Origin of the sequence: Streptomyces sp. SAJ15 (assembly GCF_007595705.1) — a bacterium.
GTDB lineage: Bacteria > Actinomycetota > Actinomycetes > Streptomycetales > Streptomycetaceae > Streptomyces.
The window spans coordinates 1-57,224 of the sequence record NZ_NISY01000014.1 but is presented as its reverse complement, the minus strand read 5'-3'; the positions used below and the strand labels follow the sequence as shown (position 1 = coordinate 57,224).

Here is a 57,224-nt window from a genome sequence, read left to right as displayed (position 1 = left end):
ACGCCAAGGGGGACAGCCTGTGGCGTAACCGCGACTTCCGCCGGTTCTGGCTCGGCGAGACCCTGTCCCTGCTGGGCTCGCAGGTGACGAACCTGGCGCTGCCGCTGACCGCGATCAGCGCCTTCGACGCCACCGACGAGCAGGTCGGCGTCCTGCGCTTCCTGCAACTGGTGCCGTTCCTCGGACTGGCCCTGGTGTTCGGGGTGTGGGTCGACCGGGCCCGCAGGCGACGGGTGATGCTCGGCGCCAACCTCGCCCGCCTGGCGCTGCTCACCCTCGTGCCGGTGCTGTACTGGCTGGACGCCCTCAGCATGGGGTCGCTGCTGGTCATCGCCTGTGCCATCGGGGTGGCCACGGTGCTGTTCGACGTCAGCTGGATGTCCTACGTACCCACCCTGGTACGCGAGCCGAAGCACTATGTGGAGGCCAGCGCCAAGATGAGCGTCAGCTCCTCGGCCGCCGACGTGGCCGGACCCGGACTGGCCGGCGCCCTGGTCAGCGCGGTCACCGCGCCCGTGGCGCTGATCGTGGACGCCTTCTCCTACCTGGTGTCGGTCGTCTCGCTGCTGCTCATCCGCACCCCCGAACCCCGGCCGGAGCCACCGGCCGAGCGCCGGAGGCTGTCGGTCGAGCTTCGCGAGGGTCTGCGCTGGGTGCTGAAGAACCCCGTGCTGCGCTCACTCGCGCTGATCGGGTTCTGCTGCAACTTCTCCATGATCACCGTGTGGACCATGTTCCTGCTGTACGGCACCCGCGATCTGCACTTCGCCTCCACCACCCTCGGCACGATCTTCGCGATCGCCTCCGTGGGCGGCCTGATCGGCGCGGTGCTCTCCCGGCGGATCATCCGACGCTTCCGGCTCGGCCGGGTCTATCTCGTGGCCCAGTCGGCGCTTCTGCTCGGCCCGCTGCTGATCGTGGCGGCCGCGGGCCCCCGGCCGGTGATGGTGGGGATGTGCGTGCTGTCCTTCTTCGTCACCTACCTGGGGCTCGGCGTCGCGGGCGTCATCATCGTCAGCCTGCGCCAGACCAGCACCCCGCAGTCGATGATGGGCCGGATGACCGCCGTCTTCCGCACCCTGCTCTTCGGCGGCAGCGCACTCGGCGGACTCTTCGCCGGCCTGCTGTCCGGACGGATCGGAGCCGAGGGCGCGCTCACGGTGGCGGCGTGGGGATCCGCCGCGGTGGTGATCGTCATCGTGCTGTCTCCGGTGAGCCGGCTGCGTGAACTGCCGGCTCCCGTCCCCGAGCCGGCACCGGGAGCGGCCAGGGGCTGAGGTCGGCGCACCGACCGCCACGGGCGGCGGACCCGGGTCACGGAAACCCGGTGTCCGCCCTCCCGGCGTGTGTCGGGACGGCCGACACCGGGACGGCCGACACCGGGACGGCCGACATCAGGACGGCCGAACCGCGAGGGCCGTCGACGAGCCGGGCCTTCCGCGACGTCGGGCCGCCCCGGTGACACGGCGGGCGGCCCCGGCGCGTCAGCCGTGCGGAACGACGGCGACGGGGCAGCGCGCGTGATGGAGGGCGGCGTGGGCGACATGACCGACATACGGAACGAGCGGGGGTCGATGCGTGCCCCGGCCGACCACCAGCAGCCCGGCGCGGGCGGCCGAGCCCAGCAGGACCTCCGCCGCGCTGCCGATCTCCACATGCTCGGTGACGGCGACGTCGGGGAACTTCTCCCGCCACGGCCGGACCGCTTCCGCGAGTGCGCCGCGCTCATACGGTTCGAGGCCGCCGGCCTCGTCGAGGAGCCGCAGGGACTGCGGGCTGTAGGCGAATACCGGCGGCAGGCTCCAGGCCCGCACCGCGCGCAGCGGCGCCCGCCGCGCCGCCGCCGTGGCGAAGGCGAACTCCAGCACCGGCCCAGCCGACTCCGCCGTGTCCTGGACGCCGACCACCACCTCCTCCGGGTCCGGCGCGCCCGTGGCGTCGTCGCTCGGGCGGCGCACCAGGACGACCGGCGCCTTGGCCTGTGCGAGCACCCGCAGGCCGACGGAGCCGAGCAGGAATCCGAGCGCGGCGCCGTGTCCCCGGGAGCCGAGCACCACCATCTCCGCGCCCTCACTCCGTGCCACGAGGGCGGGCACCGGCTCCTGCGAGGCCCGTTCGGTGGAGACCGTCACCCCGGGGTGATGGCTCGTCAGGTCCACCCGCGTCTCCTCCAGGAGACCGCGCGCCGGCTCGTCGCCCGCCTCGTCCGCGCCGTCCGCCCGGGGCCCGCTGGTCGGCTGGGGCGGCACCGTCCACGCGTACACCAGGCGCACCGGCACCTCGCGCCGCCGCGCCTCCCGGGCCGCCCAGTCGGCGGCCGCCCGGCTCTCGGGCGATCCGTCCAGACCCACGATGATGGGACGTGTCATGGGATGTCTCCTCCTTCAGATCCCTACCACTCCGGGGTGACGGCCACGACCGCCGCCGTTGCCGCACCACTTCAGGTTCCCGCGTGCGGCGCCACGGCCCCAGAGGCCGATCGGCCCTCTCCCGGCCGATCGGCCTCCTCCCCCGGCCGGACCGGTGACGCCCCACTTTCGACGGCGCGCCTACCCGCGGTGCGACGGCCGGAACCCGGGGCTCGACCACTAGTGATCCAGCGGTCGGCGGACCTCGCCCGTGCCCAGTGTGATCACTTCCCGGGCTCGCATGGGCCCCTCGCCGCGCCGGGAGAGGAGGACCACGTCCTGGACCACGGCCGACAGCGCGCCGAGCCGGGCGGCGCACTCCGCGGCCAGACGCCGCGGGTCCCGGGTGCGCCCAAGGGACAGATGCGGGGTGAAGCGGCCGCCGCGCCCGTGGCAGAGCGGGAACCGCAGTCCCAGGGCCTGGTGCAGACGGGTCCACGGGGCCAGGCCCGCCGCGGCCGGATCGAGCCACACCGTCGCGTCATGCCGGTGCCGGAAGTACCGCACGCCGGACAGGCGCACGGTGAACGCCGCGCTCTCCGCCGCCCCGGCGGCGAGCAGGGGCACCGCGCGTGCGAACTCCTCCTCCGGCACGAAGCCGAACAGCAGGTTCACATGCGGGGGCCACCGCCGTACCTGCGGATCGTGCTCCCACCGGATGTCCTGGATCGCCGGCCAGAGCTCCCGTGGCGGCAGCCACGCGACCGCCGTGCGGGCCGTCGGCGCCACCTCGAGCGCGTCCGTCGGCTCGGCCTCGTCGAAAACCGGATTCTCGTCCACACCACCATGGTCCGGACCGCCGCCGACGGCCACCACCGGCGCGGCGTCCGGCACCCCGGAGTCCGGCACCCCGCAGTCCGCCGACCACCGTGGCGAGCCGGACCGGGACGGCGCTGAGCGCGGTGCCCGGCCGGCCGACGAGGAGGAGCGACGGGCAGGGGTCACCGCGATTCCCGGGCGTCCCCCGCCGCCTCCCGGACGGCCGGGTGCGGGTCCTCGGCGAGATCGTCCAGCAGCTCGCCGACCCCGGGAGTGGACCAGCCGACGACCGCCCAGACCAGTTGCTCGCGCACCGTCGGGTCCGGGTGGGCGGCGAGCCGACGCAACGCGGCGAGCGGGCCCCGTCGACGCGTTCCGAACCAGTGCAGAGCCTCCCGCAGCACGGCGGCGTCTCCGGGGTCACCGGCCGCCGCGACCCTGGCGAGCAGCTCCCTGGCGGGTGGCGGCGGACCGTCCAGCGGATGCGGCAACCGCTCGCGCAGGCGCCGCGCCCCGTAGCCGCCGCGCACCCGGCACCCGAAGCAGGTGCAGGGGCGCGTACCGTGCGCGTCCGGCAGATAACGCCAGCCCGCGACCTGCGACACGGCGCGGACCCGGTGCACCTCACGGTGCCGGATCGCCCGAGGCACGAACACCTCCCACCCGCGCGGGTCCTCCAGCGCCGCGACCCGTCGTACCGCCTCCGCCGCCGAAACCGCGGCCTGGGTGCCCCGCGCTCGGTCCCTGTAGTGCCCCACCAGCACGGGCTGGGCGTCGTCCAGTCGTACGTGGACGGCCACGAGCCCGCCCCGGCTGCCGAACCGGGCCAGCTCACGCACCCATTGGTGGGTGAGGGTGTACGACGGCAGCACCGGGAAGCAGTACACGCCGCGCGCGCCGCCCTGTCCGCTGCCGGCCGCGCGGATCCCGGACCGCCGGACGCGCGGCGCGTTCGCCGCCGACGTCATGTGCACGAACATCGCCATGGCCGGGATGCTAGTGATCGACGGCAGGGGTCACCACGGGCGTGTGGGCGGCTCCACGGGCTGAAGGCGGCCCTGGCGCCGGACGGGCGACTCTCGGCGTTCCGCCGGCCCGCTCGCCGCCCGAGCCGTGGCTGTCCGAAACCCGGCTTGTCCTTCAGGCGTTGGGGCTGGTGGGCTGAGCGCCGTGTCTGTGGACGAGGACGAGTCTCCCGCCCCCGGTGCCGGGAGCGTGGACCGGTCTCCCGGCCCCCGCGGCCGGAGTCTGGTCACGTTGGACGACTACCGCGTCGCGGCGCGGCCGCTGGTCGAGCCCTCGGCATGGGACTACGTCGACGGCGGCAGCGGCGACGAGACGACCCTGCGCGAGAACGTGGCCGGGTACCGTCGCTACCGGCTCCGCCCGCGCGTCCTCGTCGACGTCTCCCGCTGCGACCCGCGCACCACGCTGCTCGGCTCCCCGGTCGCCCTGCCCGTCGGCGTCGCCCCGACCGGCTTCCAGGGGCTGGTCTCAGCCGAGGGGGAGCTGGCCTGTGCCCGCGCCGCGGGAGAGGTGGGCGCGCTGATGGTAGTCAGTACCTTCGCGACCGCGCGACTTGAGGACATCGCCCGGGTGGCGCGGGGACCGCTGTGGCTGCAGCTGTACGTCTTCCGGGACCGGGCCACCAGCGAGGACCTGGTCAGACGGGCCGAAGCGGCCGGGTACCGGGCGCTCGTGGTCACCGTGGACGCCCCGGTCCAGGGGCGCCGGGTACGGGACCTGCGCAACGCCTTCGCGCTGCCCCCGGGTCTGGTGGCGGCCAACTTCCCCCAGGCCCCGTCCGAGCGCCCTTCGGCCGAGCTGGGCGAGCGGGTGGCGCAGCGCGTCGACCCCGCCCTCACCTGGGACGATCTGGCCTGGCTGGGTTCGCTGACCCGGTTGCCGATCGTTCTGAAGGGCGTGCTGACCGCCGAGGACGCGGCGCGCGCCGCGGAGCTCGGGGTCGCCGCGATCGTGGTGTCCAACCACGGCGGTCGCCAACTGGACGGCTCGGTCACCCCACTCGACGCGCTGCCCGAGGTGGTCGCCGCCGTCGCGGGACGTTGTGAGGTCCTGGTCGACGGGGGCGTCCGCCGCGGCTCGGATGTGCTGGTCGCCCTGGCACTGGGGGCCCGCGCGGTGCTGGTGGGGCGCCCCGTGCTGTGGGGTCTGGCCGTGTCGGGGGCCGAAGGGGCGCGCGAGGTGCTGTCGATCCTGCGCGCCGAGCTGGAGACGGCCATGGCGCTCAGCGGCCGCCCCGACCTCGCCTCCGTGGACGCGAACCTGCTCCACCCGGCGCCTCGCGCCCCGTACCAGCCGCTCTAGTGGATCGGGCCACAGGACCGGGCCCCAGATCCGTCGACCCCACAGCGGACCAGCGGATCAGTCGGGTCCTGAACGAGGGTGACGAGGTCTGAGAACGAGGTCTGAGAACGACGAAAGGCGAGGGGATCACCCACTCCTCCTCGCCATGTTAAACGTATAGCACGACGGGGGGCTTGCCGCAAGGCCCCCGTCGTCCCGCAGAATTGCCGGCCTCAGCCAGGAACTGCGGAAATCGGGAGTCGCTCAGTGCGTGTGGTCTTGTCGACGTATGGGTCGCGCGGGGACGTCGAACCTCTGGTCGTACTCGCGGTGCGGTTGCGGGAACTCGGCGCGGAGGTACGGGTCTGCGCGCCGCCGGACGAGGACTTCGCACGGCGGTTGGCGGGTGTCGGCGTACCGCTGGTGGCGGTCGGCCCGTCGGCACGCGCGCTGACGAAGGCGGCGCCGTCGCCGTCGTCCCTGCCGCGACGCGCGGCCGAGTTGATCGCCGGTCAGTTCGACGCGGTCACCGCGGCGGCCGAGGGCTGCGACGTGGTGGTGGCGACCGGCGTGATGCCCGCCGCGGCGGGAGCGCGGTCGGTGGCCGAGAGTCTGGGCGTCCCCTCCGTGTCCGTGACCTTCCAGCAGCTGACCCTGCCGTCGCCGCACCACCCGCCGCTGGCCTATCCGGGCCGGCCGTTCCCGCCGGGGGTGACCGACAACCGGGTGCTGTGGGACCTGGACGCCCAGAGCATCGACGCGCTGTTCGGCGAGGCGCTCAACACGAACCGGGAGTCGGTGGGCCTGCCGCCGGTGGACTCCGTCCGCGACCACGTCATCGGCGACCGACCGTGGCTGGCGACGGACCCGGTCCTGGACCCGTGGCGGAGGACGCCGGACCTCGACGTCGTCCAGACCGGCGCGTGGATCCTGCCCGACGAACGCCCGCTCCCGGCCGAGCTGGTGGCGTTCCTGGACGCGGGCGCGCCGCCGGTGTACGTGGGCTTCGGCAGCATGCCCATGCACGCGTCGACGGACGTGGCCCAGGTGGCCGTCGAGGCGGTCCGCGCGCGGGGCCGCCGCGCGGTCGTGGCCCGCGGCTGGGCCGACCTGGCCCTCACCGACGGCCGGGACGACTGCTTCGTCGTCGGCGAGGTCAACCAGCAGGCGCTGTTCGGTCGGATGGCCGCCGTCGTGCACCACGGCGGCGCGGGCACCACGACCACGGCCACCCGGGCCGGCGTGCCTCAGGTGGTGGTGCCCCAGGCGACGGACCAGCCGTACTGGGCCGGCCGGGTGGCCGGCCTGGGCATCGGCGCGGCGCACGACGGTCCGACCCCGACCTTCGACTCCCTGTCGGCCGCCCTCGGGACGGCCCTGGCCCCCGAGGCCGGCGCACGAGCGCGCGCCGTGGGCGGCACGATCCGGACCGACGGGGCGGCGGTGGCCGCGAGGCTGCTCCTCGACATGGCCGGCTGAGCCGGAACCTCCCAAGCGACCGCCGTATTCGCCGTAGATTCGGAGCTGTTGACGTGAACTCCCTGACCACCAGCGTTTTCGATCTTTCCGACCGCCTCTCCCCCAAGGCCGACCCCACGCTGATCGCCGGCGACGAGCGGCACTTCGCGGCCATCGCGGAGTGCCTGGAGCAGTCGATCGCCGAACTGTCCGACCGCCTCGACGCCGCGCGCAGGGCGCCCGGCGGCACAGGCCGGCAGGCGATGGACCGGGACGCGGAGATCCACCGGTTGACCGCTCGTCTGCGCACGCTGCGTCGCTTCGGTCTGGATCTGTGCCTCGGGCGCATGGTCGGCGCGGACGATCCCGAGCCCCTGTACGTCGGTCGCCTCGGCCTCACGGACAGCGCGGGTCGTCGGCTGCTGCTCGACTGGCGCTCCCCCGCGGCTGAACCGTTCTTCGGAGCCACCCACGCCCACCCGATGGGCCTGGCGAGCCGCCGCAGGTACCGCTGGGCCCGCGGCCGGATCAGCGACTACTGGGACGAGGTGTTCACCTCGGACGGGTTTGTCGGGCACGCCGCGCTCGACGACCAGTCGGCCTTCATCGCCAGCCTGAGCGGCAGCCGGTCGCCACGGATGCGAGACGTGCTCGGCACCATCCAGGCCGACCAGGACGCCGTCATCCGCGCGGGGTCCCGCGGCGCCCTCGTCGTCGACGGCGGCCCGGGGACGGGGAAGACCGTCGTCGCCCTGCACCGCTCCGCCTACCTCCTCTACTCCGACCCCCGTCTCGGTAACCGCCGGGGCGGCGTGCTGTTCGTCGGTCCGCACCAGCCCTATCTGGGCTACGTCGCCGACGTCCTCCCCAGCCTCGGAGAGGAGGGTGTGCGGACCTGCACCCTGCGGGACCTCGTCCCCGAGGGAGCCACGGCGGTGATCGAGGCCGACCCGGAGGTGGCCCGGCTGAAGTCGTCCGCGGACATGGTGAAGGCGATCGAGACGGCCGTCAGGTTCTACGAGGAGCCGCCCACCGAACGGATGACGATCACGACCCACTGGTCCGACATCCGGCTGACCGCCGACGACTGGGCCGCGGCGTTCGCAGCGGCAGAACCCGGTACTCCGCACAACGAGGCGCGCGACCAGGTCTGGGAGGAGCTGCTCACCATCCTGGTGGACAAGCACGAGGACGATGCCACGGCGGACGACGGCGAGGTCTCGGTCGATCTGCTCCGCAGATCGCTGACGCGGAACAGGGAGCTGCTCACGGCCTTCAACCGGGCGTGGCCGCTGCTCGAAGCGGCCGACCTCGTCGGAGACCTGTGGTCGGTCCCCGCCTACCTGCGGCTGTGCGCTCCCTGGCTCGACCGCGAGGACGTTCGGAGGCTGCAGCGCGCGGACGCCCAGGCATGGACGGTGTCCGACCTGCCGCTCCTGGACGCGGCACGACAGCGGCTCGGCGACCCGGAGGCGGCCCGCCGCGGGCGCCGGCACCAGGCGATCCTCGCCGCCCAGCGCGAGCGCATGACGCAGGTCGTCGACAACCTGATCGAGGCCGCGGCCGACTCCGGCGCCGACGGTGACGACGGCGAGGGCCTGGTGACGATGCTGCGCGGCCAGGACGCCCAGGTCAGCCTGGTCGACGAGGCGGAACTGCCGCCGACCGACCCGGACCTGCTCCGTGGCCCGTTCGCGCACATCGTCGTGGACGAGGCTCAGGAACTGACCGACGCGGAGTGGCAGATGCTGCTGCTGCGGTGCCCCTCCCGGAGCTTCACCATCGTCGGTGACCGCGCCCAGGCCCGGCACGGGTTCACCGAGTCGTGGCGGGAACGGCTGGAGCGGATCGGGCTCGACCGGATCAACCTGGCCTCGCTGAGCATCAACTACCGGACGCCGGAGGAAATCATGGCGGAGGCCGAGCCCGTCATCCGGGCCGCGCTCCCGGACGCCAACGTGCCGACCTCCATCCGCCGCGGCGACGTCCCCGTCGTCCACGGATCCACCGCGGATCTGAACTCCGTCCTGGACACCTGGCTCGCGGCGCACGCCGAGGGGACCGCCTGCGTCATCGGCGATCCCACGTTCCGGTCGACGTCCCGCGTCCGGTCGCTGACCCCGCAGCTGTCGAAGGGGCTCGAGTTCGACCTGGTCGTCCTCATCGACCCGGAGACGTTCGGCACGGGCGTCGAAGGAGCGGTCGACCGCTATGTCGCGATGACCCGAGCGACCCGGCAACTGGTCATCCTCACCGGCTCCTGACGCCGTCGGCCGGACGAACGCCCGCTCCCGTCCGAGGCGTCGGCCGGTCAGCCGGGAGGGTCGGTCGGCCGGGAGGGTCGGTCAGCCGGGAGGCCGATCACCTCTCCTCCGCACGGGGTAGTCGACGGTCCGCGGTTCCCGCCCCGGGTCGATGTGCGGCGAGAGCGCCGGCGGAAGACTGGCGTCATGGACACATCGACACCTCCGAGGGAGCCGGCGGCGGCCGCGGCGGCCGCCGCGCTCTGGGCCGTGGTCTTCGCCGCCTTCCATGTCTACTGGGCGCTGGGCGGCGGCTTCGGGCTGGGGGACGGTAGCGTCTCGGAGCAGGGCGTCTCCGGGGGATTCCTCGTCTACCTGGTCGTGGCGGTGATGTGCCTGGTCGGGGCCGGTGTCGCCAGGGAACTGGGCCGCGGCGCGGGACGCTCGCTCCTGCCCCGGTGGATGCTGCTCACCGCGGCGTGGACCGCGGCGGCCCTGCTGCTCGCGCGGGGCGGGATCGGCGTGATCGACGACCTGCTGCGCACGACCGGTGTGCTGACGCACGGCCTGAGCGGACTGTCGCTTGAGCAGGTGTACGGAGACCCGGACCCGTCCGCCTACACGATGTGGTCCATGCGCGCCGTCGACCTGTACTTCCTCCTCGGCGGCGCGCTGTTCACCGCCGCGCTGCACGGCTTCCACCGACCCCGGAGGCGGAGCTCCACCGACGCGGAGCCGAAGGTCGGCTAGGGCCGCCGCGCGGGGCTCCATCCCGTGACGAACGGACGTACGGGCGTAAAGGGTCAGTCGGAGGGCGGCAGCAGGGGGCCCAGGGGGCCGAGGTCGAGATTGAGGTCCTGCATGGTCAGGCCGTAGCGGGAGCACAGGTCGGCCATGCGGTCGTGCAGCACCATCAGCGTCATCCCCAGGCGCTCCTCCTGCTCCTCGGTCAGGTCGCCCTGGTCGACCCGGTGGAGGGCCTGGCGCTCCATGAGCTGTCGCAGAAGCTCGACCAGGGTGAGGACGAGCCTGATCAGGTCCCGTTCGACCGTGTCGGGGTCGGTGGTGATCCGGCGGGCACGGCCGCGGTCCGGGTCGGAGCCGGCGGCCGGGACGTCCTGGGGCGCGGCAGGCAGCAACCGGAAGGCGCGGGCCGCGGCCTCGGCCACCTCGTCCAGGCGCTCTCCGGGGCTGGGCGGGTCGGTGGGGCCGCCCGCCCGGCGGGGCGGACCCGTGTCGCCGCCTTGGGCGGTGTGGCTCCTGCCGTTCTCCCGGCCGGGTGGGCGGGTGGCGTGGTCGTCGCGGTCAGCCGTCATGGCGTCCTCGCGGTGACACGGTTCCGCTCCAGGGGGACGGGGTCTTCGGGCCGATGGAGACGATCAGGGCGCGCAGCGAGATCCGTACCAGATCGATGTCGGCCACGGAGAGCACCACATCTCCGGTGATCACGGCACCGCCGCTGAGCAGCCGGTCCAGCAGGTCGATCAGGGCGACCTGGCGCTCGGGCAGCGGTTCGGAGGCCACGGGGCCGGCGGGCCGCCCGCTGGTGGCCCCGGACCCGGTGGTACCCGGCTCGGCGGTCCCGAACTCGACATGGGACGGCGCCGGAGGGCGGTTCCGCGGAGCGCCGTTCACGGAGCCGCCTCCTCGCCGGGAAGCTCCTCGGGAAGCTCCTCGCCGGGGAGCTCCTCGCTGGGGGGCTCCTCCGCGGCCGGCGGCGCGGCGAACGAGTACGGGGCCCAGGGTCCGGTGAGCTCGACCCGGACGCCGGGGAGTCCCTCGGCCGCCCGCTCCACCTCGGTGCGGAACCGCTCCGCGCGGTCACGCGCCACGAGGTAGGCGTCGTTCACCACGTTCACCCCCGGGCCGCCGGCCAGCTCGCCCTGCTGGGCGCGGTGCCGCGTCCGGTCGGCGGCGTGCCTCCTCCCGACCTCCTCGACCCGCTCGGCCGCCTGCCGCGCCGCCCGGAAGCTCTCCTCGCGCGAGCGTCGTTGCGCGCTCCGGCCACGCAGATAGGCGCGGCCGGGGCTGAGGCCGCCCGCGGCTTCGGGCTCCGCGGCCGCGGCGGCGTCCGCCGACGGATCGACGTACACCTTCACCCCCCACTCGACGTGCGCGGCCAGCCGGGACAGCTGCTCCAGGAAGGCAGCGCGTCCCGCGTCGAGCACCTCGGCCACGCGGACGTCGTCGAGGTACACCGTCGCCAGCCGCAACGGCAGCACCGAGGTCCGGGCGGCCAGCGCCTCGACCACCGCGTGGTGCGCCCGGGCGACCGCCTCCAGCCAGGCCAGGTCCTCCAGATGCCGCTTCAACGCCTCCTCGCTGAAGTCCCGGGCCGGCACCGGGCTGACCGCCGCCACCAGTTCGTCGTCTCCCGGGGCCCGTGTCAGGCGGACCGGGGCCCCGACGACACCCTCGACCTCGGACAGCGCCCCGCTCAGCCCTTCGGTGTTTCGGGCCACGGCGTAGGCGTAGGTGACGGTGTCAGTCATCGTCCCCGTGGTCCGTCCCGGTGCGCCGGCGCGGCCTGGACGACGTCCGCCCGGTGGTCTTCCGCGTCGAGGTCGTCCTGCGTTCCGAGGCCGTCTTCCCACTCACCGTCGTTCTGCGCGGCGAGGCGGTCTTCCTGGCCGGGGACCTGGAGGCCGGTTCCCGGGCCGTGGTGGACTTCCTCCGTGGCACGGCCGTCTCCTCCTCGTCCCTGTCCGCCTCGACCGCGGCGGCCGCCGCGGGGACGTCCGCGTCCGCCGGCGGAAGCGCCGCGCTCCTCCGCAGGGCGTCGAGCTCCGCACGCAGCCGCTTGTTCTCGTCGGCCAGTGCGTGGTCGTCCCTGGGCGCGCGGGAGGACAGTGAGGGGTCGTGTTCCCACCAGTCGATGCCCATCTCCTTCGCCTTGTCGACGGAGGCGACCAGCAACCGCAGTTTGATGGTGAGGAGTTCGATGTCGAGCAGGTTGATCTGGATGTCGCCGGCGATGACGATGCCCTTGTCGAGCACCCGCTCCAGGATGTCGGCGAGGTTCGCCGAGCTGCCCTGGCCATAGGCCGGCTGGCCGTACTGCGGGGTGGCCCGGGACGGGAGGGCGCCGGATCGGCCGGCGAGGGGTTCGGTCACGGCGGCCACCTCGACTCCCGCTCAGGCGGCGCCCCTCGCCAGTACGCCCTGACCTCCTCCAGCCAGTCCAGGAGTTCGTCCTCACGCCGCTCGAAGGTCTCCTCGTCGATCTCCCCGGCCAGGAGGGCCTTCTCCAGGCGGGCGAGTTCCTCCTCCGCCGGTGCGGGGTCGTAGTACTGCGCCTCCGCCGCGTCCACGACGCGGCCCATCACCCAGGCCACTCCCCGCACCGGGGCCAGCGGGAGGGTGAGAAGCTGAGTGATGACACCCACAAGAGCTCCTTCAGACGAAGCTGTACGGAGGCAGCGGGCCCCGCAGCCGGAGGGAGAAGTCGTCCCCGAGCTGGTTCGCCAGGCTCAACTGCGCCGTGAGGAACAGCTCTTCCTTGTCGCGCTCCACCAGGAAGGAGATGGAGAGCAGGTCGTCCCCGGTGGGCGAGGAGGAGCTCTCCTCCCGGGAGAACGGACGGAGCGCCTCGACCACGCCGGCGGCCAGCGCGCCATGGCGCGCCTCGACCTCCCGGGCCACCAGTTCGCCGAGCGCCAGGGGGGCGCCCGGGCCGGCCTCTCCGCTGCGGATCGCCTCGTTGAGCTCCCGGGCCTCGTCCGAGTCCTCGAGGATCTCGCGGAGCAGGGCGTCCTCGTCCTGGGACACCCTCAGGTGGTACTCGGCACACCCCTCCAAGTCCCGCAACCGCGTCTCGTACTCCTCGGCCCGTTCCTCCAGCGCGGCCCGTACGGCGTCGTCGTCCGGCGCGGTGAGTCCGAAGCGCAGCGGCAGGACCGTGCCGTCGGTCATCAGCCGGTCCTGCACCTCCTGGTGGGCGCTCAGGTCACGCCGCCTGGGGCGCAGGTCCTCAGGGGCGTCGCTGACCACCGCGCACAGTCGTCCCGCGCTGATCGCGCGCGGGCGGCCGGGGGGATCACCGACACCCTTGAGGTCGTCGAGGCGCAGCGGATGGTCCTCACCGGTGATGGAGTAGATGTAGACGGCCACGGCTCACTCCTCCCTCTCGCGGCGCGAGGTCCGCCGCGTGGGGTGCCGTCGCCTCGCTTCGCCGTCCTCGTCATCCCGGTCCGCCCGCTTCCTGACCTTCTCCTTCTCCTCCTCGTCGTGGCCCTTCCGGCCGCCGCTCAGGGTGTCCGCCACCGACTCCACCGCACCCGTCAGCGCGCCCTTGACCTTGCCCTCGGAGCCGCTCTCGGTCACCTCGCCGACGATGTCCGTCAGCTGTGTCGGCGCCTTGCGGCCGGTTTCGAGGTCGAGCCGGTTGCACGCCTCCGCGAACCGGAGATAGGTGTCCACACTGGCCACCACGACCCGAGCGTCGATTTTCAGGATCTCGATACCGACGAGCGACACGCGCGCGAAGACGTCGATGACGAGTCCCCGGTCGAGAATCAGATCCAAGATGTCGTAGAGGCTTCCAGTGGCACCGCCCTGGATCACGCCGCCGCCTCCGCCTTGCGGCACCACGGTCATGGTGTCTCCCTTCGACGCCCAACCGCCGTGTCGGCGGCTGCCGTTGCTAGGTGCGTCGGTCTATCTGTCCACGGGTGTAGCGCCGGGTCCGCTCGTAGGCGACCAGATCCCCGCTCTCGTCCAGGCTCACCCGGTAGCTGGCCATCACGCTGGTGGTGTCGGGGACGCGCTCCACCTCGACGACCTCCACGGTGGCCTCCCAGCCCTCGTCGGTGGGCTTGAGGGCCGAGACCGAGTCGGGGGAACGTCCGAGCAGCTCCCGCAGCTGTGCGGTCGCGGCCCGCATGGCCGCGCCCGTCGACACCCTGTGTTCGGCACGACGCGCGGGCTGCTCCGCCCGACGCGCACTCCCCCGAGTGCCACCGGACCGATGTCCGGCGGTACCACTCGTGGACGCGCGCCTGTCGTCATCCGCGTGTTCTCCCCTGGCTGCCGACATTTCCTCTCTCCGGACCGGCAGGAATTTCCGATCGACTTTCCTCACTGCCTTTCTCAGCATAGGCACATCCCCGCGGAACATGGCGAAATGTGTAGCCGCATGGATGCGCCCGATGACGCACGGTGTCCACGGCGTCCTGCGTATGCGCGCGGGCCATGGGCGGCACAGACTTGAAATGCTCACTGTCCGGAAATTCGCGCGACCCCAGCCAGCCGAAGGGACCACGATGAACGACTCAGCAAAGATCGCCCTCGCGGCCGCGGTGGCCGGCGGGTACCTGCTCGGCCGGGCGAAAAAGGGACGGCTCGCCTTCAGCGTGGCGACGTACATCGCCGGCCGTCGGTTCGGTCTGCAACCGCAGCAACTGGTCACCGAGGGACTTCGCAAGCTGAAGGACGTGCCGCAGGTCGCCGGTCTACAGGACCAGGTACGCGGTGAACTGATGGATGCCGGCCGGCAGGCGGTGGCAGCGGCCACCGATCGCAAGCTGGGCGAGCTGGCCGAAGTGCTCCGCGACCGAACTCAGCGCATAGGCAAGGAAGGCGAGGAGGCCGAGGAGGAAGAAGAGGAACCCGAGGAGGCCGAGGAGCCGGAAGAGGAGTACGAGGAAGAGGAACCCGAAGAGGAGTACGAGGAGGAAGAGGAGCCGGAGGAAGAGGAGCGAGGAGAGGAAGAACCGGAGGAGGAGCCCGAGGAGGAGGAAGAAGAGGAAGAGGAGGAGGAAGAGCCCAGGGAAGAGGAGCCCGAGGAAGAGGAAGAAGAGCCCGAGGAGGAGGAAGAGGAAGAGAGGGAGGAGCCTCGGCGAGAGCGGCGTCGGCCCGCCAAGAAGGCCCCGGCCGCGAGGAAGCCCGCTGAAGAGAAGGCACCGCGGAAGCGGACGGCACCGCGGAAGACGGCGAAGAAGGCACCGCCGGCCAAGAAGGCCCCGCCCAAGAAGGCCACCGCGAAGAAGGCCCCGGCCAAGAAGACGACAGCCAAGAAGGCTCCGGCGAAGAAGACCGCCGCGAAGAAGGCACCGGCGGAGAAGACCGCCGCGAAGAAGACGACGGCCAAGAAGACCGCCGAGAAGAAGGCGGCCGCGAAGGCCCCGGCGAAGAAGACGACCGCTAAAAAGGCGACCGCTAAGAAGACAGCGGCTAAGAAGACGACCGCGGAGAAAGCCGCCGCGAAGAAGACGACAGGACGGAAGACCTCGGCCAAGAAGACCGCCCCCGGGAAGACCACCGCGAAGCGGGCGACGGCCAAGAAGACGACAGCCAAGAAGGCTCCGGCGAAGAAGACGACCGCGCGGCGGAGGTAGACCATGGCCAGGACAGGACGCGACACTGGCAACGGGGAAGCCTCGGGCTTCGACCTTTTGCGCGAGGAGTTGGGGAGGTACCTCGGGGCTCAGGTGGAGAACCTCGCGGAGCGCGCCGGAGACAAGCTCACGGGCGTCACCGACCAGCTCTTCGACATCGCCGACACCGGTGGGGCGCTACCCCGGATCCTCCAGGGGGAGTCGCCCGTCAAAGCCCTGGTGAGCGCGAAGGCGAAGGACGTCAAGGACAACCTGGTGGAGAAGGCCAAGGAGACCTTCGGCGGCGGAGGCGGACGTAAGTCCGGGACCCCCAAGGTGACGAACATCGTCGAAGTGCTCGACGTCGGGGTGCCGGTCCGCTTCGCCTACGACCACTGGACCCAGTACGAGCGGTTCAGCAGCTTCACCAAGGGCGTGCGCAGCGTCTCCAAGAACGACGAGGGCACCAGCGACTGGAAGGTGAAGGTCGGCCCCTCGACCCGCGGTTGGAAGGCCACCGTCCAGGAGCAGGTGCCGGACGAGCGCATCGTGTGGACCTCCGAGGGGGGCAAGGGATCCACGCGAGGCTGCGTCAGCTTCCATGAGCTCACCGCGGATCTCACACGCATCGTCCTCGTCGTCGAGTACTACCCCTCCGGGTTCTTCGAGAAGACCGGCAACCTCTGGCGCGCCCAGGGCCGTCGCCTGCGCCTGGACTTCAAGCACTTCCAGCGCTACGTCAGCCTGACCGACGAGGAGCCGGAGGGATGGCGAGGAGAGATCCGGGACGGCGAAGTGGTGCGCACCCACGAAGAGGCGATGGAAGAGGAAGAGGCAGAGGAAGCCGAGGAGCAGGAGACCGGGCGCGGCGACGAGGAGGCAGAGGGCGAGGAGGAAGAGGGCGAGGAGTGGGAGGAGGAGGAAGCACCCGAAGACGAGGAGTCGTGGGCCGAGGACGAGAGCGAGGGCGAGGGCGACCGGTACGAGGACGAGGAGGAGTACGAAGAGGACGGCGAATACGCCCGCGAAGCCTGACGATGCCGCGAGTCGCACCGGGTACACCGGCATATCGTCCCGTCCGGCATATCGTCGCCATCCCCGCACCGCCGTCACCGCCTCCGCGCACACGGCCGCCGTCGGCCGCCCGAGCAGCCAGGACCGCCCGAGCGGCCGGGGCCGACGTCGCCGCCCCGGTCGTACCGCGTATCAGCTCTCGCGACGTCCTCCGGGAGGGCCGGCGGGCGGGGACGGTGGTGCGTCTTTCGTCTTCTCGTCCTCGGGGCCGGGCTCTCCCACCTTCCGCGGCGTCGACGGCGTCAGCGGGGCACCTGGCAGGAGGTTCTCCGGAGAGGTCGGCGCCGGTTCCTCGGCACGGTGCTTGCTTTTAGATTGATTCGTTCTTTTCTGTCCCATATGACGAATCTACTCGTGATCGCGCGAGCGTTCCCGGCTCCGGCGGCCGCGCCCCGGCCCCTCCCGCCCGTCGCCTCCCCCCGGCCGACGCACACGGCGGCGTCGGCTCGCCGGTCGGCTGAAGGTCACGCGGGGATGGCTCCGTCGGCCAGGGAGCGACGACGGACCGAGATCAGCCAGTTCTCCACGCGGGTGGTGTCGGGGTGTTCCGGGAGGGGGCTCGCGGCCAGCGCCCGGTCCAGACGCGTGGACAGCTCCTCGCGCCAGGCGCGGACCTCGTCCCAGGACAGTTCGCCGCGGCGGACGGCCAGCAGCCGTTCGCGGTACGGGCCGACGTCGATGTGCAGGGTGCCGCTCTCCAGCAGCAGGGCACCGCTGATCATCAGGCGGAGCATGTGCATGATGTTCTTCCAGTGCGGCTCACCCTCGCGTGCCCGGCGGTTCTCGGCCTTGGCGAACTGGGAAGCGGCGTACCGCGCGTACGTGGTGTGCGCCCTGCGAGAGAGGAACGCCGGGGTGAGGTCCCGCAGCTCGACACCGAGCGCGGAGCGCTCTTCGACGAGCGGGCTGTTTTCCCGCCCCCCCGCCCCCGCACGCCCACCCGTACGGTCAGCCCCGGTCGCCCAGGTCCAGGCGGTCGATCAGCCCGGCGTCGGTGAAGGCGGCGACCAGTTCGTCACGGCCCTCGGTGAAATGCGTCCAGCTGTCGTAGTGGACCGGAACCACCCGGCGGGCACCGAGGATCCGGGCGGCCTCGGCGGCCTGCGCGCTGTCGAGGACGATCAGCGCGCCGTCGAAGAGGACGGGGACGCGGGGAGCCCCGGCGAACAGGATGGCGGTGTGCACCGGGCCGAACCGTTCGGCCGTCTCCTTGACCGCGTCGAGCGAGGCGTTGTCGCCACTCACGTAGACCGTGGGCAGGCCCTCCCCGGTCAGCACGAATCCGACGACCTGACCGGTGATCGGTTCGACGTCCTCACGCGCGCCGGGCCCGTGGACGGCGGGCACGCCCGTGACGGTGATCGTGCCGCCACCGGGGCGGTCCAGCTCGATCGACTCCCAGTCGGCCAGACCCCTGGCCCCCGCCCCCAGGCGCTGCCCGCCCCCGGGCGTGGTCAGGGTCAGCGGGACGTCGGCGAGCAGCGCCCGGCCGGACTCGTCCAGGTTGTCGGGGTGCTCGTCGTGGGAGAGCAGGACCACGTCTATGCGGCCGAGGTCGGCCGGCGAGGCGGAGGCGGGCGCCGTCTTGGTCAGCCGGCCGCGCGGCACCCGGTAGTCGCGGGGGGCGTCGAAGGTCGGGTCGGTCAGGAAGCGCAGACCTCCGTACTCGACAAGGGCGGTCGGGCCGCCGAAGACGCGGATGGGGAGCCGCTCAGTGGTCGTGCTGGTACCAGTCATGGAGGACCTCACGGATAGATAGGGGTTTATCCGTGAAGGACGATAGTGATGTCTCACGGATGAGCGCAAGCCGTACCATGACACCCATGAGCGAGACCCCGACCCCCGAATCCGTGCCACCCCCCGCGCCGGGGGCCGAGGAACACCTCGCTCTCGACTTCGTCAACAGCGCCGTCGCGCTGCCCGGAGGGCACTTCATCGATCTCCTCGGCACCCCCGAGGCCACGAATCGGTGGCTCACCGAACGCGGCCTCGCGCCGGCCGACGCCGGGGTGCGGGAGATGTGCGCGGCGCAGCTGCGCTCCCTGCGCGAGCACCTCAGGTCGTTGTTCGCCGCCCGCGTCGCCGGTCTGCCCGCCCTGCCCGCGGCGCTGTCCGCCGTCAACGACGCGCTGAGCAAGGCCCCCTCGGCCGCCCTGCTGTACTGGGACGAGAGGAGCGGCCCCTACCGCGCGACCCCGTGCCCCACCCACGAGATCCTCGACCGCGCTCTCGCGACCCTCGCGGCCAGCGCGGCCGACCTCCTCACCGGCCCCGACGCCGACCGCCTCACCGGCTGCGGTTCCAGCCCCTGCAACCGCTACCTGCTGCGCCACGGGCGCCGCCATTGGTGCTCGACCCGCTGCGGCGACCGCGCCCGCGCCGCCCGCGCCTACGCCCGACGCACCCAGCCGGAAGCGGACTGACGAACCGCGGGCCCATCCGTCCGGGGCTGTTCCCGCGCGGCATGCCGTTTTCGGAGTAATGAGCGAAGCGGCTCGCTCCGTCGTGTCAGGCTGTGCACAGTCTGGTGAACGGGGGCCCGTATGCGGCGCGGTAACGAGCATCGGGGTATCAGGCGGTCATGATGGCCGGGCACCGGGAGGAGCCGCCGCGCGGGCCCGATCTCGCACGTCTGGGCGCCGAGCTCCATCAGGTCAGCGAGCGGCTCACCGAGCTGACCGCCGCCAAGGACCGGCTTCAGGGGCTGCTGGACGCGGTCATGGCCATCAGCAGTGAGCTGGAGCTGTCCACGGTGCTGCACCGCATCGTCACCACCGCCATGAACCTGGTCGGTGCCCGCTACGGCGCGCTGGGTGTACTGGCCGAGTCCGGCGAGCATCTGGAGCAGTTCATCACCGCCGGACTGTCCGAGCGAGAGCGAGCCGCGCTGGCCGGAGTGGACTTCCCCCGTGGCCTCGGTGTGCTGGGACACCTGATCCGCCACCCGGAACCGCTGCGGATCGACGACATCGCCGCCCACCCGGCCTCGGCGGGATTTCCCCCCGGCCACCCGCGCCTCCGCACGCTCCTCGGAGCGGCGATCAGCGTCCGCGGCGAAATCTACGGCGACCTCTATCTGTCCGAGCGACGCGACGGACGGCCCTTCGAGCGCAAGGACCAGGATCTCCTCGTCGCCCTCGCCAGCGCCGCCGGCATCGCGATCGAGAACGCCCGCCTGTTCGGAGAACTCCGGGACAGCGCCGAGACCTTCCAGCGCCTGCTGCTGCCCGCCCTGCCCGACCTCAGTCCGCTCACGGCGGCGGCCGTCTACCAGCCCGCCGCCGAGCCCAGCGCGCTCGGCGGCGACTGGTACGACGCCGTCTGCCTGCCCGACGGCACGACGGGCGTCGCCATCGGCGACGTGGTCGGCCACGACCTCCACGCGGCCGCCGCCATGGCCTCCACCCGCAGCATGCTGCGGGCCCTGCTCTTCGATCTGCGCACGCCGCCCAGCGCGATCCTCAACCAGCTCGACCGCACCCTGAGCGCCACCGTCGAAGGGCCCTTCACCACCACGTGCCTGGCTCTCCTCGAACCCGCCGAAGCGGGCTGGACACTGCGCTGGAGCACTGCGGGCCATCTGCCACCGCTCCTGATCGTCCCCGGTCGGGAGGTGGAATACCTGCACGCCGATCCCGGCCTGCCGCTCGGGGTCGACACCGCCCAGCCTCGCCCCGATCACACCCGCACCCTGCCCGGGGGCGCCACCATCGTCTTCTTCACCGACGGTCTCGTCGAGCACGCCGACCACACCCTCGACGACGGCCTGGCCGCGCTCACCGAACTCGCCGTCGCCCACGCCGCGCTGCCGCCGCAGGAGTTCGTTCAGGCCCTGGCCGACCACCACCCCAGCGACGGCCACGACGACATGGCCGTCCTCGCCCTACGCCTCCCGCCGAGCCGGGATTGAGCGGGAACGCCGAAGGGTGCGGCTCCGCCCTCCGCCGGGCATCGGTACCGGCCTCGCCGCGAACCACACGCCGCGAGCGGGGAGAGCGCTGCCCCATCGCGCCCCCACACCGGGCCGGATCGGGTGCATGGCTGGATAGCGTCCCATGTGACAGATTGGCCGGTTTTAAAGCCATGGTGTTGCTGGGACATTAAGAACGGGGGCATGATCACTCCTCGTATCAACCTGATCACTCATCCAGGAGCCGAGAAGTGATACGCCGAACCGCTCTCCGCGCCCTCACCGCCGTCGCCGCGACCGCGGCCCTCGCCTTGCTCCCCAACCAGGGAGCCCAGGCGGCCGCCCCGGACACGACCGTCCGGGCGACCGCCGGCACCGCCGGCACCGCTGGCACGATCAACGCGGACGACGACAACCCCTTCCGCTGGATGGAACTGGACGGCCTGCGGGCCGACTTCCAGTTCATGTGTCCCGCGGGCCACTGTGTGGGCTTCTGGTCCCTGGTCCTGACGGACGACGTCGCGGGGCAGAAGTTCGCGGGCGGCGAGTTCTTCGTCTACGCCCCGGCCACGGGTGAGTTCAGCTTCTTCCTCGACACGGACATCGCCGTGCGCACGGTCGACCACCCCGGCCGGGTCCGCCTGGTCGACACCGAGTTCATGCGCTCCCACCCGCGCGTCGAGGTCCGCTACGGCGACCCCGACCACCCGGACCGGAGCCGCGTCGTCGCCTCGGCGACGACGCTGATGTAGCGAGTCACCGGCCCCGCCGGCCCTGGCGCCCAGCCCCGCCGAGCGGACGACCGAGTCGCGAAAAAGCCCTGAGCGCGGTTCGCCGCAATCCCTCCATCGCGTCGCGCGCTCTGGCATGCCCTCGTTTCACGAGCCTTCACCACAAGGGAGTGATGGATTTTCATGCATAAAGGCCGGATATTTCTCGCCTTCGCCACTGTGGGCGCGGTCATATGCACCTCTGGGTTCATGCCGTCGATCAGCCAGGCCGCCGACAGCGGCGATGGGGAAAAGGAGAGGTCCTACGCCGCGACGCACGGCCTGACGGCGGACGACGTCGAGAGCATCAACGCACTGAACGAAAGTGCCCTGACCCTGGGTCGAACCGGCAAGCCTCCGGTGGGATTACCGCCGAGCGCCAGCCCGTTCTCCCGGGGCACCGACCTCGTCGACGACAGGGAAACCCCTCCCGCCGAGCCGCTCGACAGGATGCCTGACGCGTACCGGGCCTACGGAGGCAGGGCCACCACGGTCGTCAACAACTACATACGCAAGTGGCAACAGGTCTACAGCCACCGCGACGGCAAGAAGCAGCAGATGACCCAAGAGCAGCGAGAAAAGCTGTCCTACGGCTGCGTCGGCGTCACCTGGGCCAATTCCGGCCCCTACCCGACGAACAAACTGGCGTTCGCGTTCTTCGACGAGAAGAAGTACAAGAACGACCTGGAGAACACCAGCCCCCGACCCAACGAAACGCGGGCGGAGTTCGAGGGCCGCATCGCCAAGGACAGCTTCGACGAGAAGAAGAGCTTCGAGCGGGCGCGTCAAGTGGCGTCCGTCATGAACAAGGCCCTGGAGAACGCCCACACCGAGGGGGCCTACATCGACAACCTCAAGACGGAGCTCACGAACAGCAATGACGCTCTGCTCTACGAGGACAGTCGCTCGAATTTCTACTCGGCATTGAGGAACACACCATCCTTCAGGGAAAGGGATGGCGGCAACTACGACCCGTCCAAGATGAAGGCGGTGATCTACTCCAAGCACTTCTGGAGCGGGCAGGACCGGGGCTCCGCTGACAAGAGGAAGTACGGCGACCCGGAAGCCTTCCGCCCCAACCAGGCGACCGGCCTGGTCGACATGTCGCAGGATCGAAACATTCCGCGTGGTCCCGCCAAGCCTGGCGAACGTTGGGTCAACTTCGACTACGGCTGGTTCGGGGCACAAACAGAAGCGGACGCCGACAAAACCGTGTGGACCCACGGCGACCACTATCACGCGCCCAACAGCGACCTGGGCCCCATGCACGTGTACGAGAGCAAGTTCCCGAACTGGTCCGCCGGGTACGCGGACTTCGACCGCGGAGCCTACATGATCGCCTTCATACCCAAGAGCTGGAACACCGCTCCCGCGAAGGTGACCCAAGGCTGGCCGTGACCGAAGCGCGGAGGAGGGCCGGGTACGCCCGGCCCTCCTCCCCCCGACATCTGAGCCCGCGATCCGCCCGTACCTCCCAGCGCCTCTGTAGGGGCTCGGGCCGGGCGGACGCTCTCGGTGGAGCGTCGGGTCAGTCGCCCACCTGCGCGGCGAACGCCTCGTACGCCCGCTCGTCGAAGAGAACGAAGCGGACCTCCTCCACCCTCGTCTCCGTCTGCCGCACCGTCTCCACCGCGATGCGGGCCGCATCCTCCATGGGCCACCGGTAGACGCCCGTGGAGATGGCCGGGAACGCCACTGTCCGCGCGCCCAGCTCGTCCGCGACTCGCAGGCATTCCCGGTAGCAGGAGGCCAGCAGGGACTCGTCTCCGCCGGAGACCTGAAACACCGGGCCGACGGTATGGATGACCCACCGGGCCGGGAGGCGGCCGGCGGTGGTGGCCACGGCCTGGCCGGTCGGAAGGCCCTTGCCGTAGCGGGAGGCGCGCAGGTCGCGGCAGGCGTCGAGGATGTCCGGGCCGCCCGCGCGGTGAATGGCGCCGTCGACGCCACCACCGCCGAGGAGGGACGAGTTCGCCGCGTTGACGATGGCGTCGACGTGCTGCCGGGTGATGTCGCCCTGGATCAGTTCGATGGTGGCCATGGGGTCATCCAAGCAGTCGGCTTCGGCGGCGGGCGGAGCCGAAGACCTCGTCAGTCGCCGGAAAGGGAGAGCGCCTGGACCGGGCAGGCCCGGACCGCCTCGCGGACCATGGGGTCGTCGGCGCTGTCCTCGTGGCCGGGGACCAGGGCGGAGTATCCGTCGTCGTCCTGGGTGAAGACCGTGGGTGCGGTCAGCGCGCACAGGCCGCTGCCGATACAGACCTCGTGATTGATCGTGACTCGCATGGCCCATTGCTCCCAGCTGTTTCGGCGGGTGTCTCGGGGTGGGGTGATGCGAGCGCAAGGTACCCGCGCGCCGATCGACCGACACCCGCATCGCGCTTTCCTGACTCGAACGACCTAAAGGGAAAGCAGGGCCGCGGGACCACCTGAGTGGATGAGGAACCCGTTCGGGGAGACCTCTGGCCCGGATCGCGGCTGGGCTGCGATCCGGGCCAGGTCGCGCTGGTCCGAGGGTGGGATTACTGCACCTCGATGCCGACCTTCAGGCCGTCGAAGTCATAGCTGTTGTCGTCGACCGCGAATTCGCTGCGACCGCCGCCCTGACTGGCCCAGGGGGTCACGGCGGCCACACCCGCGGTGGGTCCGTCCACCACCGTCACGGAGAGGCGGAAGTCGAGCAGCGGGGCGGATATCGGCCAGGCCCGGCTGTCGAGGAACAGCCGGTACTTGTCGGGGTCGTATCCGTTGTCATCGGTGGCGACGGGCGATTCACCGCCACCCTCGCTGGCCCAGGGGGAGTACTGGACGGGTCCGTAGTGACCGTTTCCGTCCATGGCCTGGGCGCCGATGCGGAAGTCCGTCCGGCCCAGCTGACTGCCGGGGGTGGTGTTCAGATCGATGAGCACGGCATCGGGGTCGTAGCCGTTGGCGTCGCCGGCCCACGGAGAGACGCTGTTTCCGAATTTCGCGTACCTGGTGAACTGTTCGGTGCCGAACTGCGTTCTACCGCGGTCGTCGGAGAGCTGAATTCCCACTCTGAAGCTGGGAAGCTCCGCCGTCGACGCGGAGGCCGGAGTGGCGGTCAGGGAAAAGGCGACCGCCCCGGTGGCGGCCGATAGCGCCGTCCACATTCGCTTGCGCATCATTCCTCCTGATCATGGGGGATGGAACGCTTCGTTGTGTGTCGCTATGTCGCTGCAAATCGAGCAATTAGCACCCGTTGCGACCATCACGATATGGAGCACCACTCTTGGTGTGCTACGGACATTCAAGCCACCGATGGGCGATTTGCCGCCGCCATATCCCCTCCCGCACCACGCCCACACCACGTCCGCACCGACCGGCGCAGAACGCCTTCTCGTGGACCTCCACCGCACGGCGGACGCCCACCGCGTCGGTCACCGGGAGGAGCCGGACGCCCTCGGGCGGCTCGCCCGCCGCGGACAGGCCCCCGTACGCGGCGCCATCAGGGGGGCGCGCGATATCACCAGGGGGGGCGCGCGGTGAATCGGAGACATCAGATCGGATGACCTGTATGCCGGTCCGTGCACAGACCACCCCACTCTTCGCTTGGCTGGGGAGGGAGAGCACCGCGCCCCCGCGTCCTCCCCGCCTCGCCTGGATCGGGAATCGCGCTGCGGAGGCCCGCCCGAGGGCGCGGTGGCGGCCGACGACGGGAAGGACCCGAGGCAGGTGGACCAGCAGGACCCCTGGGCCGAGCAGGCGGTGCGTGACGATCTGGCGGGGGCGCTCCCCGTCGACTACGCGGCCTTCCACTCCCAGCACCATCGCGCGTATCTGCGCTATGCGTATCTGCAGTTAGGCAGCCGTGAGCGGGCCGCCCAGACCGTCGAGGACGTGTTCACCCATCTGTTGCGGGTCTGGGGCAACGTCCTGCGCCAGCCCAGCGCCGAGGCGTACGCGTGGGCGGCGCTGAAGGAGGCCGTCATACGCCGGCTGGAGGCGCTGGACCGGCCTGTCGCGCTGGTGGAGACGGCCGCCTTCGCGGCGCTGCGGGAGTCGAGTCGGACCCGTCTGGAGCTGCTGGAGTCACGCCTCGGCCTCTACACGGCCATCGCCAAACTTCCCGAACGCCACTACGACGTGATCGTGCTCGTGTTCGTGCTCGGCTATCCACAGCAGAAGGCCGCCCAGATGATGGGCGTCTCCTACGCCACCGTGCGCTCGCACCTGCGCGGCGCACGGCGCCGGCTGGCCCGGGAGCTCGGGTTCGCCTGGCCCCCCGGTGATTCCCCCGGTGAGCCCTCCGGAGAGTCCACCGCAGAGGAGATGGGGAAGTGAGCGAGATGGCCCGGAGGTTCGACGCGACGGGGATCGACGAGGCGCTGCGCAACGCCCTGGTGCTGACCGAGGAGTTCGCCGACTACGACGAGTACGCGGCGCGCCGCCGTATCGCCTACCGCGTGGTGCGCGACCGGCCGTCCCCGCCGGTGTGTCGTACCCGCCCGGCCGCCCGGGGCCGCGTCGGCGGGGCGCGGTCCGGTGGGGCGGCCGCCGTGCCGGAGGACCCGCTGCTGTCGGACACCTCCGGTCATGAGCGGGCCGCGCGGGCGTTGGACGCGTCGGCGTCGCGGCTGTTGCGCGACCCCTCCGCCATGGCGGCCGCCACGGGCCGGTTCGCGGGGGCGATGGGTCCGGAGGGTGCGCTGGTCTTCGGCTGCGCGTTGTTGCTGGCGCGTCGGGAGGAGGCCGCGCAGTTCTGGTGGCAGTACGCGGCCGGGGCGGGGTCCCGGGCGGCGGCGCGCTTCATGTACCTGCTCCACCTCAAGCGGTCCGAGGTCCGCGCGGCCCGCCACTGGCAGGCGCAGGCGGCCGCTCCTCAGGGGCGGGACCGCGACGCCGCCGGCCGGCCCGACGACGCCCCGGCCGCACCCGACGGCCTGACACCACGTCAACCGGCGTGCGACCGTCCCGAACCCGACGCACCGGCGTCACGCCGCCCCGCGGCGAGCCCGGTCGGCCCCGGCTGCGCCGAGCGGGGCCGCCCCGGGCACGACGCGGAGGCCGACGACATCTCACGCCCCGCGCGCCACGCGGACGACGGGGGCGCACGCTCCGCTGCGGCGGCCGCGCCCGGCGAGGACGTCCTGGCCGGGCACGGTCCGGACGGCCCCTCCGAGCAGCCCCGAGCTTGGGAGGAGCCCCTTCGCGCGGGGGCCGTCTGGGCCTCGCCGCCGATCTCCTCCCACGACCTCGCGGCCGTCGGCGGCCCGCGCCGGTCGGAGGCGGGGGCGTCGGCGCACTGCCACGGCGCCCGGGCCGACGCCCTGTGCCCGGCGCTGGCCGCGGCGGTCGGGCGGCTGACCGTCGAGGAGGACGCCGACCTGGGCGAGGTGGTGCTGCCCGGGCCGCGGTTCGTCGCCCAGTTGCGCTGCTGCGCCGCTCTGTTGGCGCGGCGGGCCCGGACGACGACGCGGCCGCACTCGCCGCACCGTGGCGGCGAGGGCGGTCCCCCGGATCGGTATGCGAGCCCACCGCCCGGTCCTCCGGGGCGGTGGTCCCCGCTGCCGCTGCGCGCCCCCTCGCTCACCCACGCCGCGCAGCAGGTGCCCCGCGGGCGCCCCGCGCCGGGTGTGCTGGAGCCCGTGCACCGGGCGCTGCGCGTGTTGGAGGTCATCGGGCGCTACTCGGGCGGGGTGAGCGGCGTTCAGATCGCCCACGAGACCGGGCTGTCCGAACAGGCGCTGGCTCGGGCCATACAGCTGCTGCTGCGCGAGGGCTTCGCGCTGCGGATCGCCACCGGTTACCTCCCGGGACCGACCCTGCGGCTGCTGGGCACCGGGGGCGGGGCGGACGCGGGGCATCGGCAGCTCCGGCACACGCTGGCCGTGCTCCGGGACACGGTGGGCGCGGCGGTGTACGTCAGCCGGTACGCCGACGGCGAGGTCGCCGTGACACAGTACGCGGACGGGCCGGGCACGCCCAGGGTCAACGAGTGGGTCGACTTCCGGGCCGCCGCGCACGCCAGCGCGGTGGGGAAGTGCCTGCTCACGCAGTTGGACTACGACGGCCGGATGGACCACCTCGCCCGACACCGGGCGGCCCGCCTCACCTCCCGTACGATCACCAGCCACCAGCGGCTCTTCCAGGCGCTGGACAGCCGGCCGCCCGCCGCTCCCGTGTTGGACCTCCAGGAGTACGCCCTCGGCACGGTCTGTGCCGCCGTACCGATCGGGACCGGGCCGGCGGCCACCTGTGTGGCGCTGTCGTTGCCCGCCGAGCACGCCGCCCGGCTTCCGCGCGCCGCGGAGACGCTGCGCGGGCAGGCCGCGACGGTGTTGCTCAGCCTGTTGCTCAGCGGGGCGCGCGAGGAGGACCCGAGCCTTGGCGCCGCCTCCCCGGGGGTGGCGGAAAGACCGCTGCTCACCCCCGCCCGGCTGCTGGTCACGGCCGCTTGACGGGGCCGGGCGGCAGGAGGGGCGGAGCGCGGCCGCAGGCCCCGGGGCTCAGGCCGCGGTCCCAGGCCCGGGCTCAGGCCGCGGGAGGGTGCGGCTTGGGCCCGGCGGGGGCCGCGGGGATGTAGGCGAGCCCGTGAGCCCCCGCCTCGCCGGCGCGGTCCACGCCGAGCGTGGTGACCACCTGGAGTCGGTGGAGGTCGACGACCGTCACGGTGCTGGACATGACGTTGGCCACGAAGCCCAGCGCGCCGTCCGGGGAGGAGGTGATGGTGAGCGGGAAGCGTCCCACCGTCACCTGGCCGACCGGTTCGAGGGTGTCGGGGGCGAAGACGGTCAGCACCCCGTCGGTCTGGGCGCCCAGTGCGCCGCCCGGCTCCTCGGCCATCCGCAGCTCGCCGGCGAGCACCGCGCCGGTGGCCGTGGTGTGGACGGGGAAGACCACTCCCTCGGTGGGCAGTGTCCGTACCACGCGCCCGGTGGCGGTCTCGATGACGCGCAGTCCGGGCCGCGGCCCCGGCTCCCCGGCGAGGTGGGCTCGGAAGTCCCCCTTGGGCGCGGCGACATAGACATGGCGGCCGTCGGGTGAGACGTCCAGCCCCTCGCTGCCGGGAACCTCGACCCGGCCGGCGAACCGGTCGTTCTCCAGGTCGACGACGGAGACGTACGGGGCCTCCTTGTTGGTGGCGTAGCCGAGCCGGCCGTCCGGGGTGACGGCGAACCAGTGCGGGCCGGGCGCCATGGTCGGGATGCGGCCGATCCGGCGCCTGGTGCGCGTGTCGACGATCACCACGCCGCCCGGCTCGGTGTCGGTGGCCTCGACGCTGACGTAGAGCCGGTTCCGCGCGCGGTCCAGGGCCAGGCCGTGCGGGGCGTGGTCCGGGCCGAGGTCGACGACGTCGACCAGTCGGCGGGTGTCGGGGTCGACGACGCTCAGCTGTCGGGCGCGACCGCGGTGGTCGTGGTAGTACCCGGACACATAGGTGCTGACGACGTACAGCAGCCGCCGGTCCGGGTCGAAACACGCCTCGTGCGGCTCGGCGGGCAGACGCAGCGTCTGCTGCCGCCGGTAGGTGTGGGCGTCGAAGAAGGTGAGGGTCGGGCCGCTCTGGCTGACCACGGCCAGCGCGTCACGGTCGCTCGTGCGGTCGCTCGTGCGGACGTTCGGCGCCTGATCGTCGGCTTGGCGGGTCGTCTGGGATTTCGCCTGGTCGGAGTCCATGTCGCGCATCCTCGCCAGGCACCGTGGAGGGCTCCAGTGCGGCGCGTGCAAGGCGTCCTTGCACCGATGGAAAAGATCCTGGTCGCCGGGGAGCCGGCGGCCCGCGGGAGGCCCGTCGCCATGACGGGGATCACACCGGCGGCGTGGTTCCCGCGCGCCGTACGGCGCCGACTCCGCGGCTCCGGTTGCCCGGCCGGCTCGCCGAGCGGGTCCTACAGCCCTATCTCCCAGGGGTACGGCGGGAGCGTCCGCGCGCGGCTGCACACCTCCAGCGCGTGGTCGGAGAGCGCGGCGAGCGGGTGGACGCGTCCACCGTCGAGGCTGGCGAGCAGCCGGGCCCCGTGGTGCACACAGGCGGTGGTCTCCCTACCACGGCTGTCCAGGATGGTGACGACGTCCGCCGGGCCCTCGCACGGCGTCGGATCCTTGTGGTGAGCGGCTCGGCAACGCGTCGTCGTCACGGGCATGTCGAAGTCCCCCGTCCCCCGGATGACCGGCGCCTGCCGCCGGCGGCACATCGCTCCGAAGGCATGTTCGCCGCCACGCGCGCGGCCAACCCGCTCTTGGCGAAGCCATGGCGGGAACTTGTCGCCGGATCTACCTTCGCGACGGGGCGGTCGTGGGGAAGGAGGGCGGGGCGGAGGGGGTGGCGACGGAGAGGTCCGAGGGCAGGCGCGCCCCGGGGCTCCCACTCGGGGCGTTCGCCGCGTCCGCGGCCCGCTCGGAGCCGCATCCGGCGAGCAGCCCCACCACCATCAGCGCCCCCGCGAGCGGGGCGAGTCGTGCCCGACGCACACCGACCGAACCCTCATTCATTCGAACATGCTCTCACGGTGGCTTCGGCTGCCCGGAGAGCAGACCTCCGCACGCCGACCCTCGGCCAAGCGGGTGCGTTGTTCGAGTGATTGTGTGATCTGAATACCCGTCGACGGGAGTGTCGCGGCGTGCCCGTACGCCGCCGGTGCCCAGCCTGTCAGCAAACGTTGGGCTGCTGAGAAGCCGAAAACAGATGAGGTCGACGCTATGAGAGCGATCCTTGGTCGGCTGCGGGGCCGCCCCTGGGCCACCATCGCCGGTTGTGTCGTCGTCGCCGCCTCGGCGCCGGCGCTGGCACTGGGGCTGGGGCCGGGGGGCGCCGCGCCGGAGAGCGCCGTGGTGGTCAGTGCGGCGCCGCTGCCGGGCGGGCTGGGCCCGTGCGTGCCGGGGACCTGCCCCGACCCGTACCCCGGGGTGGGCGACGGGCCCCTGGTGGGCCGGGACAGGGGCGTCAACGTCTTCGCGGGCGGCGACTTCCTCGTCCGTGGGCAGGCGGCCGGGGCCGAGGGGAAGCTCGTGGTGCTCGGCGACTTCGATCTGAACAAGGCGGCCGGCGACAGCGCCGACTACCGCGTCGGTGTGGTGGACGTGGGCTCCCGGGTCCCGCCCCCGGAGGGCTCGGACTTCCTCTCCACCGGCGGCGATGTGACGGTGGCCGGCGGGCAGCGGCTGCTCGCGGACGGCGGGGTGGTACGGCCCGGGGGCACCACCACCGGCACCGTCGCGGGCACGGCCGTGCGGGACCCGAACGCCATCGCCCCGTACGCCGCGCTCCGTGACCAGCTGACCGAGGCCAGCCGGTGCTACGCGCGGGACGGCGACGGGCCGCGAACGGCGACCGGCACCGCGGTCAACACCGGTGAGGCGACGGTCCTCACCGGCGACGGCAGCTCCTCGCTCCAGGTCTTCAACGTCGACTTCGACCTGGTCGGGCCGGGTGGGCGAGAGCAGGGCGTGCGGTTCGCCGACATCCCCTCGGACGCCACCGTCCTGGTCAACGTCCTCGGCTCCCACCGGGTGATCAACACCTACAGCGGGGGCGTCGACGACACCGCCGACCCGCTCAACGGATACCGCGACCGGCTGTTGTGGAACTTCCCCGACGCCACCCGCGTGGAGCTGCGGGGCACCGGCCAGTTCCAGGGCGGTTTCCTGATTGGCGAGCCGCGCTCCCAGACGACGGTCTCACTGACCGGCGTCAACGGCCGCTTCTTCACCACCGGCTCGGTCACCCACACCAGCGCGGCGACCGGCGCCGGGGGCCAGGGGTTCCATGCCTACCCCTTCAACGGCGACCTGCCCGACTGCGGGGGCATGGAGCCGATCACCGGACGGGTCGGCATCGTCACGACCGACGCCGTCGACGGCAGTCCGCTGTCCGGGGCGGAGTTCGAGCTGTGGCGGGAGACCGACGACGAGCCCGGCCTGCAGACGGGGGACGACGCCTCCGACACCCTGGTGGGCGAGGTCTGCGCCACCGGCCGGGACGGCGGCTGCGCCCGCACGGTGGAGCCGGGCACGTACTACTGGCGCGAGATCGCCGCGCCGCAGGGCTACGACCTCCCCGAAGACCCCGTCTTCGGGCCGCTCACCCTCACCGAGGACAACGCCGAACAGGGCGTCGCCGTCACCGCGGGCAACTCCCGCGCGCCGGAACTCCCCGGTCCGACCGGCACGCTCCGGGTCGTCAAGAAGGACGCGGTGAGCGGTCGGCGTCTCCACGGGGCCGCCTTCGAGCTGTGGCGGGAGAGCAACGACGTCCCCGGGCCGCAGACCACCGGCTCCCCGGCCGACACCCGTGTCGGCCCCGCCTGCGCCACGGACGCGGACGGGCACTGCGCCTTCTCCGAGCTGCCGCTCGGCAGCTACTACCTCAAGGAGGCCGCCGTTCCGCCGGGGTATGTGCTGCCCGGTCAGCCGGTGACCGGCCCGTATCCGCTGACCGAGGAGAACGCCGAGGACGGCGTCACCGCCGTGATCCCCAACGAGCGGACCGGGTCGGGGACGGACAAGGACGGCAGGGAGGACGATGAGGACACGGACGACACGGATGACCCAGACGACATGGACGACATGGACGACACGGACGACTGACGTGCGGCGCGCTCGCCGGCGCGCGGTGACGGCCACGCCCCGGGGCCTCGGGTCACCCGGCCGGTGGGCCCGGGTCCGCGTGGGAGAGCACGAGCGTGCCGTCCGGCCCGGGGGCGACGACGGTGCCGAAGTCGGAGCTGACGTGGTTCAGCGTCGAGCGCAGCCAGGTCGTGTCCTCGGGCGTCGCGTACCGCAGCCGCAGCCGGTGGGCCTGGAGGGGCACCATCCGTAGCGCGGTCAGCCGGCCGGTCTCCCGGCACAGCGCGGCGAGGTAGGCGAGCCGCAGGTCGTCGCGGTACCGCGCATAGCCGCTGATGCCCTCGTAGTCGTCGATGAAGTCGCCGCACCCGTAGAGGACGAGCCTGCCGCGGTAGACCTCCAGCGGGCGGGGGTGGTGCGAGGAGTGGCCGTGCACCAGGTCGACGCCGGCGTCGACGAGGGTGTGGGCGAAGCGGACCTGGGTGCGGGGGACCTCATAGCCCCAGTTGGAGCCCCAGTGCACCGAGGCGACGGCGAGGTCGCCCGGTCGCCTCACCGCGCGCAGCCGGTCGGCGAGGGCGGTGGCGGCCTCGGTGGTCAGCTCGGGCACGACATGGACGCCGGGCCGCTCGTCGGTCGCGGCCCAGGTGTGCGGGATCCCGCTGGAGGGCACCCCGAAGGCCAGGACGAGGACCCGACCGCCGCCGGCGACGGGGACCGCGGTGGGGCGCCGGGCCTGCTCCGCGTCCCGTCCGGCGCCGGCGACCCGCAGCCCCGCCTCCGCCAGGGTGCGCAGCGTCTCCTCCAGGCCCCGGCGGCCGAAGTCCAGGACGTGGTTGTTGGCCAGGACGCAGACGTCGGGGCGGGCGACGGTGAGCGCGGGGAGGTTGTCGGGGTGCATCCGGTAGTGGATGCCCTTCGCCGGCGCGAACGCGTCGCAACGGGTCACGCTGGTCTCCAGGTTCACCACCCGTACGTCGGGCGCCGCGGCCTCCAGCGCCGGGAGGGCGTCCCCCCAGGGCCAGGTGAAGTCGGCCGGCCATGGCATCGGACCGTTCTCCTCCGCCGCCAGTCGGACGTAGGTGCGGGCGTCGCGGACGTACCCCTCGCGCAGGGCCGGGTCGCCGGGGTGCGGAAGTATCTGGTCGACGCCCCGGCCCAGCATCACATCGCCGCACAGGAACAGCGTCACCTGGTCGCCGGGCACCCTTCCACGCTACGCCGTCCGCTCCGCGCGGGGCGGCGCGGAGGCTTTCAGTGCTCCGCGCCGCGGTTGAGCAGGAACAGCACGCCGCAGGTCAGCACCGCCAGCGCCGCGCCGGCGGCCAGCAGCGCGGTCACCGGGAAGGCCGCGGACAGCAGGGCGACGGCGTAGGGGGTGAACATGCCGAGGTACGCGAACGTCCAGAACAGCGCGGTGAGCCGGGCCAACCGCTCCGGCGGGGCGAGCGCGGCCACCTCGGTGAGCCCGTAGGTCAGGGCCAGTCCGTAGCCGGCCCCCAGGACCGCGGCGGCCGCGAGGGCCAGGGCCGGCTGCTCGGCCGCCGCGGCGGGCACCGCGAGCGCGAAGCCCACGGCGATGACCAGCAGCCCGCTGACGGCGGTGGCCAGCCGGTGCCGGGCGGCGATACGCCGGGCCAGCGGCTGGACCAGCAGCCCGGCGCCGGGCACGACGGCGGTGACGATGCCCGCGTACACCGTCTGCCACCCCGTCAGTCCGTCGTCGACCAGTCCGGGGAGGGTGGCGAAGCCGACGGTCGGCCCGGCGAACACCCACGGGGCGAGCGGGAGTATCGCCCGCCGGTAGCGCGCCCGGGGGTACGGTGCCGCGCCGCGGGAGGCCGTCGGGGCGCCGGACGTGGGCCGAGGCCGTCCGGATTCGGGCGCGCCGAAGGCCGCCGCGCCGGCGGCGGACGCGAGCACCAGGTGTGGGAGGTAGGCGGTGAGCATCGGGTGCGGCGCCCACTGGGCGATCAGCGAGGCGACCAGTCCGCCCGAGGCGAAGCCCGCGGAGACGAAGAGCCCGGCCCGCTTGGCGGCCGCGGCCGGTGCGAGGGCGGCGGCGTGGGGCGGTGAGGAGAGCTCCTTGACCCAGGCGCTGCCCGCCGCCAGCAGGGCGCCCGCGCCGACACCGGTGAGGAAGCGTCCGGGCAGCAGCCACCAGGTGGCGGTGGTGCCCGCCATCAGCAGCACGGTGGACAGGAGGTTGACGCCCAGGGCGGTGAGGGCCACCGGCCGGCGGCCGTGCCGGTCGGCGAGCGGGCCGCCGATCAACAGCCCGGGGACCAGCCCGACCACGTAGACGGCGAACAGGCCGGTCACGGTGGACTCGGACAGCCCCATCTCGGAACGGTAGGCGCCGAGCAGGGCGGAGAACTGGTTGGCGCTCCAGCCGGAGGCCGTCATCATCCATGCCGCGCGCAGTCCGAAGCGGCGCGGCGGGTGCGCGACGGGCGGCGCATCGTCCCCGGCGAGTGCGGCGGCGGTCGGCACGGTGGCACCGGACACGGTGGCACCGGACACGGTGGCGGTGGACACGGTGGCACCGGACACGGTGGCGGTGGGCGTGGTGACGGTGGGCTCGGGGGCGGTGGGGGCGGTGGGGGCGGTGGGGGTCCGGGGTCCGGCCTCGGGGGGACGTCGTCCGTCGCCCGTGGGGTGCTCGACGGGTGGGCTCATGCCGGCAGTTGTACGGACGGCCGGCGGCCCGGCGCCGCCCCCGTTCACGATTTCTGAACTCCGCTGCCGGACGGATATGCGATCTGTCTATCGTGACCCGTATGGACCTGCGCTTGCTGTCGTCCTTCCTGGCGGTGGTCGAGGAGGGGCACTTCGGGCGGGCCGCCGCGCGGCTCTTCCTCTCCCCGCCCGCCGTCACCCAGCACGTCCAACGGCTGGAGAGCGAGCTCGGGACCCGGCTGGTCCACCGCAACCCCGTCTCCCCCACCCCGGCCGGCGCCCGGCTGGTGGGCCACGCCCGCACGCTGCTGGCCGCCGCCAACGCCGCGATGGACGACATGGTCGAGGCGGTGCGTGAGGAGAAGGCGGGGGGCGGACGGCCGCTGCGGGTGGGCATCATGGGCCACGGCTCGGCGGAGCTGACGCCGGCGTCGATCAGCGCCTACCGGCGCGCGCGGCCGGACGTCCGCGTCGAGCTGCGTCAGCTGAACTTCACCGAGCACGTCAGCGCGCTGGTCGAGGACCGGGTGGACGTGGCGTTCGTCCGGCCCGGGCCGGACGACGAGCGGATCGCCGCCGATGTGCTGACCACCGAACAGCGCATCGTGGCGGTGCCGGAGTCGTCGCCGATCGCGGACGCCCGGGGGCACGGGGTGACCGTGGCGGACATCGCGGAGCTGCCGTTCTTCCGGCTGCCCCGCCATACGCCGCGCCCCTTCACGGAGTACCTGTACTTCAACCAGGAGGCGCGGCGGCGCGGCACGGACTACGCGGTGACCCCGCAGGAGGTGCTGACGGGGGTGGTCAACGGGCGCGTCGCCGGCTCGGGGCTGAAGTCCTTCGCCCGCTATTACGCCTGGCCCGGGGCGGTGTTCGTCCCGGTGCTGGACGCGCCCTGGCAGAGCAGCTACCTGGCCGTCCGGGCGCGGGACGGCAACCCGGAGGTGCATGTCTTCCGCGCCCTGACGATCGCCCTGGCCCGCGAGTTGGGCCCGCGGATCAGCCGTGCCGGCTGACCGTGCCGGCTGAGCCCCGAGCGGCGGGCGCCGGGCATGGGACGGCGGACCGGCGGGTGACGAACCGGCCGTGCGGCCCCGGCCACGCCTCTCGCGGACCCGACGCTCCCCCGTTCCCCGCTCCCCCGGCGCGCGGGCGGCCGCCCCGCGCGGCGACCGCCGCTCAGGCCAGGTAGCCGCCGTCGATGGTCAGCACGGTGCCGGTGACGAACGAGGCCGCGGGGCTCGCCAGGAACACGATGCCCGCCGCTATCTCCTCCGGGCGACCGAAGCGGCCCATGGCGTTCATCGCGCGCTGGGCGTCCGCGGTGGGACCGTCCTCCGGGTTCATGTCCGTCCCCACGGACCCCGACTGGACGACGTTGACCGTGATGCCGCGCGGGGCGAGGTCGCGCGCCGCGCCCTTGCTGTAGCCGACGATCGCGGCCTTGGTCGCGGCGTAGTCGGCCACCCCCGGGAACCCCGTGCGGGAGGCGAGGTTGGAGCCGACCGTGACGATCCGGCCGCCCTCTCCGAGCACGGTGGCCGCGGCCCGTACGGCGGCCACCACTCCGCCCACGTTGACGGCGAGTTGCCGCTCGAAGCCGCTGACGTCGGCGTCCGGGTCGTCGACCGGGCCGTTGACGGCGACACCCGCGTTGTTCACCAGGATGTCCAGCCGCCCGAAGTCGGCCGCCACGGTCCGCACCAGCTCGGCGACCTGGTCGGCGTCGGCCTGGTCGGCCCGGTACGCGGCCGCGCGCACGCCCTTGGCCTCGATGTCGCGCACCACCGCGGCGGCCTTGTCCGCCGAGGCCGCGTAGCCGACCGCCACCTGCGCGCCCTCGTCGGCCAGGGCCCGCGCGGTCGCCGCACCGATGCCTCGCGAACCGCCGGTGACCAGGGCGACCTTGCCTTTCAGCGTCTCCCCCATGGGGATTCTCCGTTCCCTCGATGTCCCTCGGTTTTGGACCGAGCGTTACGTAACTACTCGCCGGAAACGTATCACACCGAACGGTCCAAAACTCGGGGGCGGCGGGGCTCGGCATCCGACAGCCGATGACCGAGGGCTGGTGGTGGCTGGTGACCGGTGGTCGGCGGCCGATGGCCGGCTCGCGTCGGTGACGCGCTCCGGTCCGTCAGTCGTCGGAGAGGGCCGGCAGCGCGGCGCGCAGGGCGAGCGCCTTGGCCAGCCCGTCGGCGACCATCGGGTTGGCACGGGCGCCCTCGCCCAGGCTCTCGTAACGCGCCATCGCCTCGGCGGCGGCGGCACGCGCCGGACCGGGTCGGTCGAGGGCGGCCAGATGGTCACCGAGCTCGACCAGCGCCGCGGCCAGGTCGGCGGCGAAGGCATCGGGGCGCTCGGCGGTCAGCCGGCGGCGCAGCGCCACCGCCTCCGCGAGCGCGTCCAGGGCCTCCGTCGGCCGGCCCGCCGCCCTGACCGCCGCGCCATGGCCGGTGAGCGCGGCCGCGAGCAGCGCCGCGTAGGCGTCCGGGTGCGTGTCGGTGAGGCTCCGGTAGGCGGCCACCGCCTCGGCGCCGGCCGTCACCGCCTCCTCGGCCCGGTCCAGCGCCAGCAGCGCGTTGCCCTCGTTGGACAGTGCGGAGGCCAGGTACGGCGCGTAGCTCAGCGGGTCCTCCTCGGCGAGGCGCCGGCGGAGCACGACGGCTTCGTGCGCGGCGGCATGGGCCTCGACCGGCCGCTCGTCCGCCAGCAGGTCCACGGAGAGGTTGTTCAGCGCGGTGGCCAGGTCCGGTGTGAAGACGTCGGGCCGGGCGGCGGCCAGCCGGCGTCGGATCTCGACGGACTCGACGCTGGCCGCCAGCGACTCCCGCACCCGGCCCAGGCTCCACAGCGGGCTGCCGAGGTTGCTCAACGCGGTGGCGAGGTGGTGTTCGAACGCCTCGGGGCGCGTCTCGGACAGCCTCCGGTACGCCTCGACCGAGCCGGCCATCACCGTCAACGCCTCGTCGAGCCGGCCCAGTTCCAGCAGCGGGATCCCGTGGTTGGTGAGGGCGGCCGCCAGGTCGGGGAGGTACTCGTCCGGGCGGGCGGCGGCCAGCCTTCGGTAGATCGCCGACGCCTCGCCGGTGACCGCCAACGCCTCTTCGTACCGGCCCAGCCGGGTGAGCCACAGGCCGGAGTTGTCCAGCGCGGCGGCGAGGTCGGGCACCAGGGGATCGTCCTCCGCGGAGGGGGCCGCCGCACCGGTGCCCGTGCCCGAGACCGCGCCCGTCTCCGCATCCGTCTCCGGGCCCGAGTCCGTCTCCGGGCCCGCGTCCGTCTCTGGGCCCGTTTCCGCGTCCGTTTCCGCGTCCGTCTCCGATCTCGCCGCCGTTCCGCCGTTCGGTCGCGCCGCGACCATGGCGCGGTAGAGCGCGACGGCCTCCTCACAGGCCGTCAGCGCCCGCTCGTGGTGGCCGAGGGCCGCCAGCGTCGTGCCGAGGGTGTTGAGGGCGTGCGCCAGGTCGGCCGCGTGTCCGTCGGCGCCGGTGGGCCCCGGGGGCGGGGTCGGGGTCGGGCGGAGCGGGCCAGCCCGGGCCGAGGGGTCGGCGGCGGCCGGCGGCGAGGTTGACAGACCGGTCGCGGCGAGCAGGCGGTAGGCGACCACGGCCTCCTCCGCCGCGCTCCGGGCCTCCTCGCGGTGGCCGAGGTCGGAGAGGGCGTAGCAGAGGTTCGCGAGGGCGTGCGCCAGGTCGGGGTCCGGCTCGTCGGGGCGGTCCGCGGCGGCCCGGCGGTAGTGGTCGACGGCCCGTCGGGTCTCGGTGAGTGCCTCCTCCCGACGTCCGGTGGCGTTCAGTCGCCAGCCCAGGTCCGTGTGGAGCCGGGCGCGCGTGGCGGGGTCCTCGGCGGCTTCGAGTCGGTGCGCGGTGAGCCTGCCCACGACGGCGAGCCCCGCCGCGTCGAGGTCGACGTGCCGGCGCCCCGGCAGGTGCGGCTCGATCGACTCGAGCAGTCCGAACTCGATGTCCGGCCCGCTCGCCAGGGTGGTCAGGGCGTCCCCGCCGGCCTCCACCGCGAGCCGCGGATCGCGGCGCAACAGGGGGTAGAGGTGGCCGCGGCCCACGTGCGGCCAGCGGGCGGCGGCCGCCGCCAGTGCCGAGACCGTGCGGGGCAGCCAGTTCGGGGCGGTCCCGTCCGGCGTCCGGGCCAACAGCGCCACCGTGGTCTCGGCGGCCCAGTCCCGAGCCGGGTACTCGGCGCCGTGTCCGGGCAGCGTCAGTGCCAGGAAGTCCTCGGCGAGTCGATCGGGGTAGAGCGGTTCGAAGACGACTCCGGAGGCGGTCGGCGGATAGCAGACGGCGTGGTCGGCCAGGACCTGCTCCACGTCCTGCCCGGGCAGCAGCCGCCGGGTCAGCTCCGCTCCCGCGGCCCGGGGCAGGGCGCCCGTGAGAGCGGCGACGAAGACGGTCCGGTTCATGACCTCGGGCGGCGTACGGTACGGCCGTGGGGCCGGTTCACCCCCGGAGCGGCCGGAACGACCGCCGTCGTCGGCGGGGTCGGGGAGCAGATGCCGCTCGTCCCCCGGCAGGGTCGCCCAGTGCAGGTGTTCCCGGTCGAGGAGGTAGAGCGTCAGCCCGGCGACGTCGGTGGGCGGACGGCGTCCGCGGTGCCGGGCGTCCACCGCCACCAGGGCGGCCATGAGCACCGCGAGGGTGAGCCCGAGGTCGGGGTGGTGGAGCGGTCCGGGCGGCTCGATCGCGGACGGCTCGGGGACGCCGTACAGGGCGGCGAAGCCGTCGCGGGCGGCGGTGAACAGCTCGGCGCGCGCCCCGTCGGCGTCCGGCACCGGCTCCAGCCGCCGGGAGGAGGCGCCCGCGTAGAGGGGCTCCAACGCGGCGCGCAGCGCCGGCCACATGGTGTCGGTGCGGGCCAGCAGCAGCACGCGCGCGGGGGTCGTCGCGCGGTGCAGCAGTGCGTTGCTGAGCAGCCAGGTCAGGTGGGACGGCGGCCAGCGGTCCGCGTAGTCGACGATCAGCAGAACGCCGGCCGCGTCGTCCGCGCGGAGGTCCTGGCTCCCCGGCGGCGGGTGGATCGGCCCCATCCCCTGCACCGCGAACGCCACCAGCCAGCCCTCCGCGGCGGCCGCGGCGGCCGTCTCGTGGGCCAGCCGCGTCTTGCCCTGGCCTCCGGGCCCGTAGAGCCACCGGACGGCCAGCCGAGGCCCGGTCTCCCGCCACGCGCGCAGGTCGTCGAGCTCCTCCGCGCGCCCGGTGAACGGCACCACGGCGTTACGGGCGTTGAGCATCCGGCTGGGTAACTCCCGTAGCCACGGCGTCGGCGCCCGCCCGGCCGGGTCCCAGGCCAGGAGCAGGTAGACCGGTACGCCGTCGCCGAAGACATGCAGGTCGGCGCCGACGACGCCATAGCCGAAGCCGGCCTGGACCTCGACGTGCTGCGCCGCCGGCGACTCGCTCGCCGCGTGCTCCTCGTGTCCCCCGTGTCCCGCGTGCCCTGCGTGTCCCGCGTGCCCCGCGTGCTCTTCGTCCATGCGGCTCACGGCCCCAGGTGGGGGAAGGCCAGCCGTGCCGCGAGCTCGACCGCGACGTCCGACGCCAGGGGGCCGGTCAGCTCATGGAAGGGCAGGGAGTCCCGCGGCGGCACGCGGAAGGGCGCCCTTCCGGGGCGCAGGACGTCGAGGGCCGGTGCCACCCGCCCTGGAGCCGGCAGGTCGACGTCGCAGAGGGTGCGCACCGCCCGACCGACCTGGTCGGCGAGCACCTGCACGTCGGGGGTGTCGGGGAGGTGCAGCGGCAGCCAGACGGAGCGCTGCCCGCTGTAGCACACGGCGACACCCACGAGGGGGCGATCGATGCCGTGCGACTCCACCCAGACGGCCGCGTCGGAGAAGCGCACGCTCAGGCTGTGGGCGGGGATCGCGAGTGCTCCGCGGCAGAATCAGTGGAGTTGGTTCATCAGGGTTCCCCGGGCGCGTGGGTCGAACCGCTGGGCCTCGTCGACGGGCACCAGGTGGAGCCCGAGCACCGGGCCCTCCTCTTCGATCTCCGGTTCGGTCAGGCCCGGTTGCCAGAGGGGGTGGACCGGGTCGGCCAGTGGCGCCCAGGCGGGGCCGAGGCTCCAGGTGCGCCGCGGCGGCGCGGGCACCGGGACCCCCTGGTGCAGATGCATGTCGCCCTTGAGGACGCCGAACGCCGCGCCACCCTGCGCGATCACGTGCTGGGTGTCGGAGGCGGGGGGCGGGGCCGGTGGCGTGGGAGCCGCGACCCGGGCCGCCGGGGCGGCCGGGGCCGCCGCCGCGTTCACCGCGTCCGCCTCGGCCTCCGTGTCCCTCTCGGCGCCCTCCGCTCCTTCCGGTCGTGGCCCGGTCAGCCGCGTCACCAGCGCGACCGCGAAGGCCGCCGCGTGCGCGGCGGCGACGGGCTGCCAGGTGGCGTCCTCCGTCGGGCGCTTGAGCCCGTCGGCCTTGTCGCTGATCCCGCGGACGGTGAGGACGGGCAGGGAGCGGTTGAGATGCCCGGCGTGGGAGACCCCGGCGCTCTCCATCTCGATCGCCGCGGCGTCGTTGTAGGTGCGGCGTAACTGCTCGGCGAGCGGCGTGTTGCGGGAGTTCAGGACCACGTCGCCGGCGGCGATGGGTTTGAAGTGCACCTGGGGCGGCGGCCGTCGGCCGGGTGGGAGGCGGTCGGTCCAGGCTCCGGTACGGGCGAGGTGACGGGCGAGCTGGTCGAGTTCGTGCGGGGCCTCCCAGGCCCGGGGACGCGCGTGGAAGCCGTCGTCCTCGTCCTTGCCGCCGTGGTAGGCGTAGATCTTGGTGGCGACCACGACGTCGCCCAGCTCGATGTCGTTCTTCAACCCTCCCGCGACGCCGCTGAACAGCAGCGCCCGCGGCCGGAAGGTGGCGATCGCGCGCTCGGTCAGCACCGCGGCGCCGGGGCCGCCCTCTCCGGTCACCGCGAGGGCGATGTCGACGCCCGCCCCGCCGTCGGCCGCGGCCAACCGCCCGACCTCGAACAGGGTGCCCGCGGGGTGGGACCGCGTGCGCAGCCCGGTCAGATGGGCGCGAACGGCCTGGTACTCCAAGTCGAGGGCGGTCAGCACCACCACGGTGGCGGGGGCGTCAGTGCTCACGGAGGTTCCTCACTGTCGGCCGTCCGAGACTACTCCGAACGGGTGGCCTGGATCACATCGACGGCTTTTCCTCCTCCGGTTCCTCCGCTCCGGCCTTGTTCTGTTGCTCCGCTCCGGCCTTGCTCTGTTCCTCTGTTGCGGGCCTTCCTCCGTTGCGGGCCTTCCTCCGTTCCTCGGTTCCTCCGTTCCTCCGTTCCCTGGGGCGATATTCACGTGCCGCGCCCGGGCGTGCGCGCATAGCCTCGGGCCCATGGCCCATCCTTCTCCGCGCCCGATCGTCCCCGAAGACTTCGCCGTGCCGCGGGAGCTGACGACCCGTGACTTCCGGCTCGAGCCCCTGGGGCCGCGGCACAACGAGGCCGACCACGCCGCGTGGACCTCCGGCATCGAGCACATCCGGACCACACCCGGCTTCGAGGGCCGCGGCTGGCCGCCCCCGGACGGGATGTCGGAGGCGGACAACCTCCGTGACCTGGAGCGGCACGCGGACGACTTCGCCCGGCGGTCCGGCTTCACCTACACCGTCCTGGAGACCACGCCCGAGGGTGGCGAGGACGTGGTCGGGTGTGTGTACATCTACCCGTCGCGCTCCGATCCCGGACACATCGAGGTGCGGTCCTGGGTCCGGGCCGACCGGGCCGCGCTGGACCGGCCCCTGTACGAGGCCGTGCGCGACTGGTTGGCATCGCGGTGGCCGTTCCCGGAGGTCCGGTACCCCGGTCGTTGACTCGCGCCCGTACGCCACTCGCGCACATCGGGCGTGGGGCTCCTCACGGCAGGCGACGCTAGAGCAGGCCCAGTTCGCGGGCCGTACGGACCGCGTCGCCACGCCGCCGCACGCCCAGCTTCCGGTAGATGCTCTTCAGGTGGGTCTTCACCGTGTTCACCGACACCCGCAGCTCGGTCGCGATCTCGTCGGTGGAGAGCATCTGGGCCGCCTGCCGCAGGACGTCCCGCTCGCGGCGGCTGAGCGACTCCACGACCACCGGCTGACCGCCCTCCTCCGGGATGGTCGCGCCTCCGTCCGGGGTCGCCAGCCAGCGGTGGGCGCGGGCGAGTTCGGGCTCGGCGCGCAGCAGCTCCGACAGCCAGCCGTCCGCCTCCCGGAACGGCCGGCGGAGCCGCTCGGGCCGGGCCAGCTCCATGGCGCTGGACAGCAGCCGACGCGCGCTCCTTCCGTCCCCGGACCGGGCCGCGACCTGCGCGCGCAGCAGCAGGATGCGGGTGCGGGTGGCCGCGGGCGTGCTGACCGCGCACGGCAGCGCCGCCAGGACGTCCGCCGCCTGCCGCTCTCGGTCCGCCGCCAGCAGGGCTCGGGCCAGGGCCAGTTCGTGGTCCGTACGGTGCGAGGCGACCGTCGCCAGGGTGGTCAGCGCCGCCGAGGCGTCGCCGTGCGCCAGATGGGCCGCGGCCTCCGCGGTGGCCAGCGCGTCCGCCTCCCACCCGGAGACCCGGCCCTCCGACAGCGGGCGCGGACCGGACCGCCGAAGGTGGGCGGATGACGGCCCGTGGGCCCGTGCCGGCCCATTGCCGGGTTCCGACCTGTGGCCCGGTGACGTCGCATGGCGGGGTGGGGAACCGTGGGCAGATGACGATCCATGGGCAGGCGGCCACCCGTGGCCGGACTCCCGTACCCGGTCGGGCGCCGATTCCCCTTCGGTCGCCGGTCCCCTGTCGGACACCGGTCCCTTGTCGGGTGACGGTTCCGTGGCGGGTGACGGCCGACGGCTCGGGACCGGTCCCTCACCGCGTGCCTGCCGGTAGTCGGGTGTCGATCCCCGGCCCGACGCCGACCCGTAGCCGGGTACCGACCCGCAGCCGGGTACCGACCCGTACCCGAGGGCGTGGCGCGCCACGGCCGCTCGCGCGTCGCGCAGCGTCTTCAGTGCGCCTTCCCACGCGCCCTCGGCCACCGCGAGCCGGGCGGCGACGACGGCGGCCGTGACGGCCGCCACGGGGTCGTGGCGCAGCCCGGGCCGCGTGACGGCACAGGCCAGGTGGGTGCGGGCGGCGGGCAGGTCGTCGTGTTCCGTGGCGGCCGCGCACAGGACCAACTCACCCAGGCCGGCACGGCCACTGGGCGGAACGCCCGAGCGGTCCGCGGCGGCCAGGGACTGGCGCGCGTGCGCCTCCGCGCGTCGTATCCGGCCACTGAGCAGCTCGGCCATGGCCAGCCGCTCCAGACACTCGGGGCGCGGGGCCTCCGCCCGCAACGCCTCGCACGCCGCCACCGCCTCGGCGAGCGTGGCCTGTGCCTCGTCCAGACGCCCGGCGCGCAGCTGCGCGTACCCCAGCCCGGAGCGCAGCATCGCGGGGAGTTCGGGGTGTTCCTCCACCAGTCTCGGCGGCAGTCGCCGTAGAGACCGCAGGGCGTGGTCCGCCGCGTGCCCGATCGGGTCGGGACCCGCCCCGGCGCCCCGGGCCTCCGCGAGGGGCCCGCCGCCGACGGCGTTCCCACTGCGGCGCCCGCCGTCCGTTCCGACGGCCGATTCCGCCGCCAGCTCCGGTGCCACCGCTACGGCCGATCCCACCGCCCGTGCTGTTTCCTCCCCTACGGCGGTTTCCGCCGCCGGGTCCGGTTCCACCTCGGCGGCCGGTTCCGGCGCCACAGCCGGTTCCATCTCGGCGGCCGATTCCACTGCGACGCCCGGCTCCGGAGCGTCGACCGGTTCCGGAGCGTCGACCGGTTCCGGAGCGTCGACCGGTTCCGGAGCGTCGACCGGAGCGGCCGCCGGGCGGGGCGTCCCGCGCGGGCGGTGGTCCCCGCCGGCTGCCGCCACGTCGCCCGCGCCGGCGCTCCGCGCGCGGTCCGCCCGGCCCGTGCCGTTGAGCGGGGCCGCACCGGCGGCGCCGGTCCCCGCGCCGCCGTCGGCGGCCGAGCCGGCCAGGCCGCCTCCCGGGGCCCTGCCGTCCGCATGCCGGGCCGCCGCCCCCGTGCCCTCCGTGACGCCGAAGCCGAGACCAGCGTCCACGGCGTCCGCCACCCCGGGCATCGATCCGGATCGGCCGGCCGGGTCGCCCGCACAGCCAGCGCCGTCGAGCGCGTCGTCTCCGGCACCCACAGCGTCAGCCATGTCGGTCGAAGTCGCCGGGCGGGTCGCGACATCCACCGTGCCGCCACCACCCGCGACCACCACCGCACCACGGCCGGCCGAGCCCCCGACGTGGCCACCCGAAACCACACCTCCGGCCGCGGCGCCGTCGACCTCCGTCGCCGCGCCCCGGACTTCCCCGCCCCTCACCCCCACTCGCTCCGCCGTGCCCGCGGCGCCGCGTTCGCCGCTCGCGGTCTCGGCCTCCGCCGTCGCCGTCGTCGTCGGAACGGCCGGGAAGGCGAGGCCGGCAGCGCGCAGGCAGGCCACCACGTCCGCGCCCGGCACCGGGTCGCACCCGGGAGACCCGGGCTCCGGCCCCGGGACGCTCGATACGGCCAGGGCGTCGACGTTCGCCGTCCCGTCCGCTCCGTCCCCGCCGTTCACCACGGTCGTCCGGGGCAGCCGGGATGGGCGGGGGGCTGGGGCGGCGGCACCGTCCGGGGTGGTGGCCCGCGGGGCGTCGTCGCCCCAACCGGTCAGACCACCGGCCAGCGTCTTCAGGAAGTCGTGGGTGAAGGCCGACGCCGGGTCGGGCAGGGGGTCGGGGCAGCGGGCGAGAGCGGCGTGGCAGCCGGCGGCGTCGTGCTGGGCGAGCCGGCGGGCGGCGGTGACGAGGGCGGGGGCGGCGCCGGGGAGGCCGTCGGGCATGGCGTCGAACACGGCGCTGAACCGTTCCGCTTCCGGGCCGGTCAGCAGCCGCCCGATCGACAGGCCGCCGACGAGCTCTCCCGCGGCGAAGTCCCAGTCACCGGCCGCGGCCGCCTGGGCGACGGCGTCGTCGCGCCGGCCTGCGGCGGCGAGCCAGCGGGCGGCGCGGCGGCGCAGCTCGACCTCCAGGCCGCGGTGGCCCGAGCGCAGCCGGGCCCTGAGCACCTCGGCGAGGACCGGGTTGAGCCGGTACCAGGGCAGCGAGTCGATCCGTTCGACGAAGGCGTTGTCACGGTGCAGTCGGGCCAGGACGCGGGCGGCGTCGTCGCGCCCGGTGAGCGCGTCGGCGAGGTCGGGGTGGACGCGCTCGACGACGCTGACGCGCAGCAGCAGATCGCGGGTGGCGGCGGGCTGTACCCGTACCACCTCGGCGAGCAGGTAGTCGGCGATCGCGGTGCTTTCGGCGGCGAAGTCGCGGACGAACGCGGCCGGTTCGGGCGCGTGTCGCATCGCCAGGGCGCACAGTCGGAGCCCGGCCGCCCAGCCGTCGGTGCGTGCGTTGAGGGCGCGGGCCTCGGCCGCTGCGACCTCGAGTCCGTGTCCGCGCAGCAGTTCCCGTGTCTCGTCCTCGCCGAACCTGAGATCGGCCGTGCGGAGCTCGGTGATGTCGCCGGCCGCGCGGTAGCGGTGCAGGGGCAGCGGCGGGTCGCTCCTGCCGGTCACGACCAGGCGGAGCCGCGGGGCGGCGTGCCGGAGGAGGAAGTGCAGGGCGTCGGCGGTCGGTGGTGCGGCGGTCGCGTCGAACTCGTCCAGGATGAGCACGAGCGGGTCGGGGCAGGCGGCGAGCTGCGCCGCGAGGCGCGCCAGCAGGGGCCGGCCGGGCACGCCGGTGCGGGGCGCGACGAGGTCGGTGGGCAGGGGCACGCCCTGGCGGCGCAGCGCCCGCAGCAGATAGGCCCAGAAGGCGCCCGGCGGCTCGCCGGCGTCCACCGTCAGCCAGCCGACCCGCAGGCCGGCGTGGGCCTGCCCGGCCCAGTCCGCGGCCAGCACGGTCTTCCCCGACCCGGGCGGGCCCGTGATGAGGGTCAGCGGCCCCTGTGCCCCGGCACAGAGGCGGGCGCACAGCGCCTGCCTCCGTACGAAGACCCGCGGCGGCGGTGGGATCGTCAGCCGTGCGACGAGCAGCGGGCCGGGGCCGGTGCCGGGCACCGTCCCCGCCCGCTCGGGTCGCGGGGTCGCGGGAGCTGCTGTGCGCATGGCTGTCACCTGGGTTTCACGGCAGGGCGAGGGGGCCGCCCGCGCGCTTCGCCCGGAACCTCCACTCAACCGCCGATCACCGAAGATCACCACCCGGGCCGGCCGCCGCCGGGGCGTGCGCCGGGCCGGAACGACGGCCGGAGCCGGGGCACGGCCGCGGGGTCGCCCGGGGTATGGCCGCGGGGTCGCCGGGGCCCGGCCGCGGTCACGACGCCGAGGCATGGCCGCAGGGGTCGCCGAGGCGTGGCCGCGGCCACGACGGCCGACCGCACGGGGCGTGGCCGCGGCCACGACGGCCGACCGCACGGGGCGTGGCCGCGGCCACGACGGCCGACCGCACGGGGCGTGGCCGCGGTCGCGACGGCCGACCGCGCGGGGCGCGGGCAGGCGAAGCCGACGCCCCCTCATATGCCGTGAGCAAGCGCAGAGTTCATCAACCCTAGTCCATTACCGGCGGGTGAACCCGCTCCGCTGGTGGTCCGGGCGCGGTCTCCGCCACCCTGGTCGGACGGCGTGGTCAGGTCCATCGACGTGCCCGCCCAGGGCGCGGGGCGGAAAGGCGGGTGACGCGGCGGCGTGCGGCGGCGGTCTGGAGAGCGGTCTCGGGAGCAGTCTGGAGAACGGCCTGGAGGACGGTCCGGGGATGGGTCCGGGGGGCGGGCCGGGGAGGGGGCCGGCGGACGGATGAGGCGGCTGTTCGCGCGGCCGCGGGCGACCGGCCCGGTGGTCTCCGAGAGCGAGCGGGCGCTCTTCGGCGGGGCGCTCCGGTACGACCTGGGCTTCACCGGGCATGACTACGCCACCCTCGACACGACCCTGCCGTCGGCGATGCGTGCGCTGCCCCGGCTGGTGGCCTGCACGGTGCGGCTGGCGTGGGAGACGGACCGCCGGGCGCTGCTGACCGTGGGGGCGTGCCAGCTCGGCCAGGGCGTCAGCCAGGCCCTCCGGCTGCTGGCGGTCAACGCGGCCCTGGGCGCGCTGCTGGCGGGCGGCGATCCGGAGCACCGGCTCCAGGCGGCGCTGCCGGCGCTGGTCGCGGTGGCCCTGATCTCGGCCGTCGGCGCCGTGCTCGGTTCGGCGTCGACCGCGGCGGCCGGTCGGCTGGAGCCGAAGATCGACCGGCTGGCCACCGAGCGCTATCTGCACGCGGCCGTCCATGTGGAGCTGGAGGCGGCCGAGGACGGCGAGTTCCGGCGACTGATCGACGCGGCCCAGGCCGGTGCCGGCGCCGCCCGGCATATGCTCGGCGCCTGTGTGAGCACCGTGCACGGGCTGCTCACCATGGTCGCCACCGCCGGGGTGCTGACGGTGCTCCACCCGCTGCTGCTGCCCATGCTCGTGCTCATCGCCGCGCCGCGCGGCTGGGGCGCCATGCGGGTGGCCCAGCGCCGCTACGCGTCGGTGATGAACTGGCTGGAGCACGTCCGGGCGGGACGGCTGATCGGCAGCATGCTCACCTCTCGGCAGGCGGCCTGCGAGGTGCGGGTGCACGGAGTGGGCGGCTTCCTGCTGGGCCACTACCGGGTCATGGCGGAGACCGCAGAGGACGAGCAGACCCGGCTGGCCCGTGAGAAGGCCCTCACCGAGCTGTTGGCCGCGGCGCTGTCCGGGCTCGCCACGCTGGTCACCTACGCGGCGTTGGCCGCGCTGATCGTCGCCGGGCATGTGGAGATCGCCGCGGCCGGCACCGCGGTGCTGGCCATCCGCTCCGGCTCCGCGACCCTGGGCGCGCTGGTGATGAGCCTGAACCGGCTGCACGAGGAGGGGCTGTACGTCCACGACCTGGATCGGTTCCTGCGCGAGGCGGCCGTCCGCGCCATCCCCGACGGCGGCGCGGACCTGCCGGCCGTCCCGGAGGAGATCGTCTTCGAGAACGTCAGCTTCACCTACCCGGGCCGGGACGTCCCGGCGTTGCGCGAGGTGTCGCTGACCATCCGCACCGGCACGGTCACCGCCCTGGTGGGGGAGAACGGCGGCGGCAAGAGCACGCTGGTCAAACTGTTGGCCGGGCTCCATCTGCCGCAGTCGGGCCGGATCCTGTGGGACGGCCTGGACCTGACCACCGCCGACCGGCAGCAGGTGTTCGCCCGCACCGGCATCCTCACCCAGGACTTCCAGCGCTGGCCCTTCACCGCGGGCACCAACATCCGCATCGGGCGGCCGGAGCGCGCCCCCGAGGAGGGGGACGCGGAGGGCTCGCTGGAGTCCGTGGCCGCGTTCTCCGGGGCGGACGCGGTCATCGCGCAGCTGCCGCGCGGGCTGGACACGCTGCTCGCCCGGCAGATGCGCGGCGGGGTGGAGCTGTCCGGCGGACAGTGGCAGAAGCTCGGGCTGAGCCGCTCGGTCTACCGCGGCGCCCCGCTGATCGTGGTGGACGAGCCGACCTCCGCGCTGGATCCGGAGGCGGAGATCACCTGCTTCGAGAAGATCCGGTCACTGGCGGGCCCCGACCGCGCGGTGGTGCTGGTCACCCATCGGATGGCCGCCGTCCAGCACGCCGACGTCATCCATGTGCTGCACGGCGGGCGGCTGGTGGAACAGGGCTCCCACAGCGAACTGCTCGCCCGCGCGGGCCGCTACGCCTCGATGTTCCGCCGACAGGCCAGCCAGTACGGTGCCGCCCCCGCGACCCCGCCCCGGCCCGGTGACGGCAGCGGGCCGAGCGGCGGCGGCCCCCGGTCCGGAGGCGAACCCGGTGGCGACCATGGCACGGGCGACGACTCGGGCGCCGCGACGGTCGGCCCACCGTGACACCACGCCGCGGGGGCGGCGGCGCGCCCGGCCGTAGCGCTCCGCCCGGTCCGGGACACCGCCCGGCCGTACGAGCTTCGCCCGGCCGTACGAGCTCCGCGTGGGTCGTAGCGCTCCCCGGTCGCACGAGCTCCGCCCCCGGTCGTAGAGGCTCCGCCCGGTCGTACGGGTTCCGGTCAGCCGAGTCGCTGGGTGCGGCACGCCACGAGCTCGCCCGCCGCGAAGCCGCACACGCGGGCCGACCGTGCGCCCACGGCGCCGGGGACGGTGAGGTCGACATGCCCGTCGACGACGTCGGCCGAGGCCCGTGGCCGCTGGTCGAGGTAGAGGTCCACGCGGTCCAGGTGGTCGGTGCGCAGCTGGATCCGCAGGGCGCCGTCGGCCTGGGAGACCTCGTCGATGTCCAGCCGGTACGCCGTCCGGGTCCGCAGCAGGGCGGCCGCGTGGTCGAGCAGGTCGGCGTTGTCCTCCAGCAGGTCCCGACGGGTCATGTGATGGCGCTCGTCGGGGATCACGCCGAGGTCCTCCACCGGGGTGCCGGCGAGAGCGCCGACGCGCAGGGTGCGGCGCATCGAGACCCGCATGCCGGCGCCCTTGGGCAGCGGCACGTAGGGCGGCTCCCCGTTCATCAGCATCAGCAGGGTCTCGTGGGTCCAGACGTTGGCGCCACCGGCTCCGGTGTTGTCGTCCGTCCCCAGCACCGGGCCGATCCCGTGGTCCTGGAAGCCCGCGGCGAAGATGTCGGTCGCGGAGTAGCAGCGCGCGTTGGTGATGAGCACCACGGGGCCGAAGTACTGCTGGCCGAGGGCGTTTGCGGAGCTCTCGGGGGTGATCGGGAAGGCGCTGGAGAAGGGCGTGCCGATCTCGACGGCCTGTTCCATCGACGGCACCCACGGACCGAGGTTGATGCCTTCGCTGCTCTGGTTCATGCGGCAGATCCGCAGGTTGAGCGGGGTGTTGATGAACTGCACGGGCTCGGGGGTGATCCGGCGTGGGGTCAGCGTCTGGAGGAGCTGCTCGGCGGCGAGGACGTTTCCACCGCCGTTGTCGCGGAGGTCGACGATGAGGCCGTCCTGTGGCAGCAGTCCGATCAGCCGGACGAACTCCTTCACGAAGGCGTTGGGGTTGGCGACCATGAAGGTGAAGATGCGGAGGTGGCCGACGGTCCCGCCGGACGAGGTGGGCATCGCGCGGGCCGTGAACACCCGCGGCATGGTGCTCTCCACCTCTCCCGAGCGCAGGTGGGGCAGCGGCTGCCGAGCCCGTGCGGAGTCCTGCTGCGCGATGACATGGGGCGCGAAGAGGAAGATCTTGGCCCGGTTGGTCTCGTCGGACTCCAGGTCCAGCCCCAGGGAGAGCGCGGCGGCGCCCCGATCCCCGACGGCGGCCTGTTCCCCGGCGGCGGCCCGGCCCTCGGCGGCTGCCTCGTCCACGGCCGCGCGCGCCTCCAGGCCCGGGGCCCCGGCCGCGGCGGCCCCGTCGTCGCCGTCGAAGGCCGGGAGGTTGTCCACGACCCGCCAGTTCTCGCGCAGCTCGCGTGGGACGCCGTCGGGGTCCGTATAGCTGACGGTCACCCACTCCTCGAACGGCTGGAGGTGGACGCTGAGCGGCCGGATCGTGAGCGACTGGACGCCCCGGCTGTGCCGGGCGGGGTTGTTGCTGCCCGCGTACCGCGCCGCGTTGAGGCCGACCGCCGCCTCGATGGGGATGCCGCTCCAGTGGGTGATCTCGGCGCCGCGCCGGAAGCCGGGGGCGGTGAAGTTCTTCAGGACGTGGGTCACCAGGTAGCGGGAGCGGCGCCCCCGGCCCTCGCCCTCGCCCTCGCCCTCGCCCTCGCCCTCGCCCTCGACGTACTCCTCGATCTGGAACGGGAGGTAGGCGATCTTGCCCGCGAAGGGGGCCGGCAGGATGTAGTTGGTGTGCAGATCCCGGACCGAGTGGAAGATCTCGGTGAGTTCGGCGTGGAACATCCACTCCTCCCCCATGGTCTCCGGGGTCTGCCGCTCCAGACGTCGGCGCAGCACCCTCAGCCGCTGCACCGGGTTGACCGCGTGCATCGCGATCTTCAGTGGAAGGTGGACGTAGTTCTGCTCGAAGAGGATCAGGGCCTGGTCCACCAGGAGCCGGCGCTCCTCCAGGGTCAGCAGGCCCGCGGCCCTGAGGAACTCGGACAGCGGCACGGAGCCGGCCAGGTGTTGCCGCACCGGCTCCGACGCCTCCGCGATGAACGGGGGTGGGGAGTCGTCGGCCGAGACGACGGAGCCCTGCGTCATGGATGCCTCCCACTGTCCGGACGTGCCGCGCCAGGCTCAGTGTTCGGCCGGATCGCACGGCCGGACAGCGCCCGCGCGACACGTTCACCCGACCGGGCGCCCAGGACCCCCCGTACGCCGGGGGACGGCGGTCACGGGACGTAACGTCGACGCATGGGACTGGGAGTGTTCGTCGCGATCTGCGCCGCCGTGTGCATGGGTGCCGCGACGGTGCTGCAGGCGATGGGCACGCGGATGGCGGTGGCCGACGCCGCGGACGGCCGGGAGGTCTCCGGGGTGGGGACGCTGCTGCGGGCGGTGCGGTGCTGGCCCTTCATCGCCGGTGTGGGCCTGGACATGCTGGGCTTCGCTGGCGAGTTGGTGTCGCTGCGGCTGCTTCCCATCTTCGTCGTCGAGGCGGCGCTCGCCTCGTCGCTGGCGGTCACCGCGGTGGTCGCGGCGTGGCTGCTGCGGGTGCGACTGCGCGGGGCCGAGTGGGTGGCGGTGGCGACGGTCTGCTGCGGGCTGGCGCTGCTGGCCGTCGCGGCCGGGCGGGAGGGCAGCAGCGACGGCGACGAGCTGCTGCGGCTGGCGACGCTGTGCGCCTCGATCGGGCTGGCGGTGGCCGGCGCGGCCGTGCAGCACCTGGTGCGGCGTCACCGGGCCGCGGTGCTGGGCCTCGTCGCGGGGCTGAGCTTCGGTGTGGTCGCCATCAGCGTACGGATGCTGCCGGGTTTCGACGTCGTCGAGCTGCTGACCGCGCCTACGGCGTACGCGGTGGTCATCTCCGGCATCAGCGGCTTCGTCTTCCTGGTCGACGCCTTGCAGTCCGGTTCGGTCACCGCCGCGACGGCGGCGATGGTGATCGGTGAAAGCCTCGGACCTGCGGTGTTCGGGGTGGTCTGGCTGGGCGACTCGACGCGGCAGGGCTGGGCTCCGGTGGCCGTGCTGGGCTTTGTGCTGTCGATCGTCAGCGCCCTGGCGCTGGCCCGCTTCGGCGAGGCCGAACAGCACGCCGAACCCTCCTGAGGGGTGGAACCCGCTGTTCCACGGGGTGGTCGCGTGGAGTGCGCGGCGGCCGCGCCCGGGCGGCCGAGGGGGCCGGGCCGGGCGCGCGGTTCGACTACGACCGGTGCCGTACCCGTGGCCGATTGACGTGGCGCCCGGGGCGCTGTCCAGTGAAGGAGCCACCACGGCGCCCTTCCCGTCCCAGTGGCGACGGACGGAACTCACGGGACAGAACTCGAGGAGGCCATCATGACCTGCACCCGTTGCGGAGCCCCGGTCATCCAAGGACCCAACGGCGGCTGGAGCTGCAACAACTGCGGGGCAACCGGGTGACCGACCATGGCTAGGGGGCGGGACGCTTGGCACGGCTCGGCTGCACACGCCTGGGCTCACCCGGCATCTTCGGGTAGTCGGGCGGATAGGGCAGATCCTCCAGGCCGTGGTCCCGCTCGTCGCGGTCGGCCATCTCCAGCAGCCCTTCCAGCGAGAACGCGTGGTCCTCCATGTCGGCGTGCACGTCGCCCCGTTCGGCGAAGCGCCCCGGCATGGAGGCCAGATGGAAGTCGGCGGGCTCGACGGAGTCGAGCTCGTCCCAGGTCAGCGGGGCGGAGACGGTGGCGCCCGGGCGGGCGCGGAGCGAGTAGGCGGAGGCGATGGTGCGGTCGCGCGCGGTCTGGTTGTAGTCGACGAAGATCCGTTCGCCGCGCTGCTCCTTCCACCAGGCGATGGTGACCCTGCCCTCCATCCGCCGCTCCAGCTCCCGCCCGAGCGCGATCGCCGCGCGGCGTACCCCGGTGAAGGTCCAGCGCGGTTCGAGGGGCACGAAGACGTGCAGGCCCCGGCCGCCGGAGGTCTTGGGCCAGCCGCGGAGCCCCAGACCGTCGAGGATGGCGCGCAGCTCGTGGGCGGCGCGCACGGCGTCGGTGAAGTCGGTGCCCGGCTGCGGGTCCAGGTCGATGCGCAGCTCGTCGGGGTGGTCGGGGCGCTCGCTGCGCACCGGCCAGGGGTGGAAGGTCAGACAGCCCAGGTTGACCGCCCACAGCACGGAGGCGATGCCGGTGGGGCACAGCTCGTCGGCGGTGCGGCCGCTGGGGAAGGAGATGGTGGTGGTGCGCAGCCAGTCCGGGTGCTTCGGGGGCACCCGCTTCTGGAAGAAGGACTCGCCCTCGATCCCGTCGGGAAAGCGCTCCAGCGTGGTCGGCCGGTTGAACACCGCGCGCAGCACGCCGGGGGCGACGGCGAGGTAGTACCGCGCGACGTCGAGCTTGGTGTGGCCCGCTTGCGGGTAGTACACCTTATCCGGGTTGGACAGTCGTACGGCCTGGCCGTCGGCGTCCAGCTCCACCGCCTCGCCCATGCTCGCTACCGTAGGCGCCCGGGTGGGGCCCCGCACATCGGACGCGGCGCCGCGGGGACCGGCGGCGGACACATCGGGCACGGCGCGTCGCCGCGCGGGAGAATCGGGGCATGGACCTCCCGGTCATGCCGCCCGTGAAGCCGATGCTGGCGACGCCCGTCGCCGACATCCCGCCGGGCATGCAGTACGAGGCCAAGTGGGACGGCTTCCGCGCCATCGTGCACCGCGACCACGACGAGATCGTCATCGGCAGCCGTACCGGCAAGCCGCTCACCCGCTACTTTCCCGAGCTGCTGGAGCCGCTGCGCGGGCAGCTCCCGGAGCGGTGCGTGGTGGACGGCGAGATCGTGATCGCGCACGCCGGGCGGCTCGACTTCGACCTGCTCAGCGAGCGGATCCACCCGGCCGACTCCCGGGTCCGGATGCTCGCCGAGCGCACCCCCGCCGACTTCGTCGCCTTCGATCTGCTGGCCCTGGACGACCAGGCGCTGCTGAACGTGGCGCAGTCCGAGCGGCGCGCCACCCTGGAGCGGCTGCTGCGCCGGGCCGCCCCGCCGGTGCACCTGGCGCCCGCCACCACCGACATCGCCGTGGCGCGGGAGTGGTTCGCGCGATATGAGGGGGCCGGGTTGGACGGCGTCATCGCCAAGCCGCTGGACCGGCCCTACCGGCCCGGCGCCCGCGCGATGTACAAGATCAAGCACACCCGGACCGCGGACTGCGTGGTCGCCGGGTACCGCTACCACAAGAGCGGACCGGTGGTCGGCTCGCTGCTGCTGGGGCTGTACGACGACGCCGGGCGGCTCCAGCACGTCGGGGTCTGCGCGGCCTTCCCGATGCGCCAGCGGCATGCGCTCGTCGCCGAGCTGGAGCCGCTGCGGATGGAGTCGCCCGCCGGCCACCCGTGGGCGTCGTGGACGGAGGAGGCCGCCCACGAGGCGGCCCGCCTGCCGGGGGCGCCGAGCCGCTGGACCGGTACGAAGGACCTGGCCTGGGTGCCGCTGCGCTGCGAGCGGGTGTGCGAGGTGGGCTACGACCACATGCAGGGCGACCGGTTCCGGCACACCACACAGTTCCTCCGCTGGCGCCCCGACCGCGAGCCGCGCGGCTGCACCTACGCGCAGTTGGAGGAGCCGGTGCGGTACGACCTGAACGCCATCCTCGGCGGCTCCGCGTGATCGTCGTCGGGACCTCGGGCTGGCAGTACCGGGACTGGCGCGGGGTGCTGTATCCGGAGGGCTGCCCGCAGCGGCTGTGGCTGGAGACGTACGCCGACGCCTTCGCCTCCGTGGAGAGCAACAACGCCTTCTACCGGCTGCCCACCGTCGAGCAGTTCGCCGGCTGGCGGGACCGCACCCCCGAGGGGTTCGTGATGGCGGTCAAGGCCAGCCGGTACCTGACCCACATCAAGCGGCTGCGCGACCCGGAGGAGCCGGTCGAGCGGCTGCTGTCCCACGCCGAGGGGCTCGGCGACCGGCTCGGCCCCGTCCTGCTCCAGCTGCCGCCCACGCTGCGCGCCGACGTCGGGCTGCTCGACACCTGCCTGGACTGCTTCCCGTCCGGCGTCCGAGTCGCCGTGGAGCCGCGTCACGACTCGTGGTGGACCGGGGAGGTGCGCGCGGTCCTGGAGCGGCACGGGGCGGCGCTGTGCTGGGCCGACCAGCGGGGCCGCCCGGCCACGCCGCTGTGGTCCACCACCGACTGGGGCTATCTGCGCTTCCACCACGGCCGCGCCCAGCCCTGGCCGCGCTACGGGCGCCAGTCGTTGACCACCTGGGTGCGCCGGGTGGCCGATGCCTGGCCCGACGGGGCCGACGTGTACGCGTACTTCAACAACGACCCCGGTGGGGCGGCCGTGCTGGACGCCTGCGCGTTCGCACGGATCGCGGACGGGCTGGGCCGGACGGTGACCCGCACCCCGGACCTCTCCTGAACCGGTCGCGGCGGTCGCCCGGAGGGATCCGGGGACGCGGCCAATCGGCGCGGCAGCGCCGTAGCATCGGTGCGCCGAAGGTCGCGGCAGAGAACGCCGGAAGGCGACTTCGGTCGGCGGCCGCGCGCCCGATGGCCGACGCGCCGCACCACCGCACCACGTCAGCCTGGGTCCATGACATCGACACCGATCGGCCGCCGCTCCCTGCTCGCGGGCGGCGCGGCCCTCGCCACCACCGTGTACGCCGGCGGCGACGCGATGGCGCGTACGCCCACTCCGCGTCCCGGCACCCGGGTCGCGGCGGCGCGGCCCGCCGCCCCGCTCACCTACAAGGGCGTCAACTTCGACACCGACCGTGAGGTCTGGCGGACGGAGTACGTGCGCCGGGAGATCAGGGCCGTCAGGGAGCGGCTGCACTGCAACGCGATCCTGCTGCTCGGCTCCGACCTCGACCGGCTGCTGGAGAGCGCGCGGATCGCGGCCGCGCACGGGCTGTTCGTGTGGTTCGAGCCGCGGCAGTTCGACCAGGACGCGGAGCGAACCCTCGCGTTCCTCTCCGCGGTGGCGCGCGCCGCCGAGCGGCTGCGTGTCCGCCACGCCGGTGTCGGCGTCTCGGTCGGCTGCGAACTGAGCATCTTCATGTCCGGGCTGGTGCCCGGCCGGGACTGGCAGGAGCGCGCCGCGGCGCTGGGGCGCCCGGAGTCGGCCGGCTTCCAGGAGCGGCTGAACGCCTTCCTGGGCCGGGCCTCGGCGACCGTGCGGCCGCTGTTCGGAGGGCGGCTCACGTACACCTCCGGGGAGTGGGAGGAGGTCGACTGGGACGGCTTCGACGTGGTGGGGGTGGATCTCTACCGGGACGCGGCGAACCGGGCCGGGTACGCGGCGAAGGTGCGCGACCTGCACCGGCACGGCAAGCCCGTCGTGATCACCGAGTTCGGCTGCTGCACCTTCACCGGGGCACGGGACCAGGGCGGTTCGGGCTTCCTGGCCGTGGACTGGGAGCGGAACCCGCCGGTGGTCAAGGACGGCTATGTGCGCGACGAGCGGGAACAGGCGGCGGAGATAGCGGAGTTGCTGGACCTCTACGAGGCCGAAGGGGTGCACGGGGCGTTCGTCTACAACTTCATCGCCCCCGACTCGCCGTACTCCCCGGACCGCCGGCACGATCTGGACATCGCCAGCTTCGCGCTGGTCAGGACCTTTCCTTCCGGGACGTCGCGCGGGTACGCGGAGACCGGTCAGTGGGAGCCGAAGCAGTCCTTCCACGCGGTGGCCCGGCGCTTCCGGTGAACCGCCGGCTAGCTGTTCTGTCCGGGGAGGTTGTGGACGGGTGACCCAGGTCTCGGTTGAGGGATCTTGAATGGGTGAGGGCCTTCCGGGTTCGG

Annotated in this window: 47 protein-coding genes and 2 pseudogenes (1 of these 49 running past the window's edge); 21 read left to right on the top strand and 28 right to left on the bottom strand. The window is 73.5% G+C overall.

Features of this window, described 5'->3' with window-relative positions:
- On the top strand, positions 1 to 1,277 hold the 3' portion of the coding sequence (locus tag CD790_RS28095) for an MFS transporter (RefSeq protein ID WP_144386172.1). It extends 106 nt beyond the left edge of the window; only the last 1,277 of its 1,383 coding nucleotides appear in the window; its start codon lies off the left edge, out of view; the stop codon is at positions 1,275 to 1,277.
- A 207-nt stretch (positions 1,278 to 1,484) separates the two neighbouring features.
- Here CD790_RS28095 and CD790_RS28090 read toward each other — a convergent pair whose 3' ends face one another.
- From CD790_RS28090 to CD790_RS28080, 3 genes are all read right to left on the bottom strand, one after another.
- On the bottom strand, positions 1,485 to 2,369 hold the full coding sequence (locus CD790_RS28090) for a universal stress protein (protein WP_144386171.1): 885 nt from the start codon (positions 2,367 to 2,369) through the stop codon (positions 1,485 to 1,487).
- A 219-nt stretch (positions 2,370 to 2,588) separates the two neighbouring features.
- The gene (locus tag CD790_RS28085) at positions 2,589 to 3,188 is read right to left on the bottom strand and encodes a 2'-5' RNA ligase family protein (protein ID WP_144386170.1); all 600 of its coding nucleotides are present in this window, start codon (positions 3,186 to 3,188) and stop codon (positions 2,589 to 2,591) included.
- Positions 3,189 to 3,349: 161 nt separating this feature from the next.
- On the bottom strand, positions 3,350 to 4,153 hold the full coding sequence (locus tag CD790_RS28080) for a HEAT repeat domain-containing protein (RefSeq protein ID WP_186319278.1): 804 nt from the start codon (positions 4,151 to 4,153) through the stop codon (positions 3,350 to 3,352).
- A gap of 184 nt (positions 4,154 to 4,337) precedes the next feature.
- Between CD790_RS28080 and CD790_RS28075 the strand changes: the two genes are divergently transcribed.
- From CD790_RS28075 to CD790_RS28060, 4 genes are all read left to right on the top strand, one after another.
- Complete coding sequence (locus tag CD790_RS28075; RefSeq protein WP_260867941.1) at positions 4,338 to 5,495, top strand: alpha-hydroxy acid oxidase; 1,158 nt, start codon at positions 4,338 to 4,340, stop codon at positions 5,493 to 5,495.
- 252 nt (positions 5,496 to 5,747) lie between these two features.
- Positions 5,748 to 6,953 (top strand): glycosyltransferase, encoded by a 1,206-nt coding sequence (locus tag CD790_RS28070; RefSeq protein ID WP_222108315.1) that lies wholly within the window; start codon positions 5,748 to 5,750, stop codon positions 6,951 to 6,953.
- Between the two features lie 53 nt (positions 6,954 to 7,006).
- Positions 7,007 to 9,196, top strand: coding sequence for an RNA polymerase recycling motor ATPase HelR (gene helR / locus CD790_RS28065; protein WP_144386168.1), 2,190 nt, complete (start codon positions 7,007 to 7,009; stop codon positions 9,194 to 9,196).
- 186 nt (positions 9,197 to 9,382) lie between these two features.
- Entirely contained in the window at positions 9,383 to 9,925 is a 543-nt protein-coding gene (locus CD790_RS28060) for a DUF3995 domain-containing protein (RefSeq protein WP_144386167.1), read from the top strand.
- Between the two features lie 53 nt (positions 9,926 to 9,978).
- Here CD790_RS28060 and gvpK read toward each other — a convergent pair whose 3' ends face one another.
- Genes gvpK through CD790_RS28020 form a run of 8 tightly spaced genes read right to left on the bottom strand, consistent with a single transcriptional unit; the run spans position 9,979 to position 14,075 of the window.
- Entirely contained in the window at positions 9,979 to 10,491 is a 513-nt protein-coding gene (gvpK, locus tag CD790_RS28055) for a gas vesicle protein K (RefSeq protein ID WP_144386166.1), read from the bottom strand.
- Positions 10,481 to 10,810 carry a gas vesicle protein gene (locus CD790_RS28050; protein ID WP_399218343.1) on the bottom strand — a complete coding sequence of 110 codons (330 nt, stop codon included), beginning with the start codon at positions 10,808 to 10,810 and terminating at the stop codon, positions 10,481 to 10,483. The genes gvpK and CD790_RS28050 overlap by 11 nt, the downstream gene beginning before the upstream one ends.
- Positions 10,807 to 11,667 (bottom strand): GvpL/GvpF family gas vesicle protein, encoded by an 861-nt coding sequence (locus CD790_RS28045; protein ID WP_144386165.1) that lies wholly within the window; start codon positions 11,665 to 11,667, stop codon positions 10,807 to 10,809. Before CD790_RS28045 ends, CD790_RS28050 begins: the two co-directional genes overlap by 4 nt.
- A complete protein-coding gene (locus CD790_RS37015) occupies positions 11,660 to 12,289 on the bottom strand; it encodes a gas vesicle protein (RefSeq protein ID WP_399218341.1) in 630 nt (209 codons plus the stop codon). The genes CD790_RS28045 and CD790_RS37015 overlap by 8 nt, the downstream gene beginning before the upstream one ends.
- Positions 12,286 to 12,561, bottom strand: a complete 276-nt coding sequence (locus CD790_RS28035; protein WP_144386164.1) for a gas vesicle protein GvpG — start codon at positions 12,559 to 12,561, stop codon at positions 12,286 to 12,288. The genes CD790_RS37015 and CD790_RS28035 overlap by 4 nt, the downstream gene beginning before the upstream one ends.
- 10 nt (positions 12,562 to 12,571) lie before the next feature.
- Complete coding sequence (locus CD790_RS28030; RefSeq protein WP_144386163.1) at positions 12,572 to 13,285, bottom strand: GvpL/GvpF family gas vesicle protein; 714 nt, start codon at positions 13,283 to 13,285, stop codon at positions 12,572 to 12,574.
- Positions 13,286 to 13,288: 3 nt separating this feature from the next.
- Entirely contained in the window at positions 13,289 to 13,771 is a 483-nt protein-coding gene (gvpJ, locus tag CD790_RS28025; protein WP_186319277.1) for a gas vesicle protein GvpJ, read from the bottom strand.
- Between the two features lie 46 nt (positions 13,772 to 13,817).
- Positions 13,818 to 14,075 (bottom strand): gas vesicle protein, encoded by a 258-nt coding sequence (locus CD790_RS28020; protein WP_399218338.1) that lies wholly within the window; start codon positions 14,073 to 14,075, stop codon positions 13,818 to 13,820.
- A gap of 361 nt (positions 14,076 to 14,436) precedes the next feature.
- Between CD790_RS28020 and CD790_RS28015 the strand changes: the two genes are divergently transcribed.
- Both CD790_RS28015 and CD790_RS28010 read left to right on the top strand, forming a co-directional pair.
- Positions 14,437 to 15,510 carry a histone H1-like repetitive region-containing protein gene (locus CD790_RS28015; RefSeq protein WP_144386161.1) on the top strand — a complete coding sequence of 358 codons (1,074 nt, stop codon included), beginning with the start codon at positions 14,437 to 14,439 and terminating at the stop codon, positions 15,508 to 15,510.
- Positions 15,511 to 15,513: 3 nt separating this feature from the next.
- Positions 15,514 to 16,524: an SRPBCC family protein gene (locus tag CD790_RS28010; RefSeq protein WP_144386160.1), complete on the top strand. Its 1,011-nt coding sequence runs from the start codon at positions 15,514 to 15,516 to the stop codon at positions 16,522 to 16,524.
- Between the two features lie 503 nt (positions 16,525 to 17,027).
- On the opposite strand, the pseudogene CD790_RS28005 reads toward CD790_RS28010, so the two are convergent.
- Both CD790_RS28005 and CD790_RS28000 read right to left on the bottom strand, forming a co-directional pair.
- Positions 17,028 to 17,462: pseudogene (locus CD790_RS28005) on the bottom strand (DNA polymerase beta superfamily protein); the annotation flags it as partial.
- Positions 17,463 to 17,511: 49 nt separating this feature from the next.
- Complete coding sequence (locus tag CD790_RS28000; RefSeq protein WP_144386158.1) at positions 17,512 to 18,300, bottom strand: MBL fold metallo-hydrolase; 789 nt, start codon at positions 18,298 to 18,300, stop codon at positions 17,512 to 17,514.
- A gap of 86 nt (positions 18,301 to 18,386) precedes the next feature.
- Here CD790_RS28000 and CD790_RS27995 point away from each other — a divergent pair, with 86 nt between their 5' ends.
- The 4 genes from CD790_RS27995 (at position 18,387) to CD790_RS27980 (ending at position 22,641) form a co-directional block, all read left to right on the top strand.
- Positions 18,387 to 18,986, top strand: coding sequence for an ABATE domain-containing protein (locus CD790_RS27995; RefSeq protein WP_144386157.1), 600 nt, complete (start codon positions 18,387 to 18,389; stop codon positions 18,984 to 18,986).
- Between the two features lie 158 nt (positions 18,987 to 19,144).
- Complete coding sequence (locus CD790_RS27990; RefSeq protein ID WP_399218336.1) at positions 19,145 to 20,473, top strand: PP2C family protein-serine/threonine phosphatase; 1,329 nt, start codon at positions 19,145 to 19,147, stop codon at positions 20,471 to 20,473.
- A gap of 251 nt (positions 20,474 to 20,724) precedes the next feature.
- Positions 20,725 to 21,225: a hypothetical protein gene (locus CD790_RS27985; RefSeq protein WP_144386156.1), complete on the top strand. Its 501-nt coding sequence runs from the start codon at positions 20,725 to 20,727 to the stop codon at positions 21,223 to 21,225.
- Positions 21,226 to 21,387: 162 nt separating this feature from the next.
- Positions 21,388 to 22,641, top strand: a complete 1,254-nt coding sequence (locus CD790_RS27980) for a protein-glutamine gamma-glutamyltransferase (protein ID WP_144386155.1) — start codon at positions 21,388 to 21,390, stop codon at positions 22,639 to 22,641.
- A 130-nt stretch (positions 22,642 to 22,771) separates the two neighbouring features.
- On the opposite strand, the gene CD790_RS27975 is transcribed toward CD790_RS27980, so the two are convergent.
- From CD790_RS27975 to CD790_RS27965, 3 genes are all read right to left on the bottom strand, one after another.
- Positions 22,772 to 23,284 (bottom strand): O-acetyl-ADP-ribose deacetylase, encoded by a 513-nt coding sequence (locus CD790_RS27975; RefSeq protein WP_144386154.1) that lies wholly within the window; start codon positions 23,282 to 23,284, stop codon positions 22,772 to 22,774.
- Positions 23,285 to 23,334: 50 nt separating this feature from the next.
- On the bottom strand, positions 23,335 to 23,529 hold the full coding sequence (locus CD790_RS27970; protein WP_144386153.1) for a ferredoxin: 195 nt from the start codon (positions 23,527 to 23,529) through the stop codon (positions 23,335 to 23,337).
- Positions 23,530 to 23,765: 236 nt separating this feature from the next.
- A complete protein-coding gene (locus tag CD790_RS27965) occupies positions 23,766 to 24,392 on the bottom strand; it encodes a hypothetical protein (protein ID WP_222108310.1) in 627 nt (208 codons plus the stop codon).
- Between the two features lie 547 nt (positions 24,393 to 24,939).
- Between CD790_RS27965 and CD790_RS27955 the strand changes: the two genes are divergently transcribed.
- Both CD790_RS27955 and CD790_RS36260 read left to right on the top strand, forming a co-directional pair.
- A complete protein-coding gene (locus CD790_RS27955) occupies positions 24,940 to 25,548 on the top strand; it encodes an RNA polymerase sigma factor (protein ID WP_144386152.1) in 609 nt (202 codons plus the stop codon).
- Positions 25,549 to 26,813: 1,265 nt separating this feature from the next.
- Positions 26,814 to 27,563, top strand: a pseudogene (locus CD790_RS36260) (IclR family transcriptional regulator C-terminal domain-containing protein); the annotation flags it as partial.
- 175 nt (positions 27,564 to 27,738) lie between these two features.
- Here CD790_RS36260 and CD790_RS27945 read toward each other — a convergent pair.
- The 3 genes from CD790_RS27945 to CD790_RS27935 form a co-directional block, all read right to left on the bottom strand.
- On the bottom strand, positions 27,739 to 28,884 hold the full coding sequence (locus CD790_RS27945; RefSeq protein ID WP_260867938.1) for a YncE family protein: 1,146 nt from the start codon (positions 28,882 to 28,884) through the stop codon (positions 27,739 to 27,741).
- Positions 28,885 to 29,096: 212 nt separating this feature from the next.
- Positions 29,097 to 29,345 carry a hypothetical protein gene (locus CD790_RS27940; RefSeq protein ID WP_260867937.1) on the bottom strand — a complete coding sequence of 83 codons (249 nt, stop codon included), beginning with the start codon at positions 29,343 to 29,345 and terminating at the stop codon, positions 29,097 to 29,099.
- Positions 29,346 to 29,481: 136 nt separating this feature from the next.
- Entirely contained in the window at positions 29,482 to 29,700 is a 219-nt protein-coding gene (locus CD790_RS27935; RefSeq protein WP_144386150.1) for a hypothetical protein, read from the bottom strand.
- A gap of 207 nt (positions 29,701 to 29,907) precedes the next feature.
- Between CD790_RS27935 and CD790_RS34925 the strand changes: the two genes are divergently transcribed.
- Entirely contained in the window at positions 29,908 to 31,794 is a 1,887-nt protein-coding gene (locus CD790_RS34925) for a choice-of-anchor A family protein (protein WP_186319276.1), read from the top strand.
- Positions 31,795 to 31,846: 52 nt separating this feature from the next.
- Here the strand turns inward: CD790_RS34925 and CD790_RS27925 are convergent, their stop codons facing one another.
- Both CD790_RS27925 and CD790_RS27920 read right to left on the bottom strand, forming a co-directional pair.
- On the bottom strand, positions 31,847 to 32,980 hold the full coding sequence (locus CD790_RS27925; RefSeq protein ID WP_144386149.1) for a CapA family protein: 1,134 nt from the start codon (positions 32,978 to 32,980) through the stop codon (positions 31,847 to 31,849).
- Positions 32,981 to 33,027: 47 nt separating this feature from the next.
- Entirely contained in the window at positions 33,028 to 34,452 is a 1,425-nt protein-coding gene (locus CD790_RS27920) for an MFS transporter (protein ID WP_260867936.1), read from the bottom strand.
- Between the two features lie 101 nt (positions 34,453 to 34,553).
- Between CD790_RS27920 and CD790_RS27910 the strand changes: the two genes are divergently transcribed.
- Positions 34,554 to 35,468, top strand: a complete 915-nt coding sequence (locus tag CD790_RS27910; protein ID WP_144386148.1) for a LysR family transcriptional regulator — start codon at positions 34,554 to 34,556, stop codon at positions 35,466 to 35,468.
- Positions 35,469 to 35,631: 163 nt separating this feature from the next.
- Here CD790_RS27910 and CD790_RS27905 read toward each other — a convergent pair whose 3' ends face one another.
- From CD790_RS27905 to CD790_RS35350, 4 genes are all read right to left on the bottom strand, one after another.
- Complete coding sequence (locus CD790_RS27905; RefSeq protein WP_144386147.1) at positions 35,632 to 36,381, bottom strand: SDR family NAD(P)-dependent oxidoreductase; 750 nt, start codon at positions 36,379 to 36,381, stop codon at positions 35,632 to 35,634.
- A gap of 205 nt (positions 36,382 to 36,586) precedes the next feature.
- Positions 36,587 to 39,940 carry a tetratricopeptide repeat protein gene (locus CD790_RS27900; protein ID WP_144386146.1) on the bottom strand — a complete coding sequence of 1,118 codons (3,354 nt, stop codon included), beginning with the start codon at positions 39,938 to 39,940 and terminating at the stop codon, positions 36,587 to 36,589.
- Between the two features lie 5 nt (positions 39,941 to 39,945).
- The gene (locus CD790_RS27895; protein WP_144386145.1) at positions 39,946 to 40,305 is read right to left on the bottom strand and encodes a hypothetical protein; all 360 of its coding nucleotides are present in this window, start codon (positions 40,303 to 40,305) and stop codon (positions 39,946 to 39,948) included.
- Between the two features lie 42 nt (positions 40,306 to 40,347).
- Positions 40,348 to 41,538 carry a 5'-methylthioadenosine/S-adenosylhomocysteine nucleosidase gene (locus tag CD790_RS35350; RefSeq protein WP_260867935.1) on the bottom strand — a complete coding sequence of 397 codons (1,191 nt, stop codon included), beginning with the start codon at positions 41,536 to 41,538 and terminating at the stop codon, positions 40,348 to 40,350.
- A 250-nt stretch (positions 41,539 to 41,788) separates the two neighbouring features.
- Here CD790_RS35350 and CD790_RS27885 point away from each other — a divergent pair, with 250 nt between their 5' ends.
- Positions 41,789 to 42,265, top strand: a complete 477-nt coding sequence (locus tag CD790_RS27885) for an N-acetyltransferase (RefSeq protein ID WP_144386144.1) — start codon at positions 41,789 to 41,791, stop codon at positions 42,263 to 42,265.
- Between the two features lie 58 nt (positions 42,266 to 42,323).
- Here CD790_RS27885 and CD790_RS27880 read toward each other — a convergent pair whose 3' ends face one another.
- Positions 42,324 to 46,538 carry a LuxR C-terminal-related transcriptional regulator gene (locus CD790_RS27880; protein ID WP_144386143.1) on the bottom strand — a complete coding sequence of 1,405 codons (4,215 nt, stop codon included), beginning with the start codon at positions 46,536 to 46,538 and terminating at the stop codon, positions 42,324 to 42,326.
- Positions 46,539 to 47,222: 684 nt separating this feature from the next.
- Between CD790_RS27880 and CD790_RS27875 the strand changes: the two genes are divergently transcribed.
- Positions 47,223 to 49,289, top strand: coding sequence for an ABC transporter ATP-binding protein (locus CD790_RS27875; protein ID WP_144386142.1), 2,067 nt, complete (start codon positions 47,223 to 47,225; stop codon positions 49,287 to 49,289).
- Between the two features lie 176 nt (positions 49,290 to 49,465).
- Here CD790_RS27875 and CD790_RS27870 read toward each other — a convergent pair whose 3' ends face one another.
- Positions 49,466 to 51,562 (bottom strand): S41 family peptidase, encoded by a 2,097-nt coding sequence (locus tag CD790_RS27870; RefSeq protein ID WP_260867932.1) that lies wholly within the window; start codon positions 51,560 to 51,562, stop codon positions 49,466 to 49,468.
- A gap of 153 nt (positions 51,563 to 51,715) precedes the next feature.
- On the opposite strand from CD790_RS27870, the gene CD790_RS27865 reads away from it, so the two are divergent.
- Entirely contained in the window at positions 51,716 to 52,570 is an 855-nt protein-coding gene (locus tag CD790_RS27865) for a hypothetical protein (protein WP_144386141.1), read from the top strand.
- Positions 52,571 to 52,892: 322 nt separating this feature from the next.
- Here CD790_RS27865 and ligD read toward each other — a convergent pair whose 3' ends face one another.
- Positions 52,893 to 53,906 (bottom strand): non-homologous end-joining DNA ligase, encoded by a 1,014-nt coding sequence (gene ligD / locus CD790_RS27860; protein WP_144386140.1) that lies wholly within the window; start codon positions 53,904 to 53,906, stop codon positions 52,893 to 52,895.
- Between the two features lie 110 nt (positions 53,907 to 54,016).
- Here ligD and CD790_RS27855 point away from each other — a divergent pair, with 110 nt between their 5' ends.
- From CD790_RS27855 to CD790_RS27845, 3 genes are all read left to right on the top strand, one after another.
- On the top strand, positions 54,017 to 55,084 hold the full coding sequence (locus tag CD790_RS27855) for an ATP-dependent DNA ligase (RefSeq protein ID WP_144386139.1): 1,068 nt from the start codon (positions 54,017 to 54,019) through the stop codon (positions 55,082 to 55,084).
- Positions 55,081 to 55,839 carry a DUF72 domain-containing protein gene (locus CD790_RS27850; protein WP_144386138.1) on the top strand — a complete coding sequence of 253 codons (759 nt, stop codon included), beginning with the start codon at positions 55,081 to 55,083 and terminating at the stop codon, positions 55,837 to 55,839. The genes CD790_RS27855 and CD790_RS27850 overlap by 4 nt, the downstream gene beginning before the upstream one ends.
- Positions 55,840 to 56,013: 174 nt before the next feature.
- Positions 56,014 to 57,129 carry an abortive infection protein gene (locus tag CD790_RS27845; protein ID WP_144386137.1) on the top strand — a complete coding sequence of 372 codons (1,116 nt, stop codon included), beginning with the start codon at positions 56,014 to 56,016 and terminating at the stop codon, positions 57,127 to 57,129.
- The last annotated feature ends 95 nt before the right edge of the window (positions 57,130 to 57,224 follow it).

Bases quoted from the DNA above. Each gene is read 5' to 3' on its own strand.
- CD790_RS28090 (WP_144386171.1), bottom strand. From the start codon at position 2,369: ATGACACGTCCCATCATCGTGGGTCTGGACGGATCGCCCGAGAGCCGG.
- CD790_RS28080 (WP_186319278.1), bottom strand. From the start codon at position 4,153: ATGGCGATGTTCGTGCACATGACGTCGGCGGCGAACGCGCCGCGCGTC.
- CD790_RS28060 (WP_144386167.1), top strand. From the start codon at position 9,383: ATGGACACATCGACACCTCCGAGGGAGCCGGCGGCGGCCGCGGCGGCC.
- gvpK (WP_144386166.1), bottom strand. From the start codon at position 10,491: ATGACGGCTGACCGCGACGACCACGCCACCCGCCCACCCGGCCGGGAG.
- CD790_RS28045 (WP_144386165.1), bottom strand. From the start codon at position 11,667: ATGACTGACACCGTCACCTACGCCTACGCCGTGGCCCGAAACACCGAA.
- gvpJ (WP_186319277.1), bottom strand. From the start codon at position 13,771: ATGACCGTGGTGCCGCAAGGCGGAGGCGGCGGCGTGATCCAGGGCGGT.
- CD790_RS28015 (WP_144386161.1), top strand. From the start codon at position 14,437: ATGAACGACTCAGCAAAGATCGCCCTCGCGGCCGCGGTGGCCGGCGGG.
- CD790_RS28010 (WP_144386160.1), top strand. From the start codon at position 15,514: ATGGCCAGGACAGGACGCGACACTGGCAACGGGGAAGCCTCGGGCTTC.
- CD790_RS28000 (WP_144386158.1), bottom strand. From the start codon at position 18,300: ATGACTGGTACCAGCACGACCACTGAGCGGCTCCCCATCCGCGTCTTC.
- CD790_RS27995 (WP_144386157.1), top strand. From the start codon at position 18,387: ATGAGCGAGACCCCGACCCCCGAATCCGTGCCACCCCCCGCGCCGGGG.
- CD790_RS27990 (WP_399218336.1), top strand. From the start codon at position 19,145: ATGATGGCCGGGCACCGGGAGGAGCCGCCGCGCGGGCCCGATCTCGCA.
- CD790_RS27980 (WP_144386155.1), top strand. From the start codon at position 21,388: ATGCATAAAGGCCGGATATTTCTCGCCTTCGCCACTGTGGGCGCGGTC.
- CD790_RS27975 (WP_144386154.1), bottom strand. From the start codon at position 23,284: ATGGCCACCATCGAACTGATCCAGGGCGACATCACCCGGCAGCACGTC.
- CD790_RS27970 (WP_144386153.1), bottom strand. From the start codon at position 23,529: ATGCGAGTCACGATCAATCACGAGGTCTGTATCGGCAGCGGCCTGTGC.
- CD790_RS27965 (WP_222108310.1), bottom strand. From the start codon at position 24,392: ATGATGCGCAAGCGAATGTGGACGGCGCTATCGGCCGCCACCGGGGCG.
- CD790_RS27945 (WP_260867938.1), bottom strand. From the start codon at position 28,884: ATGGACTCCGACCAGGCGAAATCCCAGACGACCCGCCAAGCCGACGAT.
- CD790_RS27935 (WP_144386150.1), bottom strand. From the start codon at position 29,700: ATGAATGAGGGTTCGGTCGGTGTGCGTCGGGCACGACTCGCCCCGCTC.
- CD790_RS34925 (WP_186319276.1), top strand. From the start codon at position 29,908: ATGAGAGCGATCCTTGGTCGGCTGCGGGGCCGCCCCTGGGCCACCATC.
- CD790_RS27920 (WP_260867936.1), bottom strand. From the start codon at position 34,452: ATGAGCCCACCCGTCGAGCACCCCACGGGCGACGGACGACGTCCCCCC.
- CD790_RS27910 (WP_144386148.1), top strand. From the start codon at position 34,554: ATGGACCTGCGCTTGCTGTCGTCCTTCCTGGCGGTGGTCGAGGAGGGG.
- CD790_RS27905 (WP_144386147.1), bottom strand. From the start codon at position 36,381: ATGGGGGAGACGCTGAAAGGCAAGGTCGCCCTGGTCACCGGCGGTTCG.
- CD790_RS27900 (WP_144386146.1), bottom strand. From the start codon at position 39,940: ATGGACGAAGAGCACGCGGGGCACGCGGGACACGCAGGGCACGCGGGA.
- CD790_RS27885 (WP_144386144.1), top strand. From the start codon at position 41,789: ATGGCCCATCCTTCTCCGCGCCCGATCGTCCCCGAAGACTTCGCCGTG.
- CD790_RS27880 (WP_144386143.1), bottom strand. From the start codon at position 46,538: ATGCGCACAGCAGCTCCCGCGACCCCGCGACCCGAGCGGGCGGGGACG.
- CD790_RS27875 (WP_144386142.1), top strand. From the start codon at position 47,223: ATGAGGCGGCTGTTCGCGCGGCCGCGGGCGACCGGCCCGGTGGTCTCC.
- CD790_RS27870 (WP_260867932.1), bottom strand. From the start codon at position 51,562: ATGACGCAGGGCTCCGTCGTCTCGGCCGACGACTCCCCACCCCCGTTC.
- CD790_RS27865 (WP_144386141.1), top strand. From the start codon at position 51,716: ATGGGACTGGGAGTGTTCGTCGCGATCTGCGCCGCCGTGTGCATGGGT.
- ligD (WP_144386140.1), bottom strand. From the start codon at position 53,906: ATGGGCGAGGCGGTGGAGCTGGACGCCGACGGCCAGGCCGTACGACTG.
- CD790_RS27855 (WP_144386139.1), top strand. From the start codon at position 54,017: ATGGACCTCCCGGTCATGCCGCCCGTGAAGCCGATGCTGGCGACGCCC.
- CD790_RS27845 (WP_144386137.1), top strand. From the start codon at position 56,014: ATGACATCGACACCGATCGGCCGCCGCTCCCTGCTCGCGGGCGGCGCG.